The organism is Pseudomonas sp. 300, from assembly GCF_055803035.1.
This window is the reverse complement of sequence record NZ_JAVLRV010000002.1, coordinates 3,621,013-3,678,022: the sequence shown is the minus strand read 5'-3', so window position 1 is coordinate 3,678,022 and position 57,010 is coordinate 3,621,013. Positions and strand designations below refer to the sequence as shown.

The window sequence follows — 57,010 nt, the reverse complement described above, 5'->3', positions numbered from 1 at the left end:
CGACGTTTTCCTTGATCAGGCTGATCAATTGCTCGCGGCTCAGGTTCAGTTGCGGCTGACCATCGGCCCCCGGCGTGCCGATCAAGGCGTTGACCCGCACCAGTCCGCCGGCAATCAGCAGCGGCGCTTCGAGTTCACGCTGGATCTGGCTGACCTGGGTTTGCGCCAGGGATGTCAGGCGCTGCTCGATGACTTGCTCGAATTGCGCCTGGGTCCGCTCTTGCACCATGTCTTGCGTCCGTGCGCCTGAAAACAGCGCGTACAGCACCAGGGCTGCCACGACACTTAATACGATGGCGCCAGCGAGGGCCGCCACGGAAAACTGGATTGACTTGAATTTCATGGGTGCTCCGCACGCAAGAGGACGTCTGCGGTGCTGTATCGGCAGAGGGGGCGAGGGCCATGAGCGAGGCATGGCGAAATGGCTGTTTTGGAGTGTTAGAGGTCGCAAATAAATCATTGCGGGGCGTTATTGGCCGTGGCGGGAAGGGTTATGTGAATTTTTTCCTACGGTGATAGGACCTTTATCCGAAATTTGCGTCTGTATGTCTGTTGTATCTGGCGTAGATACAATTCCACGCCTAGGATACGCGGCATGTTTTCAGGGAGTTTTTTGATGAACAAGCGATTGGTTTTGTGTGCACTGAGCGCGGGTCTTCTGCTCGCCGGTTGTCAGTCGGTCAACACCACCAGCGGCGGTGCCGTGGGCGTCGAGCGCAAGCAGTACATGTTCAGCATGTTGTCCACGGATGAAGTCAACCAGATGTACGCCCAGTCTTATCAAAAGACGGTTGGCGAGGCGACCAGCAAAGGTGTGCTGGACAAGACCAGTAACGATGCCAAGCGCATCCAGGCGATCGCCGATCGACTGATTGCCCAGGCGCCGATTTTCCGTCCGGATTCGGCCCAGTGGAAATGGGAAGTCAACCTGATCAAGAGTGACGAGCTCAACGCCAACTGCGGGCCTGGCGGCAAGATCTTTTTCTACACCGGGCTGATCGACAGCCTGAAACTCACCGACGATGAAATCGCCGCGATCATGGGCCATGAAATCGCCCACGCCCTGCGCGAGCACGGTCGTGAAGCGATGTCCAAGGCGTACGGCATCGAAATGGCCAAGCAGGGCGCTGGTGCCTTGTTCGGTCTGGGCCAGGACAGCCTGGCCCTGGCAGACACCGTGGCCAACTACGGCATGACGCTGCCCAACAGCCGCGCCAACGAAAACGAGGCCGACCTGATCGGCCTGGAGCTGGCGGCCCGCGCCGGTTACAACCCGAACGCCGCGATCACCCTGTGGAACAAGATGAGCAAGGCTTCGGAGGGTTCGCCGCCGGAGTTCATGAGTACTCACCCGGCGTCGTCCAGTCGGATTGCTTCGTTGCAGGCGGCGATTCCGAAGGTGATGCCGTTGTACGAGAAAGCGCCGAAATCCTGATCGTCGTGCGGTGTCTTTGAAGACGCCATCGCGAGCAGGCTCGCTCCCACATTGAAATGCGATCAACTGTGGGAGCGGGCTTGCCCGCGATGAACGATTACGCGGAGTTACCGACTTACCGCGTCAAACCCATCCACTGCTCTGCATCGCCTTGTACACCGCGACAATCGCCAGGACGAAGAACGCTGACGCCGCCAGTCGACGAATCAGGGTCAATGGCAATTTGTCCGCCGCAAAGTTACCCGCCAACACCACCGGCACGTTGGCAATCAACATACCCACGGTGGTGCCGATAATGACCAGCCACAGTTCCGGGTATTGCGCGGCCAGCATGACGGTCGCGATCTGCGTCTTGTCGCCGATTTCCGCGAGGAAGAAGGCGATCAGCGTCGTCAGGAACGGCCCGAACTTGCGGGCGGTGCTGGCTTCGTCGTCATCCATCTTGTCCGGCACCAGCGTCCACAATGCCGTCGCAGTGAAACTGGCGGCGAGGATCCAGTGCAACACTGCATCCGAGAAGAAGCTGCCGACCCAGGCACCTACCGCACCGGCTGCCGCGTGGTTGGCCAGGGTGGCGGCGACGATGCCGGCGATGATCGGCCACGGTTTGCGAAAGCGGGCAGCAAGGATGAGCGCGAGCAGTTGCGTCTTGTCGCCGATTTCGGCCAAGGCAACGATTGCGGTGGGAACGAGAAGTGAATCCAGCATCAGGGTTTTCCTAAGGGGCGGGTCGACACGGCTATGACACGTACAGCCTTCCCGCCCCGGGTAAGGTGTTCGTGTCATAGGTCTTGTCAAACCCTGCGATCCGTCTGATGCGGACGCTTGGGTCGCATACGCCATGGTCTGAGGACCAAGTATGTTGACGTATGCCGGACGAGCATGGCGCTCGTGGGAGACTACTCCCCTAGGACGGAGCGGATTCTGCCTAGGCAAATCCGATTGGGCAAGTACAAATTTCTAACCGCGTTTGGCCCGGTAGATTCGAAACCCCTGACCTTCGGCCTTGATCGCGCACACGCCGAGGTGCTCTTCGATCAGCGGTTGATACTTCAGGAAGCTGTTCGCAACCAAGCGAAGTTCACCGCCGTTTTTCAGATGTTTCGCTGCTTTTCTCAGCAAGTTTTCAGTGGCGAAGTAATCCGTGTGCACACCGACATGGAACGGCGGGTTGCTCAGGATCGCACTCAAACCCATCGGCGCCGCATCGATACCGTCACCGGTAATCACCTCGGCTTCCAGACCGTTGGCCGCCAGTGTCAGGCGACTGCTGGCCGCGGCAAAAGCATCCACGTCGAGCAATGTGACCTGATTGTGAGGATAACGACGCTTGACCGCCGCCCCCAAAACGCCGGCGCCGCAACCGAAGTCCAGCAAATGACCACTTGGCAACTTGTCCAGATGCTCCAGCAACAACGCGCTGCCGCGATCCAGCCGGCCGTGGCTGAACACGCCCGGCAGGCTGATGACTTTCAGCGGGCCTTCGGCCAATGGCAATTCATAGGTCTGGGCCAGGCTTTCCAGAGACTTGGCTTCTGGCGCATTGGCCACGGTGACCTGCCAGAGCTGGCAGTGACGTGCACTGTCGAGCTTGCGCGGTTTGCCGAACGGGTTCAGTTGCTTGGCCGCGCCTTCGATACCGCTGCGTTTCTCGCCGACCAGATACAGCTCGCGCCCGGCCAGGCGCGAGGCGAGGGCGTTGAGGATGTAATCGGTGAGGTCCTTGGATTTGGGCAGAAACACCACCGCCGTGCCGAACTCGCGCTCGGGCGCCGTCACGCCGAAATGGCTGCGCTCGGTGAAGCGTGCGTCAAGCGCGGCCTGGTCGCCGGCGTGCCAGCACCAGCCATGGGCGTCGGGCAGGCGCCCGAGCAGATCATCGGCGGGCAAACCGGCCAGCAGCACCGAACCCTGGAACAACTCGGCCTGACGAAGCAGTACTTCACTGCGCGGATCCATACTCTGCTCCTGTAAAAAAAGTGCCGCAGTTTATCAACTGACGACCCGCAGCGCCTTACCGCTGAAGTATCCCTGCGCGTTTTCGGTCAATTGACCCACGATCCGCTGCCGCGCTTCGCGACTGCCCCAGGCGTTGTGCGGCGTCACGATCAGGCGTGGAATGTCGGCGGCGAGTAACGGGTTGCCGGCGCTCGGCGGTTCGACGCTCAACACGTCCGTGGCTGCACCGCCGAGGTGGCCGTTGCGCAAGGCATCGGCCAGCGCCTGTTCGTCAATCAAGCCGCCACGGGCGGTGTTGACCACGAAAGCATCAGGTTTCATCAAAGCCAGTTCGCGAGCACCGATGAAGTGGCGAGTGTGTTCGTTGAGCGGGCAGTGCAAGGTCAGCGCATCGATTTGCGGCAGCAGTTCATCCAGTGGCAAACGGTCCGGTCGGGCCGGGCGCCCCGGAATCTGCCCGAGCAGCACGCGCATGCCGAAGGCTTCGGCCAGTCGGGCGACCGCGCCGCCCAGTTCGCCATGACCGAGCAAGCCCAGGGTTTTGCCTTCCAGTTCGACGATCGGGTAGTCCAGCAGGCAGAACTGTTTCGCTTGTTGCCAGCGACCTTCACCGACGGCTTTCTGATAATCGGCGAGGCGCGTTGCCAGGTTGAGCAGCAGCATGATCGTGTGCTGCGCCACCGATGGCGTGCCGTAACCCTGGCAGTTGCAGACCGTCACGCCATGGGCGCGGGCGGCGGCGAGATCGACGTTGTTGGTGCCGGTGGCGGTGATCAGGATCAGCTTCAGCTCGGGGCTGGCGGCAATGGCCGCGGCGTCGATCAGGATTTTGTTGCTGATGGCAACGGTCGCGCCCTTGAGACGTTCGATCACCTGATCCGGCGTGGTCTGCGCAAACAGTTGCAAATCATCGAAGCAGGCGCGCAATGGACTGAGGTCGAGGTCGCCGAGGTCCAGGGAGGGATGGTCGAGGAAAACGGCGCGGCGAGGGTTCGTCATCAACTGTACCTTTTGTGTATTGAACTGAAGGCGTAATGTGCCGAGCCTACCAGATGAAACAAACAGTTACGCTTGGCCAAGAGGACCCCCCATGTACTGGACAGAGTTTTTGACCGTCGCCCTGATTCACCTGCTGGCCGTCGCCAGCCCCGGCCCGGACTTTGCCGTGGTGGTGCGTGAGAGCGTGACCCATGGCCGTCGCGCCGGCACCTGGACCGCGCTGGGCGTCGGTACGGCAATTTTCCTGCACGTCGGCTATTCGCTGCTGGGCATCGGTCTGATCGTGTCCCAGTCGATTGTGCTGTTTAACGCCTTGAAATGGGCCGCCGCTGCTTATCTGTTGTACATCGGCTTCAAGGCCCTGCGCGCGCAACCGGCCAAACCGCTGGCCGATGATCTGCATAAAGAAGCGGGTGAACGCACCGCTCGCGGCGCCTTCACCTCGGGTTTCGTGACCAACGGTCTGAACCCGAAAGCCACGCTGTTCTTCCTGTCGTTGTTCACCGTGGTGATCAATCCGCATACGCCGTTGGCGGTGCAGGCGGGTTACGGGGTTTACCTCGCAGCCGCGACGGCAGTGTGGTTTTGCCTGGTGGCGATGCTGTTCAGCCAGCAGCGCGTACGCGCCGGTTTCGCCCGCATGGGCCACTGGTTCGACCGGACCATGGGCGCGGTGTTGATCGCCATCGGCGTAAAACTCGCGTTCACCGAGATGCATTGATCTTGTAGGAGCCGGCTTGCTGGCGATGGTATCGCTGCAGTCTGTCAGATAGACCTTAGCGTTCCTGTCGTCAGCAAGCCGGCTCCTACAGGTCTGGATGGCAGTTGAATGCTGGCGCAACGCTAGCATTTGCTGAATGTTGCAAATCATTCCTTCGGCTGATTTGGTTGTCATGGAAGGGCACTAGAGTGCCTACTTTCAGTCACGACCGTGCAGTCAGAAAAGGGATTCTTATGTTGCAGACTCGCGTTATCCCCCCAGCCGAAGGCGCTTACCAGTATCCGCTGCTGATCAAACGGCTGCTGATGTCCGGTGCGCGCTATGAGAAAACCCGCGAGATCATTTACCGCGATCAGTTGCGCTACAGCTATCCGACCCTGATCGAACGGGTCGCACGCCTGGCCAACGTGCTGACGGCGGCCGGCGTCAAGGCTGGCGATACCGTGGCGGTGATGGACTGGGACAGCCATCGCTATCTGGAATGCATGTTTGCCATCCCCATGATCGGCGCGGTGATCCACACCATCAACGTGCGCCTGTCGCCGGAACAGATCCTCTACACCATGAATCACGCCGAGGACCGCTTCGTGCTGGTCAACAGCGAGTTCGTCGGGCTGTACAACGCGATTGCCGGGCACCTGACCACGGTCGAGAAAACCCTGCTGCTGACCGACCTGCCGGAAAAAACCGCCGACTTGCCAAACCTCGTCGGTGAGTACGAGCAATTGCTGGCGGCCGCGAGCACGCAATACGACTTCCAGGACTTCGACGAGAACTCGGTCGCGACCACGTTTTACACCACCGGCACCACCGGCAATCCCAAAGGCGTGTACTTCACCCATCGCCAGCTAGTGCTGCACACCATGGGCGTGTCGACCATCATGGGCGCCATCGACAGCGTGCGACTGCTGGGCACCAACGACGTGTACATGCCGATCACCCCGATGTTTCATGTGCACGCCTGGGGCTTGCCATATGTGGCGACCATGCTCGGGCTCAAGCAGGTCTATCCGGGCCGCTACGACCCTGAATACCTGGTGGAGCTGTGGCGCAAGGAAAAGGTCACTTTCTCGCATTGCGTACCGACCATCCTGCAGATGGTCCTCAACGCCAAGGCTGCGCAAGACACCGACTTCGGTGGCTGGAAAATCGTGATCGGCGGCAGTGCATTGAATCGTGCGTTGTACGAAGCCGCCAAAGCCAAAGGCATTCAGTTGACCGCCGCGTATGGCATGTCGGAAACCGGCCCGCTGGTTTCCTGCGCGCACCTCAACGACGAGTTGATGGCCGGCACCGAAGACGAGCGCACCACGTACCGGATCAAGGCCGGCGTGCCGGGGCCCTTGGTGGAGGCGGCAATCGTCGACACCGATGGCAACTTCCTGCCCGCCGATGGCGAGACCCAGGGCGAACTGGTCCTGCGTGCACCGTGGCTCACCGAAGGCTATTTCAATGAGCCGCAGAAGGGCGCCGAGCTCTGGGCCGGGGGCTGGCTGCATACCGGTGACGTGGCGACGCTGGACAGCATGGGCGTGATCGACATTCGCGACCGGATCAAGGATGTGATCAAGACCGGTGGCGAGTGGATTTCCTCCCTGGACCTGGAAGACCTGATCAGTCGCCATCTAGCGGTACGCGAAGTAGCAGTGGTGGGCATTGCCGATCCGCAGTGGGGCGAGCGCCCGTTTGCCTTGCTGGTGATCCGTGAGGGCCATGTAATCGGGGCCAGGGAACTCAAGGAACACCTCAAACCTTTTGTGGAACTGGGGCACCTGAGCAAGTGGGCCATCCCGAGCCAGATCGCCCTTGTTACTGAAATTCCCAAGACCAGTGTCGGCAAGCTCGACAAGAAGCGGATTCGCCTCGACATCACTGAATGGCAAGCCAACAACAGTACCTTCCTCTCGACGCTTTAAGCGCCTCCCGGCGTGCCCGAAATGGCACGCCAGCCCCACCAAGCAAGCGCTTGGCTTGTGAAATCCTGAATTTCAGCCATCCTTCCCGTGCCGACAGGTGTCGGCCTGGCGAAGGACTGTTCCAGAGTGGTCGGCAGCTGCAAATCACACTTTAGAGGGATCAAGCACTACTACCTGCTGGCTATAGTCCGCTCAAGGATTTTTAAGAACGGGGCACACGCACAAAACGGGGCGATGCAACTTTGGAGTGAATTCGGAAAGCCTTGGCTTCCGGTCAACCACAGCGTTTTTAAAAATACTCACTGCCATAACAATAATGCACATGGAGTAGCGTCGATGACATCAGTAAACCAGTTCTGGCGCCGGGCAAAACTGCCTCTGGCTGTCAGTCTTGCCTCTTCGCTCGCCGGGCCCGCATTCGGCGTCAGTTTCAACGTTGGTGAAATCGAAGGCAGCTTCGACTCGTCCCTGTCCGTTGGTGCCAGTTGGTCCACTGCCAAACCCAACAGCGACTTGATCGGGGTTAACAACGGCGGTAAGGGGTTGTCGCAAACCTCCGACGATGGTCACTTGAACTTCAAGCGCGGTGAAACGTTTTCGAAGATTTTCAAGGGTATCCATGACTTGGAACTGAAGTATGGCGATACCGGTGTCTTTGTACGTGGCAAGTACTGGTATGACTTTGAACTCAAGGACGAAAGTCGTCTGTTCAAGGATGTCAGCGATCACAACCGCAAGGAAGGCGCCAAGTCCTCCGGCGGGCAGATTCTCGACGCTTTCGTCTACCACAACTATTCCATTGCCGATCAGCCAGGTTCCGTGCGTCTAGGCAAGCAAGTAGTGAGCTGGGGTGAAAGCACCTTTATCGGTAACGGTATCAACTCGATCAACCCGATCGACGTATCGGCATTCCGCCGTCCAGGTGCCGAAATCAAGGAAGGGCTGATTCCGGTCAACATGTTCTACGTGTCCCAGACCCTGACCGAGAACCTGTCGGCAGAAGCCTTCTACCAGTTGGAATGGGACCAGTCGGTTGTCGATAACTGCGGTACGTTCTTCTCCCAGCCGGATGTGGTCGCTGATGGCTGCACCGATAACCTGCGGTTGCTGTCCAAGCGTTCGTACTTGGCCACTGTGCCTGGCGCACTGCCGGGGCTGGCTCGGTTCGGACTCGACATCAATGATGAGGGTGTGTTGGTCAAACGCGGCCCTGATCGTGACGCGCGCGACAGCGGCCAGTTTGGTGCAGCGTTCCATTATGTATTCGAGCCGCTGGACACCGAGTTCGGCGCCTACTTCATGAACTACCACAGCCGTGCACCGATTTTCAGTGCCACGGGTGCACCCGCTTCCGCCTACACCAGCGCAGTGACATTTCTGCCCGGCGCTGCAGCGAGCTTACGTCCTCTGGCCATCGCCGGTAACTCCCAATACTTTATCGAGTACCCGGAAGATATCCGCCTGTATGGCTTGAGCTTTTCCACCACCTTGCCTACAGGCACGGCCTGGAGCGGTGAAGTCAGCTACCGCCCGAACGCGCCTGTACAACTCAACACCACCGATATCCTCTATTCGGGCGTCACCCCGTTGCCAGGTCTGAGTGGCGCTTCGCCGCTGAAAGGGACTCCAGGTCAGGATCAGCATGGTTATCGCCGCAAGGAAGTTACCCAATTCCAGACGACCCTGACTCACTTCTTCGACCAGGTCATGGGCGCCAGCCGTCTTACCTTGGTGGGTGAACTGGGCGTTACCCATGTTGGTGGTCTGGAGAGCGGCGATGAAGCCCGTTATGGTCGTGACCCTGTTTACGGTCCAGGCGAAGGCCCTTTGTGCGCGACCCTCAACGCGGGGACCATTCAGGGCGCCGGCGTAGGTGCGGACAGAAGCAACCTCACTTCCAATTGCAACAACGAAGGCTTTACCACCGCCACTTCCTGGGGGTATCGCGGTCGTGCAATCTGGGAGTACAACGACGTGTTTGCCGGTGTGAACCTCAAACCTAACATCGCCTGGTCCCATGACGTCGAAGGCTACTCGCCTGGCCCTGGCGGCAACTTCGAAGAAGGCCGCAAGGCGGTGAGCCTGGGTCTCGATGCCGAGTACCAGAACACCTACACCGCGAGTCTGGCCTACACCAACTTCTTTGGTGGCGACTACACCACCGTGGATGACCGCGACTTCGTTGCGCTCAGCTTCGGCGTGAACTTCTAAGCACTGCATTTTCAGGACGAACACACCTATGAAAACAACAAAGAGTCTGTTCCACGCTGGATTTCTGGGGCTAACGCTGCTGGCGACCAGCGTGATGGCAGCGGTCCCTGCGGCCGAAGCGGACAAACTGGGCAAGAGCCTGACGCCGATGGGCGCCGAGATGGCGGGTAATGCCGACGGTTCGATTCCGGCCTGGAAGCCGTTGCCGAAAAACGCTGGCGCTGTCGACAGCAAAGGTTTCCTGGCCGACCCGTACGCCAGTGAGAAGCCGCTGTTCACCATCACTGCGCAGAACGTCGACCAGTACAAGGACAAACTTGCCCCGGGCCAGTACGCGATGTTCAAGCGCTACCCGGAAACCTTCAAGATGCCGGTTTACCCGTCCCATCGCGGCGCGACCGTGCCGGATGACGTGTTCGCTGCCATCAAGAAAAACGCCACGGCCACGGAGCTGGTGTCCGGCGGCAACGGGTTGAAAAACTTCGAGACAGCCGTACCGTTCCCGATTCCAAAGACCGGCATTGAGGTTATCTGGAACCACATCACCCGCTATCGCGGTGGCAGCGTGACGCGTCTGGTGACCCAGGCCACGCCGCAGCCGAACGGCTCGTACAGCCTGGTGTACTTCCAGGACCAGTTCGTATTCCGCGACAAGATGAAGGATTACGATCCGGCGAACCCGGGCAATATCCTGTTCTACTTCAAGCAGGAAGTGACCGCGCCGGCACGTCTGGCCGGTGGTGTGCTGCTGGTGCATGAAACCCTCGACCAGGTGGCGGAACCGCGTTCGGCGTGGGTCTACAACGCCGGTCAACGTCGCGTGCGTCGTGCGCCACAAGTGTCCTATGACGGGCCGGGTACTGCGGCGGACGGCTTGCGTACCTCTGACAACCTGGACATGTACAACGGTGCACCGGATCGTTACGACTGGAAACTCGAAGGCAAGAAGGAGATGTACATCGCCTCCGACAGCTACAAGCTCGACGATCCAAAGCTGAAGTACGCCGACATCATCAAGGCCGGTCACATCAACCAGGACCTGGCTCGTTACGAGCTGCGCCGGGTCTGGCATGTGGTTGCAACCCTGAAGGAAGGTCAGCGTCACATCTACGCCAAGCGTGACTTCTACATCGACGAAGACACCTGGCAAGCAGCGGTCATCGATCACTACGACGGTCGTAACCAACTGTGGCGTGTGGCGGAAGCTCACTCCCAGAACTACTACAACGTTCAAGTGCCGTGGTACACCCTGGAAACACTGTACGACCTGCAGTCCGGCCGTTACCTGGCACTCGGTATGAAGAACGAAGAGAAGTCGGCGTATAACTTCGGCTTCACCGCCACGACCAGCGACTTTACACCGGCGGCATTGCGTCAGTCCGGGGTTCGATAACCTGAACTGAATAGAGGCCGCATCCTCGAAACAAAGCCCCGACTGGTTCGGGGCTTTTTTTGTTCGTAGACTTTTTGTAGCCATTTGTAGCAATAACCTTCAATACCTCTTCGTTTACCGCTAGTCTGCGGAGATCTGCAACGCCGCCAACAGCAATTCAAACAAGAGCCGGCCATGACTGATCTGTCCCCACTCCCGGGCCCTGCAAGCGTTGCCGCCGCGACATTGGACGGGCGTTTTTTTCGGCCTCCGCTGCCCGACGGCCATGTGCTGCGTCCTCGTTTATGCGAGCGCCTCAGTGCCGGACTCGGCGGCAGGCTGTTGCTGGTCAGCGCACCGGCGGGGTTCGGCAAGAGTTCATTGGCGGTGGAGTTCTGTCAGGGGCTGCCGGCTCACTGGCAAAGTCTGTGGCTGGGTTTGAGTCCGCGGGACAACGATCCCGGCCGTTTTCTCGAGCGACTGCTCGAAGGTCTTCAGGACTATTTTCCGCAGTTGGGCAGGCAGTCTCTGGGCCTGCTGAAAATGCGCCAGCGGCATCAGCCGTTTGCTTTTGAGGAATGGCTGGACGGTTTGCTCGATGAGTTGGCCGTGCACCTGTTGCCGACGGCGCCACTGTTGTTGGTCCTCGATGACTACCATCTGGCCCAGGGCCCGGTACTCGATCGTTGCCTGCAGTTTTTCCTCAATCACCTTCCCGACGGCTTGTTGGTGATGGTCACCAGTCGCCAGCGTCCGGACTGGCATCTGGCACGGCTGCGACTGTCACGGCAGCTGCTCGAGTTGCACGAGCAGGATTTGCGCCTGACCCACGATGAAGCGTTGACCCTGCTCGATCGGCACAGCAGTTCGTTGCGCGGCGAAGCACTGGAAAACCTGATCCAGCGCAGCGAAGGCTGGGTTGCCGGCCTGCGTTTCTGGTTGCTGGCGGCCTCCGAAGCGGGCTCCGATGGTGCGTTGCCCCAGTCCCTGCACGGTGGGGAAGGGCTGATTCGCGATTACCTGCTTGAAGAAGTCATCGATTGTCTGCCTGCCGAGGTGCAGTCGTTCCTGTATGACACGGCCCCTCAAGAGCGTTTTTGCAGCGAACTGTGCGATGCCGTTCGCGAAGCCCATGACAGCGCCGAGATCCTGCGTTTTCTGCTGGCGCACCAAGTGTTCCTGGTACCGCTGGATGAAAATGGCCACTGGTACCGCTATCACCATCTGTTTTCCGACCTGCTGCGCACCCGGCCAACCTCACAGGCAATGGTGCCGGCGGCCAGCCTGCACCTGCGTGCCTGTCGCTGGTTCAATGCTCAAGGGCTGCTCGATGAAGCCGTGGAGCAGGCGTTGCGCGCCGGTCATCTGGACGTCGCGGCCAACCTGGTGCAGAACCTTTCGGAAGAGCAACTGCTGGCTGAACAGAACGTCGGCATGTTGCTGCGCTGGAAAATGGACTTGCCCGACAGCCTGCTGATCAGCACGCCACGGTTGATCGTGCTTTACAGCTGGGCATTGGGGCTGGCCTGTCAGCTCGATGCTGCCGAAGAATTGGCCAATCACCTGAGCCGCTTCCTGCCGGCCCCGTCCGCCACCGCGCAGAAATCCATGCTGGCGCAATGGTTGGCCTTGAGCGGGATCATCGCCCGCGGGCGCGGCAACCGCGAATTGACCCTGCTGTATTGCACTGAAGCGCTGGAGAGTCTTCCGTCCAAGCGTTACGGTCAGCGCCTGATGTGCCTTTCAACCCTGTCCAACCTGGCCATTGCCGACGGCGACTTGTGGCGGGCACGCGGCCTGAACCGTGATTCCCTGGAGCTGGCGCAACGGGTGGGCAATCCATTGTTCGAAGCGTTGGCCCATTACGATCGCGCCCGGGTGTTGCAGGCGCGAGGGGAGATCCTGCGTTCGCTGGATGAAGTCCGCCAAGGGCTGCAACGCCTGCAAGGATTGTCGCCGCAACGGCTCTATGCCGTACGCGCCCGATTGACCTTGTACGAGGGTTTTCTGCTGGCCCTGCGCCTGCAACCACAGACCGCGCGGCTGCGTCTGCAGGCCGGTTTGGCTGAGGCCCGCGCCTGTCGCGACATCAGTGTCCTGATCGGCCATTGCGTGATCGCCCGGCTCGAAGGCAGCAGCGGTGAGTTTGCCAAGGCGTTTGCCGAACTCGCCGAAGCCGAACGGCTGATGCACATCTGGGACGTACCACCGATCTACTATCTGGCGATGATCACCCTGGTCAAATGCGAACTCTGGCTGGCTCAGGGCCGTACCGATCTGGCGGAAGCCTGGCTAGCGCGATTGGGCCAGACCTACAATGGCGAACGGCCGGCGGCGCCCCCGGAATTCCATCCGCAACTGCCGCTGCATATCGAGTTGCAACAGGCGTTGCTCGATGTCATACAAGGACAGCCAATGCTGGCCGAGGGCCGGTTGAATGCCTTGCTCGAGCATGGTCAGCAAACCGGTCGGCAACTGCTCTGCGTGATGGCGCTGACGCAGAAAACCGAACTGCTCCTTGCGCACAACCGTGAGCCTGAAGCTCGTCAAGCTTTCGCTCAATCCCAGGAAGCGGCCAGCGGCGGCGCGTTACAGCCTTTTGATGGTTTGTTGAGCAAATACCCCGACTGGCTTCGCGAGCAACTGCAGAACTGCGCAAAAGCGGCGGTTTCGCAGAGCCTTTCAGAACGGCTCCCCCTTGTCGCCGCGCGCATTGTCCCGGAGCCCTCACAAGCCTGCGAACAGCTCAGTTCCCGAGAGCTGTCGGTTCTGAAACTCATTGCCCAAGGCTGCTCGAACCAGGAAATCAGCGATCAGTTGTTCATCTCCCTGCACACCGTTAAAACCCACGCCAGCCACATCAACAGCAAGCTTGGCGTTGAGCGGCGTACGCAGGCCGTGGCGCGGGCGAAAGCCTTGGGCGTGTTGGGGTAACCGGGTTTAGCGTGCACTCACCAATGAACAACGCCCCGAACCAGTCGGGGCGTTGTTCATTTGGTGCGCCAGGCATGACGCGTTGCGCGTACGCGCAACCCGTTTGGCTGTGGTTGCCTTTTACTCGATCGCTATTGTCACGCTACCAAATCATGGCTGCTGAAGCTGTTGACGCCCACCAACTGGATTTCGAAGTCCGCCACCAAATCGCCATTGACGTTGCCATAAAGCACATGGTCGACGAAACGTAATTGGCCGGCCCCCGTAAAGTCGTTCGAGTCGATGAACGTGAACTTGTTGACCCCGGCACTCAAGAGGTTGGCATCGAATTTCGAGAAATCGAGTTTGTCGCCGTCCAGGCTGCTGAAGTCTGTGATCACGTCACGCAAGCCGCCTTTGCCCATTTCGTTCAGAGCGTTGAAGACAAACCGATCAGCGCCCGTACCACCGGTCAACGTGTCGGTACCCAGTCCGCCGATCAGTGTGTCATTGGCAGCACCGCCGTCCAGCACATCGTTCCCGAGCCCGCCATTGAGGAGGTTGTTGCCGTCGTTGCCGATCAGCACATTGTTCAGGGAGGGCGTTGCCGGTGCCGTTGACGTGGGCGCTGCCGGTCAGGGTCAGGTTTTCGACGTTGGCACTGAGGGTGTAGTCGCTCGATGCCAGGACAATGTCGATTTCGGTCAGCGAAGTGCCGGTTTCGATCACGTTGTCGCCGATGTTATCCACCACATAGGTGTCGTTGCCGGCACCGCCGATCAAGGTGTCCGCACCGCCCATGCCGTTGAGCACGTTGTTCAGCGCATTGCCGGTCAGCACATCGTCAAAGGCCGAGCCTGTGGCGTTTTCGATTTTCGCGCCGTAGGCAATTGCCAGGCCGTCATTTATGAGCGTCTGATTCACCCCATCGATGAATGCCTTGCCGATCTGGCTGAATGCGCCCTCGTTGAGGTTCAGGTTAACGGCGGCCAATTGGTTGCTGGCGTCGATCGTGTCGTTGCCGCCCGCATCCCAGATAGTCTGAAACACCGATTGGTCCGGTGCCCAGCGATAGACGTTGTCACCGGTTTGCCAAAGCATGTTGGCGCCATACATTTTCTGGATGACAAGAATATCCAGCAGCATCGGCGTAGTCGGCTGATAGGAGTACGTGTTGCTGTAACTCATGATCGTGAAATGTGAATCGTCGAGCAGGGGATTGAGCACCGTGCTGTTGGATTGGCTCGCTTCGAAGGGATGCTTCAAACCCAGGGCGTGACCGATTTCATGCACAAATGTCATGAAGTCATAGGTGCCTTTGACGGGGTCCGGGTTGTTGGTCGTCGGTCCGATCCAGACATCCCCGCCCACAGGAGATCTGTCGGGGTAGTAGCCCCAGGCAGCGGTTTTGTCATCCATCCCGGCGTAGCCGCCGAACCGCAAGTCTCCAGCGCTGACGGCATTGTCAGTGACCTGAGTGAACTTGAGATTGGCTACGGCGCTCCACGCGCCCAGTGCGGTTTTGACAGCGTCTTGCTGGGCAAATGTCAGAGCGAAACTGTTCCGGTACTCTTGTTCGGCGCTGTAGTTGGTGGCGAAGAATGACCCGCCAGGCGTGATGAAGCTATAGGTCAGATTAGTCGTGGAGACATTACCTTTCCATGTGGGACTCAGCCATTGGGAGCCGTAGATCAGGCTGTCGATCTGTTGGTTACCAGTCAAAAAAGTGGGGAATGTAAAAACGTAACCAAGAGGCGTCGACATCTGAAAATCCTGAGTGGGCTGCGACCCTCCTACAATGTGGCCGCTACAAGAAAGCAATTTTGTACCAGAAACAACGCCAATTGATATCACATAGCCATTGTTTTTTCTTAATTGGCGTCAAATAAGTGGCGGGTATTCGCTGTATCGGCACCTCATGTTGAAGCCTGAGGAAAAGCAGACTGATATTCTGTTGAAAATCGAATCGTCAGGACTTTCCATGAACCTCCCAAGCCCCGCGCTAATCCGCGAAACCTTCCCCGTCGGCCCGTTGCAGTGCAACTGCACGATCATCGGCGATCCAATTTCCAAAAAAGCCATCGTGGTCGATCCGGGTGGCAATCATGAATTGATTCTGGCGCGGCTCGATGCTCTGGGCCTGAAGGTCGTCAGCATCATTCACACCCACGCGCACCTGGATCATTTCCTGGCCTCCGGTCAGTTGAAGGAAAAAACCGGCGCCACCCTGCACTTGCACAAAGAAGATCAGTTCCTCTGGGACAACCTCGAGATGCAGTGCCAGATGTTCGGTGTGCCCTATACGCCAGTTCCCTCGCCGGATCGCTGGTTGGCCGACGATGAAGAACTCGCCTGCGGCTGCGGCGTGGCGCTGCATACGCCAGGTCACACGCCGGGTTCAATGAGCTTTTGGTTTTCAGAGGCTAAGCTGCTGATTGCCGGTGACACCCTGTTTCGTCGCGGGGTAGGGCGTACGGATTTGTGGGGCGGCGATCAGGCGACCATCGTGCGTTCGATCAAACAGCGCCTGTACACCCTTGATGAAGACGCAACGGTGGTAACCGGGCATGGTCCGGATACGCGTCTGGGCGATGAAATGCGCGACAACCCATTTGTGCGGGCTTAAGAATGATCAACGGAATTTTTCTCGCCTGAAATGATCCAACGCCCGCAAAGATCCAATGCCTAAGTCCGTTGCACCCCAGAATGCAAAAACCAGGAGTTCTTCATGTTCACCAAGCAGCGTTTGATTATTGTCGCTACGGCTGTGGCCTTGCTGTCGGGCTGCGCCTCGCCTAACCCATACGACAACCAGGGGCAGGCCGAGGGTGGTTCCACGGGCATGAGCAAAACCGCCAAGTACGGTGGCCTCGGTGCCCTGGCCGGTGCATTGGCCGGCGCAGCCATTGACCACAACAACCGTGGCAAAGGTGCGCTGATTGGCGCCGCCGTGGTGGGGGCTTCGGCTGCCGGTTATGGCTACTACGCCGACCAGCAAGAGAAAAAGCTGCGCGCCAGCATGGCCAACACCGGTGTCGAGGTGCAGCGCCAGGGCGATCAGATCAAGCTGATCATGCCGGGCAACATCACGTTCGCCACCGATTCGGCGAACATCGCCTCCAGTTTCTATCAGCCACTGAACAACCTGGCGGGTTCGCTCAAAGAGTTCAGCCAGAACCAGATCGAAATCGTTGGCTACACCGACAGTACCGGCAGTCGTCAACACAACATGGACCTGTCCCAGCGTCGTGCGCAGAGCGTGGCGACTTACCTGACGTCCCAAGGTGTCAGTGGTGCCAACCTGTCGGCGCGCGGCGCCGGGCCGGATAACCCGATTGCCAGCAACGGCGACGTCAATGGCCGGGCACAGAACCGCCGCGTCGAGGTCAACCTCAAGGCGATCCCGGGCCAGCAGTATGGCGGTCAGCAACAGCCAGGTACGGTTCAGCAGTACCCATAATTGTCTGACTGAACTCCAGGCGTAAAAAAACCGCCCGATCCTCAACAGATCGGGCGGTTTTTTTTGTCGCCAGAACAAGCGATGAACACTTCAGAACCGAAAAAGCCCCCGGACAATCACTCGTCCGAGGGCTTTTTTGCATCGCGCGAAACCTGATTACTTCTTCAGGCCGTAATGCTCATCAAGCATGCCCGGCGCGTTCGGGGCTTTGGGGGCGTAGTCGCGAGGCGGCTCCTGATTACGCGGTGGTGTCAGGCGTTCCCGTGGGGCCGCTGCCGCATCGGCGTGCAGCGAAGCCAGCAAGCGTTGGCGGGTCTGCTCGTCCAGGGCCAGGCGGTTGGCACCCTCGGCAAGATGATCCTGCACTTCCTGATAGCTCTGAGTCAGTTTCTTGACCAGGTTTGCAGTGCTGTTGAAGTGGGTAACCACCTCGTTCTGATAACTGTCGAAACGTTCCTGAATGTCATCCAGCTGACGTTGCGTGCTGCTGGGCGCGGCGTTCGGCACCAGGCGAGCAATCAGGAATCCAATGGCGACACCCACAACCAGGGCAAGAGTCGGCAACAACCAAACTAAGAGCGAGTGTTCCACGAGTCCTTCCTCTATAAACGGCTTTGCTTTACGTTAACGGCTCGAACCTGCGCTGTATACCGCGATTCACTCGCAACACATCGGCACAGACAATTTGCTAGACGAGTCGACCCGATTCGAGGTCACGGAGTTCCTTCCTTGCTTATGCGCGAAACCCCTGTAGTGATTGATGGCCCGGTCGGTCAACTGGAAGCTCTTTACCTGGATATCGAGCAGCCGCGCGGCATCGCGCTGATCTGCCACCCGAACCCGGTGCAGGGCGGCACCATGCTCAACAAAGTGGTCTCGACCCTGCAGCGCACCGCGCGCGATGCCGGTTTGATTACCTTGCGTTTCAACTACCGTGGCGTCGGTGCCAGCGAAGGTGCGCACGACATGGGCACCGGCGAAGTCGACGATGCTCAGGCGGCCGCCGCATGGTTGCGGGCGAAACATCCTGATTTGCCACTGACGCTGTTCGGTTTTTCCTTCGGCGGATTTGTTGCCGCCAGTCTCGGCGGACGCCTGGAAGAGAAGGGCGAGCAGCTCAAGCATGTGTTCATGGTCGCGCCAGCGGTGATGCGCCTGGGCGATCAAGATCAATTGCCGCGGCAAGGCGAGTTGACCTTGATCCAACCGGAAACCGACGAAGTCATCGACCCGCAAGCGGTCTACGACTGGTCCGAGAAACTCGATCGCCCCCATGAGCTGCTGAAAGTGGCAGAATGCGGACACTTTTTTCATGGCAAGCTGACCGATCTCAAGGATCTGATCCTGCCGCGTCTTTCGAATTGATTGCAGTCTGACAAGCGATTACCCATGACGACTCGTACCCGTATCCTCACCGGCATCACCACCACCGGCACGCCGCACCTGGGCAACTACGCCGGCGCCATCCGCCCGGCGATCCTCGCCAGCCGCGACAGCAATGCCGATTCGTTCTACTTCCTGGCCGACTACCACGCCCTGATCAAATGCGATGACCCGCTGCGCATCCAGCGCTCGCGTCTGGAAATCGCCGCGACCTGGCTGGCCGGTGGCCTGGATGTGGACCGTGTGACGTTCTATCGTCAGTCCGACATCCCTGAAATCCCCGAGCTGACCTGGCTGCTGACCTGCGTCGCCGCCAAAGGTTTGCTCAATCGCGCCCACGCCTACAAGGCTTCGGTGGACAAGAACGTTGAAACCGGTGAAGACCCGGATGCCGGCATCACCATGGGCTTGTACAGCTATCCGGTGCTGATGGCCGCGGACATCCTGATGTTCAACGCGCACAAGGTGCCGGTCGGTCGTGACCAGATCCAGCACGTGGAAATGGCCCGCGACATTGGTCAACGCTTCAACCACCTGTTTGGCCAGGGCAAAGAATTCTTCACCATGCCCGAGGCGCTGATCGAAGAAAGCGTCGCGACGCTGCCCGGCCTCGACGGTCGCAAGATGTCGAAAAGCTACGACAACACCATCCCGTTGTTCAGCAGCGCCAAAGAGATGAAAGACGCAATCTCGCGAATCGTCACCGACTCCCGCGCCCCGGGCGAAGCGAAAGATCCGGACAATTCGCACCTGTTCACGCTGTTCCAGGCCTTTGCCACCCCGGCGCAGTCCGACGAATTCCGCAGTGAACTGTTGCAGGGCCTGGGTTGGGGCGAGGCGAAGAATCGTCTGTTCCAACTGCTCGACAGCGAATTGGGCGAGTCCCGCGAGCGTTATCACCAGTTGATCGAGCGCCCGGCTGATCTGGAAGACATCCTGCAAATCGGTGCGAAAAAGGCTCGTGCCGTAGCGACGCCATTCCTTAACGAATTGCGCGAAGCGGTCGGCCTGCGTTCTTTCGTGGCCCAGACGCAAGTCGCTGCGACCACCAAGAAGAAAGCCGCGAAAGCCGCGCGTTTTGTCAGCTTCCGCGAAGACGACGGGAGCTTCCGCTTCCGTCTGCTGGCGGCCGATGGCGAGCAATTGCTGCTGTCGCGCCACTTCGCCGACGGTAAAACCGCCGGTCAGGTGACCAAGCAACTGCAAGCGGGCCAGCCATTGGACGTGCGCAGCGAAGACTTGAGCTTCAGTGTCTGGCTGGAAGGCGAGTGCGTTGCCGATAGCCCGGCCTTCGCCGACAGTACTGCTCGCGACGTTGCCATCGATGCCCTGCGGATTGCACTGACACCGGTTCAGGAATAATCAACGGCTCGGCCCGACCAAGGGCTGATTGCCATTCCCACGGGCCGTCGCTACAGTGACGGCCCGTTTTTGTTGCCTTGCTAACGAATTATGACGCCCCTAGAACGATATCAAGCTGATCTGAAACGCCCGGAATTCTTCCATGACGCTGCGCAGGAAACCGCTGTGCGCCATTTGCAGCGCCTGTACGACGATCTGGTCGCGGCCTCGCAGAACAAGCCGGGCCTGCTCGGCAAGCTGTTTGGCAAGAAAGAACAGGCGCCGGTCAAGGGCCTGTACTTCTGGGGCGGTGTGGGTCGCGGTAAGACTTACCTGGTCGATACCTTCTTCGAAGCGCTGCCGTTCAAGGAAAAGACCCGGACTCACTTCCACCGCTTCATGAAGCGCGTGCACGAAGAGATGAAGACCCTCGGCGGCGAGAAAAACCCGCTGACCATCATTGCCAAGCGCTTCTCCGACGAATCGCGAGTGATCTGTTTCGACGAGTTTTTCGTCTCTGACATCACCGACGCAATGATCCTCGGCACGCTGATGGAAGAGTTGTTCAAGAACGGTGTGACACTGGTAGCGACCTCGAACATCGTGCCGGACGGTCTCTACAAGGACGGCTTGCAGCGCGCACGCTTCCTGCCGGCCATCGCGCTGATCAAGCAGAACACCGAGATCGTCAACGTCGACAGCGGCGTCGATTACCGTCTGCGTCACCTTGAACAAGCGGAGCTGTTCCACTTCCCGCTCGACGAAGCGTCCCACGAAAGCCTGCGCAAGAGCTTCCGCGCCCTGACGCCGGAATGCACTGCAGCCATCGAGAACGACGTGCTGATGATCGAGAACCGCGAAATCCGTGCCCTGCGCACCTGTGATGACGTGGCATGGTTCGACTTCCGCGAGCTCTGTGACGGTCCGCGCAGCCAGAACGATTACATCGAACTGGGCAAGATCTTCCACGCCGTGTTGCTCAGCGGTGTCGAGCAGATGAGCGTCACCACCGACGACATCGCCCGACGCTTTATCAACATGGTCGACGAGTTCTACGACCGTAACGTGAAGCTGATTATTTCCGCTGAAGTCGAGCTGAAGGATCTCTACACCGGCGGTCGCCTGAACTTCGAGTTCCAGCGTACCCTCAGCCGTTTGCTGGAAATGCAGTCCCACGAATTCCTGTCTCGGGCGCATAAGCCGTAGGACGTTTTCGGAAAATAAAAAAGGCCTGCAGATGCAGGCCTTTTTTATGTGTCGACAAAATCTCGAACTCACGACAGGTCCTAGGGGAGCGGGCTTGTCCGCGATAGGGGCGGCACATCCAGCATTGATGTGTTTGTCGCACCGCCATCGCGGGCAAGCCCGCTCCCACAGGGATTTGTGTTCGTTTTGAGCGTTTATGCCGCTTGCTGAAACTGCTGTCGATACTGGTTCGGCGACAATTCAGTGTGCTGGCGGAACAGTCGAGCGAAGAAGCTCGCATCGTCATACCCGACTTCATAACTGATGGTCTTGATGCTCTTGCGGCTGCCGGACAGCAAGCCCTTGGCCGTTTCGATGCGCAGGCGTTGCAGGTAATGCAGGGGCTTGTCGCCGGTGGCGGTCTGGAAGCGGCGCATGAAGTTGCGGATGCTCATGCCGTGCTCGCGCGCGACGTCTTCGAAGCGAAACTTGTCGGCGAAGTGTTCTTCGAGCCAGTGCTGGATCTGCAGGATGATCACGTCCTGGTGCAGCTTCTGCCCGCCGAAACCGATGCGTCCCGGCGAATAGCTGCGCTGCACTTCATAGAGAATGTCGCGGGCCACGGCCTGGGCCACGTTGGCACCGCAGAAGCGTTCGATCAGGTAGATGTAGAGATCGCACGCCGAGGTCGTGCCGCCGGCGCAATACAGGTTGTCGGCGTCGGTCAGGTGCTTGTCCTGATTGAGATAAACCTTCGGGAAGCGCTCGGCAAACGCATTGAAGAAACGCCAGTAAGTGGTCGCTTCCTTGCCATCGAGCAGCCCGGCCTCGGCGAGCCAGAACACCCCGGTAGCCTCGCCACAAAGTACCGCGCCGCGAGCATGTTGCTGGCGCAGCCACGGCAGGACCTGTGGGTAACGTTGGCAAAGGGTTTCGAAATCGTCCCAGAACGCCGGGAGAATGATGACGTCAGCGTTTTCCAGGCCGCCGTCCACCGGCATGATCACATCGCTGAAGCTGTTGACCGGTTTGCCATCCGGGCTGACCAGCCGCGTTTCGAACGCCGGTGTCAGGCCCTGGCCCAGTTGTTTGCCGTAGCGCAGGCTGGCCAGATGGAAGAAATCCTTGGCTTGCATGAGGGTGGAAGCGAAAACCCGGTCGATAGCCAGGATGCTGACGCGCCGCAAGGGCGTGGAGACTTGGTTAGACATAATTCAACTTTATTCTTATAGGGGAAAGTGGTCACCAGACGGCTGGATCGTCTTATTTTTTGTCTGATGTGTCCAGTGTCCTGTATCGGAAGTGAGGCTTAGTCTCTGCAGGTCTACTTCTTCTAACAATAACGACAGGTGCCGCATGATCCCCAGAACCTTGTTCAGTTCCGAGCACGAACTTTTTCGCGACAGCGTGCGAACGTTCCTCGAAAAAGAGGCTGTGCCGTTTCATGGGCAATGGGAGAAACAGGGTTATATCGACCGCCAACTCTGGAACAAGGCGGGGGAGGCCGGGATGTTGTGTTCGCATCTGCCAGAAGAGTACGGCGGGCTGGGAGCGGATTTTCTCTACAGTGCGGTGGTGATCGAAGAGGTGGGTCGACTGGGGCTGACCGGGATTGGTTTTTCCCTGCATTCCGACATCGTCGCGCCGTACATCCTGCATTACGGCAGCGAAGCGCTGAAACACAAATACCTGCCAAAACTGGTGTCTGGCGAGATGGTCACCGCGATCGCCATGACCGAGCCGGGTGCCGGTTCCGACCTGCAAGGGGTGAAAACCACGGCAGTGCTTGATGGCGACGAATACGTGATCAACGGTTCGAAGACGTTCATCACCAATGGCTATCTCGCGGACCTGGTGATTGTCGTGGCCAAGACCGATCCGAAGGCCGGCGCGAAGGGCACCAGTCTGTTTCTGGTCGAGGCCAATACGCCGGGCTTCGCCAAGGGCAAGCGCCTGGAAAAGGTCGGGATGAAGGCGCAGGACACATCGGAGCTGTTCTTTCAGGACGTTCGGGTGCCCAAGGAAAACCTGCTGGGCCAGGCCGGGATGGGGTTTGCGTATCTGATGCAGGAATTGCCGCAGGAACGTCTGACGGTTGCGGTAGGCGGGCTGGCGTCGGCTGAGGCTGCGCTGCAATGGACGTTGGTGTACACCCGCGAGCGCAAGGCGTTTGGCAAAGCGATTGCGGATTTCCAGAACACTCGCTTCAAACTGGCGGAAATGGCGACTGAAATCCAGATTGGCCGGGTCTTCGTCGATCGCTGCCTGGAGTTGCACCTGCAAGGCAAACTCGATGTGCCGACGGCGGCGATGGCCAAGTATTGGGGGACGGACCTGCAATGCAAGGTGCTCGACGAGTGCGTGCAGTTGCATGGCGGCTATGGGTTCATGTGGGAATACCCGATCGCTCGGGCGTGGGCGGATGCGCGGGTGCAGCGGATTTATGCCGGGACTAACGAAATCATGAAGGAGATTATCGCCAGATCGCTTTAATTTGCCGTGATTGGGCGGACACCATCGCGGGCAAGCCCGCTCCCACACGGGGTCTGTGACCGATCGCCATGTTGTGATCGACACACAGCCTTGTGGGAGCGGGCTTGCCCGCGATTGGGTCTAAAGGTCAATCAAGGCGCCGGGTTCGGGTGATCCTTGTGAATCGCCTCAATCCCCGCCAGCACTTCATCGGAAAGTTTCAGCTCGAAGCTGGCAATGTTGCTGTCCAGCTGTTCCAGCGTCGTCGCGCCGATGATGTTGCTGGTCACAAACGGCTGTTGCGTCACAAACGCCAAGGCCATTTGCGCCGGGTCGAGGCCGTGTTCACGGGCCAATGCCACATAACGGCTGCACGCTGCTTCCGACTGTGGATTGAAATAGCGGCTGAAGCGGCTGTAGAGGCTCAGGCGACCTTTCGGCGGGCGCGCGCCACCTTCGTACTTGCCCGACAGGAAACCGAACGCCAGCGGCGAATAGGCCAGCAGGCCGCATTGCTCGCGGATGGCGATTTCCGCCAGGCCGACTTCGAAGCTGCGGTTGAGCAGGTTGTACGGGTTCTGGATGGATACCGCACGCGGCCAGCCACGGGCTTCGGCCAGTGCCAGGAAGCGCATGGTGCCCCACGGCGTTTCATTGGACAGGCCGATGTGGCGGATCTTGCCGGCCCGGACCTGTTCGTCCAGCGCTTCGAGGGTGTCCTCCAGTGGGGTCAGGTTCGCTTCGCTCTTGTGTTTGTAGCCTAACTGGCCGAAGAAGTTGGTGCTGCGCTCTGGCCAGTGCAACTGATAGAGGTCGATGTAGTCGGTCTGCAGGCGCTTGAGGCTGGCGTCCACGGCTTCGGTGATGTGCTGGCGGTTGTGGCGCAGGTTTTTGTCGCGGATGTAGTCGATGGTGTTGCCGGGGCCGGCGATCTTGCTGGCCAGGATCCAGTCGGCGCGATCACCGTGGCTTTTGAAGTAATTGCCGATGTAGCGCTCGGTGGTGGCATAGGTTTCGGCTTTCGGTGGTACCGGGTACATCTCGGCGGTATCGATGAAATTGATCCCGGCGCTTTTGGCCCGCTCAATCTGTGCGAAGGCTTCAGCTTCACTGTTTTGCTCGCCCCAAGTCATGGTTCCGAGGCAGATGGCGCTTACGTTCAGATTGGTTCGGCCTAGCTGGCGATAGTCCATCGTGTGCTCCTTGGGCAAAACAATCATAAAAGCAGGTTGAAATATTTTTCGCAATCTGCATAATTGCGCACCTCTTTCTGCAGTGGAAGTGATGCGCCGCCGCCGAAGAATCTTGCCGTTGAACGGACGCGCCGACCCGAGCCCCCGAAAGCGTCTGTATCCGGCTGCCTTTGACTTGTCAAAGTACGCACTATTCAGTAAGATCCGCCGTCTAATTTACAGGGCGGCCCCTGAGGCTATAAAGAATGAAAACTTTTACTGCTAAACCGGAAACAGTACAGCGCGACTGGTTTGTCGTCGACGCTGCAGGTCAGACCCTGGGTCGTCTGGCCACCGAAATCGCGAGCCGTCTGCGTGGCAAGCATAAAGCTGAGTACACTCCTCACGTTGACACCGGCGATTACATCGTCGTTATCAATGCCGAGCAGATTCGTGTAACCGGTGCTAAAACCACCGACAAGATCTACTACTCCCACTCCGGTTTCCCGGGCGGCATCAAGTCGATCAACTTCGAAAAGCTGATCGCTAAAGCCCCTGAGCGCGTGATCGAGACCGCGGTCAAAGGCATGCTGCCTAAGAACCCGCTGGGTCGCGACATGTATCGTAAGCTGAAAGTCTATGCGGGCGCTGTACACCCTCATACTGCTCAGCAGCCCCAAGAACTGAAGTTTTAACGGAATAGTTCATTATGTCGGCGACTCAAAATTACGGCACTGGCCGTCGCAAGACCGCAACCGCACGCGTTTTCCTGCGTCCGGGTACTGGTAACATCTCGATCAACAACCGCTCCCTGGATAATTTCTTTGGCCGCGAAACTGCCCGCATGGTAGTTCGTCAGCCGCTGGAATTGACCGAGACAGTTGAGAAGTTCGACATCTACGTCACCGTTATCGGTGGCGGTGTAAGTGGTCAAGCTGGCGCAATCCGCCACGGTATCACTCGCGCTCTGATGCAGTACGACGAAACCCTGCGTGGCGCTCTGCGCAAAGCTGGCTTCGTTACTCGCGATGCTCGTGAAGTTGAACGTAAGAAAGTCGGTCTGCGTAAAGCGCGTAAGCGTCCGCAGTACTCGAAGCGTTAATTCGCTTTCTCGTTCAAAAAAAACGCCCAGTTTCCTCACGGAGCTGGGCGTTTTTTTATGGGCGCGATTTATCAAAGAATTGCTCTGTGACAACTTGCCACATCCGCAGAGCCCCTATACTGCAAGGCTTGGCAGTGGAGCCCTTCGGTAATTACCTTGTCAGAATTGGGGCTTTTCATTACCATTCGGCAAAATTTTTATAAGTACATAGTTTTACTTAGTAGATGCCTGATTTAACAGGCCACAAAGCTGATGGGAGAGGACTGAATGAGCAATGACGGCGTGAATGCAGGCCGGCGTCGCTTCTTGGTAGCAGCCACATCCGTGGTGGGTGCTGCAGGAGCGGTGGGGGCTGCGGTCCCGTTCGTGGGGTCATGGTTTCCCAGTGCCAAGGCGAAAGCCGCAGGTGCACCGGTGAAAGTGAATGTCAGCAAAATCGAGCCAGGTCAGCAGATGATTGCTGAGTGGCGCGGTCAGCCGGTGTTCATTGTCCGCCGTACCGAGGAAATCCTGGGGAATCTGAAAAAGATCGAGGGCCAGCTGTCTGACCCGACCTCCAAGAACTCGACACAACCGACCTATGTCGATCCGGAAACGCGTTCGATCAAGCCAGAGGTTCTGCTGCTGATCGGTATCTGTACGCACCTGGGTTGCTCGCCAACCTTCCGTCCCGAAGTGGCACCTGCTGATCTGGGCAAGGACTGGGTAGGCGGTTATTTCTGCCCATGCCACGGTTCCCATTACGATCTGGCTGGCCGTGTCTACAAGTCGCAACCTGCGCCTTTGAACCTGCCAGTTCCCCCGCATTCCTATGAGACCGATGAGATCATTGTCATCGGCGTCGATACGGAGAAAGCGTGATGAGCAAGTTCATGGATTGGGTTGATGCGCGCTTTCCCGCAACCAAAATGTGGGAAGACCATCTCAGCAAGTACTACGCCCCGAAGAACTTCAACTTCTTCTATTTCTTTGGCTCCCTGGCACTGCTCGTTCTGGTCAACCAGATCGTTACCGGTGTCTGGCTGACCATGAGCTACACCCCGTCGGCGGAAGAAGCCTTTGCCTCCGTCGAATACATCATGCGCGACGTCGAGTACGGCTCGATCCTGCGTATGTTGCACGCCGTCGGCGCTTCGATGTTCTTTATCGTGGTGTATCTGCACATGTTCCGTGGCTTGCTCTACGGTTCGTACCAGAAGCCGCGTGAGCTGGTGTGGGTCTTCGGCATGCTGATTTACCTGGCGCTGATGGCTGAGGCCTTCATGGGTTATCTGCTGCCGTGGGGCCAGATGTCCTACTGGGGCGCCCAGGTGATTATCTCGCTGTTCGGTGCGATCCCGGTCATCGGTAACGACCTGACCCAGTGGATCCGTGGTGACTACCTGATTTCCGGTATCACCCTGAACCGCTTCTTTGCCCTGCACGTTGTTGCCCTGCCGATCGTGATTCTCGGTCTGGTGGTGCTGCACGTTCTGGCGTTGCACGAAGTCGGTTCGAACAACCCTGACGGCGTCGACATCAAGAAACACAAAGACGAAAACGGCGTACCGCTGGACGGCATTGCCTTCCACCCGTACTACACCGTGAAAGATATCGTCGGCGTGGTGGTGTTCCTGTTTATCTTCTGCTCGATCGTGTTCTTCTTTCCGGAAATGGGCGGCTACTTCCTCGAGAAGCCGAACTTTGAAGTGGCGAACGCCTTCAAGACCCCTGAGCACATCGCTCCGGTCTGGTACTTCACACCGTTCTACGCGATTCTGCGGGCGGTTCCGGACAAGCTCCTGGGCGTTATCGCCATGGGCGCAGCCATCGCTGTGCTGTTCGTCCTGCCGTGGCTGGATCGCAGCCCCGTCAAGTCGATGCGCTACAAAGGCTGGCTGAGCAAAATCTGGCTGGTGGTGTTCTGCGTCTCGTTCGTGATCCTCGGCATTCTGGGTGTTCTGGCTCCGACGCCGGGTCGTACGCTGCTGTCGCAGGTATGCACCTTCCTGTACTTCGCCTACTTCATTCTGATGCCGTTCTACACCAGGCTCGAGAAGACCAAACCGGTTCCGGAAAGGGTGACTGGCTGATGAAAAAGCTATTTGCGGTATTGATGCTCACTGCACTGCCAGTGTTTGCTTTCGCAGCAGGACAAGCGGGCCCGGCGCTGGAAAAAGTCGACATCGACGTTTCCGATAAAGCTGCCATGCAGGACGGCGCACGTACGTTCGCCAACTATTGCATGGGCTGCCACAGCGCCAAGTTCCAACGCTACGAGCGTGTTGCCGACGATCTGGGTATTCCTCACGATCTGATGTTGTCGAAGCTGGTGTTCACCGGCGCCAAGATTGGCGACCACATGAGCATCGGCATGCAGCCGGCTGACGCCAAGACCTGGTTCGGTGCTGCACCGCCCGACCTGACCCTGGTGGCTCGTGTTCGCGGTACGGACTGGCTCTACGGTTACCTGAAGTCGTTCTACGAAGACCCGTCGCGTCCTTGGGGCGTGAACAACAAGGTCTTCCCGAACGTGGGCATGCCGAACGTCCTGGTGGGCCTGCAAGGTCGTCAGGTCGTCGGTTGCAAACAGGTCCAGATCGTCGAAGATGGCAAGAAGCAATATGATCCGCTGACCGGTACCGCGCTGACTCATGAAGCGTGCGATCAGCTGACCATTGTGCCGAAGAGCGGTGCTCTGACCGAAGAGCAGTTCGATGAGAAGGTCAAGAATCTGGTAACCTTCCTCGCTTACTCGGCTAACCCGGTTAAGCTGGAGCATCAGCGCATCGGTACCTATGTGTTGCTGTACCTGGCGTTCTTCTTCGTATTCGCTTACTTGCTCAAGCGTGAATACTGGAAAGACGTCCATTGATAAAGCTGTAAGCAATTGCTGTTAATCGCACGCGCCCAGGGGCGTCTCTGAAGGTGTAACGAGTCTGGCAAGCCAGGCGTTACGGGAGACGTCCTCTGGGCGCGTGCGTTTTTCCGCTTCCGATAATTTCAACAAGCGAGGAGGACCGCCATGGGCGTGACCAATCGGTTGGCCTGTTACTCCGACCCCGCCGACCACTATTCCCACCGAGTGCGCATCGTACTTGCAGAGAAGGGTGTCAGCGCCGAGATCATTTACGTGGAAGCTGGTCGCCAGCCGCCTAAACTGATTGAGGTGAACCCTTACGGAAGCCTGCCCACCCTGGTCGATCGTGACCTGGCGTTGTGGGAGTCGACCGTGGTGATGGAATATCTGGATGAGCGTTACCCGCACCCGCCTTTGCTGCCGGTTTATCCAGTGGCGCGTGCTAACAGTCGTCTGCTGATTCATCGTATTCAGCGTGACTGGTGTGGTCTGGTGGATCTGATCCTGGATTCGCGGACCAAGGAAGCCGCCCGTGTCGTCGCTCGTAAAGAGCTGCGCGAAAGCCTGACTGGCGTGTCGCCGTTGTTCGCTGACAAGCCGTTTTTCCTCAGCGAGGATCAAAGTCTGGTGGATTGCTGTCTATTGCCAATACTCTGGCGCTTGCCGATTCTAGGTATTGAACTGCCGCGGCCTGCCAAGCCGCTGCTTGATTATATGGAGCGCTCGTTTGCGCGTGAGGCTTTCCAGGCGAGTCTGTCTGGTGTCGAACGCGATATGCGCTAAGGCTTAAGGAGCCGCTATGAACTCCAGTCGACCTTATCTGGTCCGCGCGCTCTACGAGTGGATTGTGGACAACGATTGCACCCCGCACATGCTGGTCAATTCCGAGTATCCGTCGGTGCAGGTGCCTCAAGGTTTCGCCAGTGACGGACAGATTGTCCTGAATGTTTCGCCGGCCGCCGTGCGGCATTTGCACATGGATAACGAAGCGGTCAGCTTCGAAGGGCGCTTCGGTGGCGTGCCGCACACTCTGTACGTGCCTATCGCTTCGATCCTGGGTATTTACGCCCGGGAGAACGGCCAGGGCATGGTGTTCGATTTGGAATCGCCTATGGAAGACGAGGACGAGATCGAGCCGGATGATGATCTTCCGCCACCCGACAGTGAGCCGCCGCGTCCAAGTGGTCGGCCTAGTTTGAAAGTGGTGAAGTAATAAAAAAGGCGATCCGCAAGGATCGCCTTTTTTATTACTGTAGGAGCCAGCTTGCTGCGGGCGGCGTTCCGGCGATGGTGACCTCAGAGATGCCATCGCCGGTCAGCAAGTGTCAGTCGATGTACTCAAACAGCTTCACAATCTTCTGTACGCCGGAAACGCCCTGCACCAGATTGGTCGCCTGAGCGGCTTCCTGCTTGGTCAACAGGCCCAGTAAATAGACGATGCCGTTTTCGGTGACAACCTTGATGCGCGAGCCCGGGATGTTCGGATCGGTGAGCATCTGGGTCTTGATCTTGGAAGTCAGCCAAGTGTCGTTCTGGCGGGCAAGAAATCCGGAGGGCGGCAGCACCTGCAGTTCGTTGTGCACCGTCTTCACGCGCTGGACGGCGGCGGCGGCCTGTTCGGCCTTGGCTTTCAGGTCTGCGCGAGGGGTTTGGCCGGCGAGCAGCACGACACCGTTGAAGCTGGTGACGACGATGTGCGAATCGTTGTCCAGGGCTGGATCGGCCTTGGCGATGTTCACGCCGACCTTGGTGTCGATCAGAGAGTCGTCGATCTTGCTGCCTAAGGTGCGCGTGCCGCGGTCATCATCGATTGGTGCTTCACGGCTGGCGTTAACCACCGAGGTGCAGCCGCTGATGCCGAGGCACAGGGTCAAGGCCAGAAGGCCTAGGCGATTAGGGGTCATTCTTCACTCCCGAACAGTTGGCTGTCGATCAAGTCGCAAAGGCAGTGGATCGCCAGCAGGTGGACTTCCTGAATACGTGCGGTGACGTTGGCCGGTACGCGAATCTCGACGTCCTCGGGCAATAGCAGCGAGGCCATGCCGCCGCCATCGCGACCCGTCAATGCTACGACAATCATTTCGCGATCATGTGCGGCCTGGATCGCTTGAATAATGTTCGCCGAGTTACCGCTGGTGGAAATCGCCAGCAGTACGTCGCCTGGCTGGCCGAGCGCGCGGATCTGCTTGGAGAAGATTTCGTTGTAGCTGTAGTCGTTGGCGATCGAGGTGATTGTCGAGCTGTCGGTGGTCAGCGCGATGGCCGGCAGGCTCGGACGCTCGCGTTCGAAGCGATTCAGCAGCTCGGACGAGAAGTGCTGGGCATCGCCAGCGGAACCGCCGTTGCCGCAGGAAAGCATTTTGCCTTCGTTGAGCAGGGCGTTGACCATCACTTGGCTGGCTTGCTCGATGTGCGGTGCAAGTACGTCCATCGCCATTTGCTTGGTGTCGATACTGGCCTGAAAAAGCTGGCGAATTCGGGATTGCATGTCCATCTGTGTGACCTTAATTAGCGCGGCTACTTGGCACATGAATGTGCAGCCCGCAAAGCAAAGAGCAAAATTGTTGGGTGAAAGTGCCCGGTTCGGGACGCACGCGATCAGCTGTCGAAGGCATTCTGCAGCCAGTTCAACTGATCGAGGTTGCTGTCGATGGCAACCACGTCGAAACGGCAAGGGGAATTGGCCCAACGCGACTCGCGCTGAAGAAAATACTGCGCGGCAAAAATCAGTTTCTGCCGTTTGCGCTCATCGATGCTATCGAGCGCGCCACCCCATTGAGTGTTTTTTCTGTAGCGAACTTCAACGAATACTACTGTATCGCCATCAAGCATGACCAGATCAAGCTCGCCGCGTTTACACAACCAGTTCTGCGCCAGCAGGCGCAGACCTTGTTGTTGCAGATGCTCGAGCGCGTGGCGCTCGGCATCTTTACCGCTTTGCTGGCGTGACCTGTCAGGCATCAGCGCGGGGTGTCCGGCAGGCGTTGAACCTGACCGCTGACGAACTGCGCCCATGGCAACTGACGCACGACGCGCTGGTTCTGAGTCATGCCCAAGCTACCCGATTGACCCTCGATGCGGCTGTCCGGCAGTGCCTTGAGTTGTCCCAGGCGCGGAGCCAGGCGGTAGGCATCGACGCCCATCGCATACAAACGACCCAGGCTGCCGGCGGCTTGTGGCCATTGTGCAGTCACTTGCTTGCGCAGTGGGTCGTTGGCATCCAGCAACCATGGGGTTTCGCAGAAGCGAATGCCGTTCATGTCGTTGTACTGATTCACGTCGCCGCTGGCACTGAATACGTGGGACGTGGCGTAAACCGGCACATCGCCCGCGTACTGGAAGTTCAGGGTCGGTTTGATCTGCTGGGCCTGCTGAGGTGTTGCGGCCAGGAAAATGAACTCGATGTCCTGGCGGCGCGAAGGCTGGGCAGCGACCTGCGAGCCGACAGTGCTTTGCAGGCTCTTGGCGCGGCCTTCGCTCTGGCGCAGCTGGAACATGTCGGCGATCTGCTGGGCCAGTTGCACTGGCTGATCAACGCGTTCGGTGGCAACGATGCTGCCGCCGTTGGCTTGCCAATCCTGGCTGAACGCCCTGAGTACGCGGTCGCCCCATTCGCCTTTCGGCACCATGATCGCGGCGCGATGCAGGCCATCGGCGCGAGCGCGACGGGACACTTCACGGGCTTCGTCTTCAGCAGCAAGACCGAACTGGAACAGCTGGGCCGGTCCTTGTTCGCCTTCGCTGTAGTTCAGCGCCAGGGTCGTGATCGGTAACTGCGGACGAGTGCTGAGCTGTTTGACCAGCGGTTTTTCCAGCGGACCGACAACCAATTGCACGCCATCGGCCTGGGCCTTGCGATAGAACTCGTCCATCGATGTCAGGCGCGAGCTGTCATAGAATTCGATGGCAGGCGGCTTCTGACCGGCCTGTTGAGCCTGGTAGTGCGCCGCCATGAAACCTTCACGAAGCGCTTTGCCGACCGATGCCAGCGGGCCGTCTTGCGGCAGCAGCAGGGCGATCTTGCTCAGAGGCTGGCTGGCCAGTTCCTTGAGTTTGGTCAGTGGCAGCGGCAGTTGAATGGCCGCCGGGTGTTTAGGATTCTGGGCGCGCCAGTTGTCGATCGCGGCTTGTTGCTGCTCAAGCGTACCGGCCGTTTTAACTGCCAGCGCCAGGCCTATCCAGCCGCCGAGGTCATCGTTGGTGGTCGGTTGCAATTGGTCGGTTGGCAGCGAAGCGATCAGGGTCCAGATCGCTTCGTGGTTTTTGCCTGCCGCTTCATCGCTTAGCATCGGCGCGATGAAAATACGCTCCCGTGCTGCGGCGAGGGTCTGGCCATCGGCCTCAAGGGCGCGGGCATGCACGGTGCCGGTGCGAACCTGTTGCTCGACAGGCAATTCACCCAGGCGTTGCAGGCTCGGATGGCTCAGTGCGGTCAGTGCTGCTTTCGGCTGATTGCGCACCATGGCCAGTTCGGCTGCCAGCGTGCTGGCGAATACCTGTTGGCCGGGCTTGAGTTGCTCGACCGGCACTTGTTGCAGGATTTGCGCGGACTGGCCGGCATTGCCCTGGCGATAAGCGAGGTCGGCCGCACTCAGGCGAAACAGCGCGGCTTGTTCCGGCGTTTTGCTTTTGGCGGCCTGATCGAGCAATTGCTCGATACTGGCATCCGGGGTCCGTGGAAGTTCGCCAAGGCTGGAAGAGGGCGAGCTGGCGCAAGCCGCCAGCAAGGCAGCGAGGCAGAGGGCAGTGAACAGCCGCAGGCAAGCGATCATGTAGTGTTCCTGATACTCGATCAAATTAGCGTGGAATTGTACCCAAGCACTGGCCGGGGCGCGATGTTACTGGCGTGAATCGATCAATTTAGCTCGTATAAATGTTGCAGCGAGACATCGGAACCTGAAAAACCCGGGATTGCTTGCACGTATCGCAAGCGTCGCTACGCGCTACAATGGCGGCTTTTACCGATCATGAGGTGTGCGCTTTGACTGCTCCAGGTGCTTTGAATTCCGCTGCTGGCTCGCTATATGTGGTGGCGACGCCCATCGGCAACCTGGACGACATCAGTGCGCGCGCGCTGAAAATCCTGCGCGAGGTGGCATTGATTGCCGCCGAGGACACCCGTCACTCCCAACGGTTGATGCAGCACTTCGGCATCCCCACGCCGCTGGCGGCCTGTCATGAGCATAACGAACGGGATGAAGGTAGTCGCTTTATTACCCGCCTGCTCGCCGGCGACGATGTCGCGCTGATCTCCGACGCCGGGACGCCGCTGATCTCCGATCCGGGTTATCACCTGGTGCGTCAGGCTCGCGCGGCGGGGATCAATGTAGTGCCGGTCCCGGGCGCCTGTGCATTGATCGCGGCGCTGTCGGCGGCGGGTTTGCCGTCGGATCGTTTTATCTTCGAAGGCTTCCTGCCGGCCAAGGCTGTCGGTCGTCGGGCTCGCCTGGAATTGGTCAAGGAAGAACCGCGCACGCTGATTTTCTACGAAGCTCCGCACCGCATCCTGGAATGCCTGCAAGACATGGAATTGGTCTTCGGCGGGGAGCGCCCGGCGTTGCTGGCGCGGGAACTGACCAAAACTTTTGAAACATTGAAAGGCCTGCCATTGGCCGAGCTGCGCGAGTTCGTCGAGTCGGACAGCAATCAGCAGCGCGGCGAGTGCGTGGTGTTGGTGGCGGGCTGGTCCGCCCCTGAGACTGAAGATGCCGTCAGCAGTGAAGCGATGCGCATCCTTAATCTGTTGCTCGAAGAAATGCCGCTCAAGCGTGCTGCAGCATTGGCGGCGCAAATTACCGGTGAGCGCAAGAATGTCCTGTATCAGGTCGCGTTGGATAAGCAGAAGGGTGAGTAAAACCCGACGTGCAGGAGTGGCTGAAGGCGTTTAACGCTTGTTCTTCGGCCGCTCTGCCGTTAACCTTCGCGGCGGAGAGTCGATCGGACAGTCGCTGCCCTCTATGAAAATTAGGGGGGGGAGGAAAGTCCGGGCTCCATAGGGCGAAGTGCCAGGTAATGCCTGGGAGGCGTGAGCCTACGGAAAGTGCCACAGAAAATAACCGCCTAAGCGCTTCGGCGCCGGTAAGGGTGAAAAGGTGCGGTAAGAGCGCACCGCACGTCTGGCAACAGTTCGTGGCTAGGTAAACCCCACTTGGAGCAAGACCAAATAGGGTCCCAAGGCGTGGCCCGCGCTGGGACCGGGTAGGTTGCTAAAGATGTCCAGTGATGGCCATCGTAGACGAATGACTGTTCAAGACAGAACCCGGCTTACAGATCGACTCTCCACCTTTTTTCCCTCCCTGTTCGAATCGTTGAGCAGGGCGCTCGTAGTGGCAATTTCCCTCCTGCACAATCAATCGCATAACCTCTTTTGTAATACCGAAAAAATCTTACTCTTAACAAACTACTTTAACTTCTGAATGCAGCCTTCTGTGCTGATTCAAGTTATTGAGCAGATTCATCCGCCAGATTGCCGTTACCCCTCCCGATACGCTCCTAAATCTCAGTTCTGTAAGGGTTTTCCTTTAATCCGCGCCTTGACGGTGCGGTGGCCGCATTCCTATAGTGTGCGCAAGTGGCGAAAAGTGGCACGAAGTGGGTTTTTTGAACGCAAAACGCTAATATTTGGAGAAACGCTGACGTGTTTCGCGGAGCTAACGCTATCAGTCTCGACGCAAAGGGCCGTCTCGCCATGCCGAGCCGGTACCGTGACGAGCTCGTTTCGCGTAGTTCCGGTCAGTTAATCGTCACAATTGATGCCGTTGATCCGTGTTTGTGTGTTTACCCCCTCGATGAGTGGGAAATTATTGAAACCAAACTGCGTGCACTGCCTTCGCTTCGCGAAGAGAACCGCCGTCTGCAACGTTTATTGATTGGTAATGCCGTCGACCTCGAACTCGATGGCAGTGGTCGTTTTCTGGTTCCGCCGCGTCTTCGCGAATATGCCAAGTTGGATAAGCGCGCGATGTTGGTAGGCCAACTGAACAAGTTCCAATTGTGGGACGAGGATGCCTGGGATGCGGTTTCTGCCGCTGACCTGGCTGCTATTCAACAACCGGGCGCCATGCCTGATGAACTGCGTGATTTGATCCTGTGACTATTGATAGCGGCTTTAACCACATCACCGTACTGCTTGACGAAGCCGTCGAGGCTCTCGCCGTACGTCCTGATGGCTGCTATCTGGACGGCACGTTCGGACGCGGCGGGCATAGCCGGCTGATCCTCAGTCAGCTCGGTCCCGAGGGTCGGTTGCTGGGATTCGACAAGGATCCTCAAGCGATTGCCACCGGGCAGACGCTAGCGGCCGAAGACGGCCGCTTTGTCGTTGTGCAGCGAAGCTTTGCCGAGCTCGGATCGGAAGTCGCCGAACGCGGTCTGGCCGGCAAGGTCAGCGGCGTTTTGCTCGACCTGGGCGTATCCTCGCCGCAGCTCGACGACCCTGAGCGCGGCTTCAGTTTCCTCAACGATGGTCCGCTGGATATGCGCATGGACCCGTCCCGCGGGATCAGCGCTGCCGAATTCGTCAACACCGCGCCAGTGGAAGAAATCGCCCGGGTGTTCAAGGAATACGGCGAAGAACGTTTCTCCGGCCGCATGGCTCGTGCCGTGGCCGAGCGTCGCGACATCAAGCCGTTCGAGCGCACCGGCGATCTGGCTGAAGTCCTGAAAGTCGCCAACCCGGCGTGGGAAAAGGGCAAGAACCCGGCGACCCGTGCTTTCCAGGGTCTGCGTATTCACGTCAACAACGAATTGGGCGATCTGGAAGCCGGTCTCGAAGCCGCGCTGGAATCCCTGGAAATCGGTGGCCGTCTGGTGGTCATCAGTTTCCATTCGCTGGAAGACCGCATCGTCAAACTGTTCATGCGCAAACTGGTGAAAGGCGAAGCCGACAACCTGCCGCGCAACCTGCCGGTCCGTCACGTCGCTTTCGAACCGAAAATCAAAATCCATGGCAAAGCGCAGTCCGCCTCCGAGGCCGAACTCAAAGCCAACCCACGTTCCCGTAGCGCCGTCATGCGCGTCGCGGAGAAGCTGCGGTGAGCAAGCTTTTCGCCAAGCCACTGCCCGGCGGAAGCTTTTTCATGCTGCTGCTGTTTGTTGCCGTGCTCGTGTCGGCCATCGGCGTGTCGTACAGCGCCCACTGGAACCGTCAACTGTTGAACTCGTTGTACAGCGAGTTGAGCGTGCGCGACAAGGCGCAGGCGGAATGGGGGCGGTTGATTCTCGAACAGAGCACCTGGACCGCGCACAGCCGTATCGAAGTGCTGGCCACCGAACAACTGAAGATGCGTATTCCTGGCGCCGCTGAAGTGCAGATGGTGGCGCCATGATGAAACTCGAAGGCGCACTCTTTCCATGGCGGTTTCGCCTGGTGGTCGGCTTGCTCGGCGTCATGGTCGCAGCAATTTGCTGGCGCATCATTGACCTGCAAGTGGTCGACCGTGCCTTCCTGAAAGGCCAGGGCGACGCGCGCAGCGTTCGTCACATTCCGATTCCGGCTCACCGTGGTCTGATCACCGACCGTAACGGCGAGCCTTTGGCTGTCAGTACCCCGGTCACCACGCTGTGGGCCAACGCCAAGGAAATGCAACTGGCCAAAGAGAAGTGGCCAGCATTGGCGGCCGCATTGGGTCAGGATCCGAAAGCCCTGGCCGAACGTCTCGAAGCCCAGGCCAACAAAGAATTTATCTATCTGGTGCGCGGGCTGACGCCTGAGCAAGGCCAGTCCGTGCTCGACCTGAAAGTGCCAGGTGTTTACGGCATCGAAGAATTCCGCCGTTTCTACCCGGCCGGTGAAGTGACAGCGCATATGGTCGGTTTTACCGACATCGATGACCACGGTCGTGAAGGTGTCGAACTGGCCTATGACGAATGGCTCGCGGGTGTCGCCGGCAAGCGGCAAGTTATCAAGGACCGGCGCGGTCGACTTATCAAAGATGTTCAGGTGACAAAAAACGCCAAGGCCGGCAAGCCCTTGGCGTTGTCCATTGACCTGCGTCTGCAATACCTGGCCAACCGCGAACTGCGCAACGCGATCATCGAGAACGGCGCCAAGGCCGGCAGCCTGGTGATCATGGACGTGAAGACCGGCGAGATCCTCGCCATGGTCAACCAGCCGACCTATAACCCGAACAATCGTCGCAACCTGCAACCGGCGATGATGCGTAACCGCGCGATGATCGACGTGTTCGAACCGGGTTCGACCATGAAAGCGATCTCCATGAGCGCCGCGATCGAAACCGGCCGCTGGAAACCGACCGATACCGTCGAGGTGTATCCAGGCACCTTGCAGATTGGCAAGTACACCATCAAGGACGTATCCAAGAGTGAAGGTCCGGTACTCGACCTGACCGGCATCCTGATCAACTCCAGTAACGTCGGCATGAGCAAGGTTGCGTTCGATATCGGCGGCGAAACCATTTTCCGTCTGGCACAGAAAGTCGGCCTCGGCCAGGACACCGGCCTCGGCTTCCCGGGCGAACGCGTGGGCAACCTGCCGAACTACCGCGAGTGGCGCAAGGCTGAAACCGCCACGCTTTCTTACGGCTACGGCATTTCCGTGACTGCGATCCAGCTGGTCCACGCCTTCTCGGCCCTGGCCAACAACGGTCGCCTCGCGCCGCTGACCCTGATCAAGACCGACAAGGCGCCGCAAACCACGCAAGTGCTCCCGGAAGCTGTCGCCAAGACCATGCAAACCATGCTGCAACAGGTGATCGAAGCGCCGCGCGGTGTATTCCGTGCGCAAGTGCCGGCCTATCACGTGGGCGGCAAGTCGGGTACCGCGCGTAAAACGTCGGTCGGCACCAAAGGCTATGCCGAGAACTCCTACCGCTCGCTGTTCGCAGGCTTTGGCCCGATGAGCGATCCGCGATACGCCATCGTAGTGGTGATCGATGAGCCGACCAAAGCCGGCTACTTCGGTGGACTGGTCTCGGCGCCGGTGTTCAGCAAAGTGATGTCCGGGACCTTGCGCCTGATGAACATCACGCCGGACAACCTGCCACCCGTGCAACAAGCCAACGCAACACCGGTCGTTCCGCTGAAAGCCAATGGAGGGCGCGGCTGATGTCTCTGAGTCTGAACAAGATTTTCGCCCACGCCGGCCGCGATCTGTTGATCCGCGAACTGACGCTGGACAGCCGTAACGTACGGGCTGGCGATCTGTTTCTTGCTGTCCCTGGCGGCAAGTTCGACGGTCGCGCGCACATTGCCGACGCCTTGCAGCGCGGTGCTGCGGCCGTGGCGTATGAAGTCGAAGGCGCAACTGTACTGCCAATCACCGACGTACCACTGATTCCGGTCAAAGGCCTGGCGGCGCAGTTGTCCGATATCGCCGGGCGTTTCTACGGTGAACCGAGCCGCCACCTGAACCTGGTCGGCGTGACCGGCACCAACGGCAAAACCAGCGTGACCCAATTGGTTGCTCAAGCACTGGATTTGCTCGGCCAGCATTGCGGCATTGTCGGCACCCTGGGCACCGGATTCTACGGCGCGCTGGAAAGTGGCCTGCACACCACGCCGAACCCGATCGCCGTGCAAGCGACCCTCGCCGACCTGAAAAAGGCCGGCGCCAAAGCCGTGGCCATGGAAGTTTCTTCCCACGGTCTGGATCAAGGCCGCGTGACTGCATTGGCGTTTGATGTGGCGGTGATGACCAACCTTTCCCGCGATCATCTGGATTACCACGGGACCATGCAGGCCTACGGCGAAGCCAAGGCCAAGCTGTTTGCCTGGAACGATTTGAAATGCCGGGTGGTGAACCTCGACGACGATTTCGGCCGGCAACTGGCTGCTGAAAAACGTGAGTCGCGGCTGATCACCTACAGCCTGCTCGACAGCAACGCCTACCTGTTTTGCCGCGAAGCGCAGTTCGACGACGAAGGCGTGCGCGCCACGTTGGTCACGCCACAGGGCGAACATCATCTGCGCAGCACCTTGCTCGGTCGCTTCAACCTGAGCAACGTCCTGGCAGCGGTCGGCGCCCTGCTCGGTCTGGACTATGCGCTGGACGAAATCCTCAAGGTCCTGCCAAAACTCGAAGGCCCGGCCGGACGCATGCAGCGTCTCGGCGGCGGAACCCAGCCATTGGTGGTGGTCGATTACGCCCACACCCCGGATGCGCTGGAGAAAGTATTGATGGCCCTGCGGCCACACGCGAAAGGTCGCTTGCTGTGTCTGTTCGGTTGCGGCGGCGATCGCGATCGCGGCAAACGTCCGCTGATGGCTGAAGTGGTCGAGCGTCTCGCTGACGGCGTGCTGGTAACCGATGACAATCCGCGCACCGAAGACCCGGCAGTGATTTTTGATGACATCCGCGCCGGGTTCACCAACGCGGATAACGTCACGTTCGTCGCCGGGCGTGGTCAGGCTATTGCGCAGTTGATCGCCAGTGCTTCGGTGGATGACGTGATTGTCCTGGCCGGTAAAGGCCACGAGGACTATCAGGAAATCAACGGCCAGCGCCATGACTTCTCGGATCTGGTCGAGGCTGATCATGCCTTGACCGCGTGGGAGGTGGCTCATGCTTAAGAACCTGAAACTGAGCGAACTGACCAGCGCACTGAATGGCCGTTTGATCGCCGCCGATGCCATGTTCGATGGCGTCAGCATCGACAGCCGTGCGATCAAATCGGGCCAACTGTTTATTGCGTTGACCGGCCCTCGATTCGACGGTCATGACTATTTGAACGACGTGGCGAACAAAGGCGCCGTGGCTGCCCTGGTCGAACGCGAAGTGCCCGACAGTGCGCTGCCGCAATTGCTGGTCAAGGACACACGTCAGGCCCTTGGGCAACTGGGTGCGATGAACCGTGCGGCGTTCACTCATCCTGTCGCCGCCATCACCGGTTCCAGCGGCAAGACCACGGTCAAGGAAATGCTCGCGAGCATCCTGCGCACGCGCGGCCCGGTGTTGGCGACCCGTGGCAACCTGAACAATGACCTCGGCGTGCCGCTGACCTTGCTTGAACTCGCGCCCGAACACACTGCGGCAGTGATCGAACTGGGGGCTTCGCGCCTTGGCGAAATTGCCTACACCGTCGGGATGACCAAGCCCCACGTGGCTGTGCTCAACAACGCCGGGACCGCCCACGTTGGCGAATTCGGCGGGCCGGAAAAAATCGTTGAAGCCAAAGGCGAGATCATTGAAGGGCTGGCGGCCGATGGCATTGCCGTGCTCAATCTTGACGACAAGGCGTTCGATATCTGGAAGACCCGCGCCGCTGGTCGCAAAGTGCTGACCTTCGCCCTGAGCAACGTCAGCGCCGATTTCTACGCCAGCGATCTGGATCGCGACGCGCGTGGCTGCCCGGCGTTCAATCTGCACAGTCCTGAAGGTGTGGAGCGCGTTCAACTGAACCTGCTCGGCACCCATAACGTCGCCAATGCCATGGCCGCCGCTGCTGCCGCGCATGCCTTGGGCGTGTCGCTGTTCGGCATCGCCACCGGCCTCGGCGCGGTGCAGCCGGTCAAGGGCCGCACCGTCGCGCAACTGGCCAGCAATGGCATGCGCGTGATCGATGACACTTACAACGCGAACCCCACCTCCATGTGCGCCGCCGTTGATATACTCGCCGGCTTTTCCGGTCGCACCGTTCTGGTGCTCGGGGATATCGGCGAGTTGGGCGAGTGGGCGGAGCAGGGGCACCGCGATGTGGGCGAATACGCCCGGGGCAAGGTTTCCGCGCTTTACGCGGTCGGGCCATTGATGGCTCACGCCGTAAATGCTTTTGGCGAGCAGGCTTATCACTTCACCACTCAGGCTGAATTGATCAAGGCCCTCGGCGCCGAGCAAGACACAAACACCACCATTTTGATCAAGGGTTCGCGCAGCGCTGCGATGGAAAACATCGTCGCCGCTTTGTGCGGGTCCAGTCTGGAGAAACATTAATGCTGCTGCTGCTAGCGGAGTATCTGCAACAGTTCTACAAAGGCTTCGCGGTCTTTCAGTACCTGACCCTGCGCGGGATTCTCGGTGTGCTGACCGCGCTGGTTTTGTCGCTGTGCTTCGGCCCGTGGATGATCCGCACGTTGCAGAATCGTCAGATCGGCCAGTCCGTTCGTAACGACGGTCCGCAATCGCACCTGTCCAAATCCGGCACCCCGACCATGGGCGGTGCGCTGATCCTGTCGTCCATCGGCGTCAGCACCTTGCTCTGGGCTGACCTGAGCAACCGCTATGTGTGGACCGTGTTGCTGGTCACGCTGCTGTTCGGTGCCATCGGCTGGGTCGATGACTATCGCAAGGTGATCGAGAAAAACTCGAAAGGCTTGCCAAGCCGCTGGAAGTATTTCTGGCAGTCGGTGTTTGGCCTCGCTGCGGCGATCTTCCTTTATAAGACCGCTGCGACCCCGGTCGAAACCACCCTGATCCTGCCGATGCTCAAGGACTACAGCATTCCGCTGGGTGCCGGCTTCATCGTCCTGACCTATTTCGTGATCGTCGGCTCGAGCAATGCGGTCAACCTGACCGACGGCCTCGACGGCCTGGCGATCATGCCGACCGTGATGGTCGGCGGTGGCCTGGGGATTTTCTGCTACCTGTCGGGTAACGTGAAATTCGCCGAATACCTGCTGATCCCGTACGTACCCGGCGCCGGTGAGCTGATCGTGTTCTGCGGTGCATTGATCGGTGCGGGCCTCGGGTTCCTCTGGTTCAACACCTACCCGGCACAAGTCTTCATGGGCGACGTCGGCGCGCTGGCGCTGGGCGCGGCCCTGGGCACCATCGCGGTGATCGTCCGTCAGGAAATCGTCCTGTTCATCATGGGCGGCGTATTCGTAATGGAGACCCTGTCAGTCGTCATTCAGGTTGCCTCCTTCAAACTGACCGGTCGCCGTGTGTTCCGCATGGCGCCGATTCACCACCACTTTGAACTCAAGGGCTGGCCCGAGCCGCGCGTGATCGTCCGTTTCTGGATCATCACCGTGATTCTCGTGTTGGTCGGCCTTGCCACCCTGAAGCTGAGGTAGAACGAGTGTCTCTGATCGCTTCTGACCACTTCCGCATCGTTGTCGGCCTCGGCAAGAGCGGCATGTCCCTGGTTCGCTTCCTGGCGAACCGGGGCACGTCGTTTGCCGTGGCCGATACGCGGGAAAATCCACCGGAACTGGCCACGCTCAAGCGTGACTATCCGCACGTGGAAGTGCGTTGTGGCGAGCTGGACGTCGAATTCCTGTGCCGTGCCGACGAGCTCTACGTGAGCCCCGGTCTGGCGCTGGCGACCCCGGCCCTGCAGGCCGCCGCCGCCCGTGGCGTGAAATTGTCCGGCGACATCGAGTTGTTCGCGCGCAACGCGAAGGCGCCGATTGTTGCCATCAGCGGTTCCAACGCGAAAAGCACCGTGACCACGCTGGTGGGCGAGATGGCGGCTGCGGCCGGCAAACGCGTCGCTGTCGGCGGCAACCTCGGTACGCCGGCGCTGGACCTGCTTCGCGATGACGTCGAGTTGTACGTGATGGAACTGTCGAGCTTCCAGCTCGAAACCACCGATCACCTCGGCGCCGAAGTGGCGACCGTGCTCAACGTCAGCGAAGACCACATGGACCGCTACAGCGGTCTGCCGGCCTATCACCTGGCCAAGCATCGGATCTTCCGTGGCGCCAAACAGTTTGTGGTCAATCGTCAGGACGCCCTGACCCGTCCATTGATTGGCGAAGGCCAGCCTTGCTGGACCTTCGGTTTGGGCAAACCCGATTTCAAGGCCTTTGGTATCCGGGAAGAGGACGGCGAGAAATACCTGGCCTTCGAATTCCAGAACCTGATGCCGGTGCGCGAGTTGAAAATTCGCGGCGCCCACAATCAATCCAACGCCTTGGCGGCACTGGCCCTGGGGCACGCGGTCGGCCTGCCGTTCGACGCCATGCTGTCGAGCCTGCGCACGTTCGCCGGTCTCGAACATCGCTGCCAGTGGGTCCGTGACCTGGACGGTGTGAGCTACTACAACGATTCCAAAGCCACCAACGTTGGCGCCGCACTCGCCGCCATCGAAGGGCTGGGAGCGGACATCGACGGCAAGATCGTGCTGATCGCCGGTGGCGACGGCAAGGGCGCCGAGTTCAATGATCTGCGTGATCCGGTGGCGGCCAACTGCCGCGCCGTGATCCTGATGGGCCGTGATTCCGACAAGATCGGTGAAGCCATTGGCGACGCGGTGCCGCTGATCCGCGCCGCTTCGCTGGTCGAAGCGGTGGAGCAATGCCGCGCTGCTGCGCAACCGGGCGACGTGGTGCTGTTGTCGCCGGCCTGCGCCAGTTTCGACATGTTCAAGAATTACGAAGACCGTGGTCACCAGTTCGTCCAAGCCGTGGAGGATCTGGCATGAGCCTGCTCAACATCATCAAGCCGTATCCTTCGCCGCTCATCACCGGGCGCGGCATCGACCTCGACTTTCCGATGCTCGTCGGATGCCTGGCCTTGATCGGCCTCGGCCTGGTCATGATTGCCTCGGCTTCGACTGAAGTGGCAGCCGTGCAGTCGGGCAGCGCGCTGTATTACATGATTCGCCACCTGATCTACGTGGTGCTGGGCCTGGCTGCCTGCATTGTCACCATGATGATTCCGATCGCCACCTGGCAGCGCCTGGGCTGGCTGATGCTGATTGGTGCGTTCGGTTTGCTGGTGATGGTGATCATTCCGGGGATCGGCCGTGAAGTGAACGGTTCGATGCGCTGGATCGGTTTCAGTTTCTTCAACGTTCAGCCTTCCGAGATCGCCAAAGTGTTCGTGGTGATCTACCTCGCCGGTTATCTGGTGCGTCGCCAGAAAGAAGTGCGTGAAAGCTGGATGGGTTTCTTCAAGCCGTTCATCGTGCTGCTGCCGATGGCGGGGCTGTTGCTGATGGAGCCGGACTTCGGTGCCACCGTCGTGATGATGGGGGCGGCTGCGGCGATGCTGTTTCTCGGCGGGGTCGGGCTGTTCCGGTTCTCCTTGATGGTGGTTCTGGCGGTCGCGGCGGTGGTGTTGTTGATTCAGGTGCAGCCATACCGGATGGCGCGTCTGACCAACTTTGCCGACCCTTGGGCTGACCAGTTCGGTGCCGGTTATCAGTTGTCGCAGGCATTGATCGCGTTTGGTCGCGGTGAGTGGCTGGGCGTAGGCCTGGGCAACAGCGTGCAGAAACAGTTCTACCTGCCGGAAGCCCACACCGACTTCGTGTTCTCGGTTCTGGCCGAAGAACTGGGTGCCGTGGGTTCCTTGTGCACCGTGGCGCTGTTCGTGTTTGTCTGTATTCGCGGCATGTACATCGGTTATTGGGCCGAGAAGGCCAAGCAATTCTTCGCCGCTTATATCGCGTACGGCTTGTCATTCCTGTGGATTGGTCAGTTCCTGATCAACATCGGGGTGAACGTCGGCCTGCTGCCAACCAAAGGCCTGACCCTGCCGTTCCTCAGTTATGGCGGTAGCTCGTTGGTGATCTGCTGTGCCTGTCTCGGATTGTTGCTGCGCATTGAGTGGGAGAGTCGAACCCATCTGGGCAGTGAGGAGATGGAGTTCCATGAGAGCGACTTCGCCGAGGAGCCGACCCATGGGCGCTAACGTATTGATTATGGCGGGCGGCACCGGCGGCCACGTGTTTCCGGCGCTGGCTTGCGCTCGCGAGTTCCAGGCCCGCGGTTACACCGTGCATTGGCTTGGCACTCCGCGTGGTATCGAGAATGACCTGGTGCCGATGGCCGGCATCGAGCTGCACCGGATCAACGCCAGCGGTTTGCGCGGCAAGGGCAAATTGTCCCTGCTCAAGGCGCCGTTGATGTTGCTCAAATCCGTCTGGCAGGCGCGGGCGATCATTCGCCAGCTTCAGCCGGTGTGCGTGGTCGGCTTCGGTGGTTATGTGACTGGTCCTGGCGGCGTTGCAGCCAAACTGGCCGGCGTACCGGTGATCGTTCACGAACAGAACGCCGTGGCCGGTACCGCCAATCGGTTGCTGGTGCCGTTGGCCGCCCGAGTCTGTGAAGCGTTCCCCGACACCTTTACCCTGTCGGACAGCCGACGGACCACCGGTAACCCGGTGCGCACCGAGCTGTTCCTCGACACCCCGCGACCAGCCCTGGCTGGTCGCAAGGCGCGTTTGCTGATCCTGGGCGGAAGCCTGGGCGCAGAACCGTTGAACAAGTTGCTGCCTGAAGCCCTGTCGCACGTCGCCCCCGACCTGCGCCCGGACGTGTTCCATCAGGCCGGCAAAAACCACGATGAAGTGACTGCAGAGCGCTATCGCGCGGCTGGCGTCGAGGCGCAAGTGCAGCCTTTCATCAAAGACATGGCCCACGCCTATGGCTGGGCCGACCTGGTGGTGTGCCGCGCAGGCGCGCTGACCATCAGTGAACTGGCCGCCGCCGGTCTGCCCTCGATGCTGGTGCCTTTGCCCCACGCGATCGACGATCACCAGACCCGCAACGCCGATTATTTGGCCCGTGAAGGCGCTGCCTTCCTGATGCCGCAAAGAACGACTGGCGCAGCGGATCTAGCCGCACGCCTGACAGAGGTCCTGATGCAACCACAACGACTCACCGACATGGCCACCGCGGCACGTCGCCTGGCCAAACCCGATGCGACCCGTAACGTGGTCGATACCTGCCTGGAGGTGGCCCATGGTTGAGAATCAGAAAGCCATGCCACAACCGGAAATGCGCCGCATCCGTCGCATCCACTTCGTCGGTATCGGCGGCGTGGGCATGTGCGGGATCGCCGAAGTGTTGCTGAACCTGGGCTATGAAGTGTCCGGTTCCGACCTGAAAGCTTCGCCGGTCACCGAGCGTCTCGAATCATTTGGCGCCCAGATCTTTATCGGCCACCGTGCCGAGAACGCTGCCGCCGCCGACGTGTTGGTGGTGTCGAGCGCCGTGAACACCTCCAACCCGGAAGTCGCCACCGCGCTTGAGCGCCGTATTCCGGTGGTGCCGCGTGCCGAGATGCTGGCTGAACTGATGCGCTATCGCCACGGCATCGCCGTTGCCGGTACGCACGGCAAAACCACCACCACCAGCCTGATCGCTTCGGTGTTCGCCGCCGGTGGCCTTGATCCGACGTTCGTCATCGGTGGCCGCCTGAATGCCGCGGGCACCAATGCCCAGCTCGGCACCAGCCGCTACCTGATCGCCGAAGCCGACGAAAGCGACGCCAGTTTCCTGCACTTGCAACCGCTGGTGGCCGTGGTCACCAACATCGACGCCGATCACATGGCGACCTACGACGGTGACTTCAACAAACTGAAGAAAACCTTCGTCGAGTTCCTGCACAACCTGCCGTTCTACGGTCTGGCGGTGGTGTGCCTGGACGACCCGGTCGTGCGTGAAATCCTTCCACAGGTCAAACGTCCGGCCGTCACCTACGGCTTCGGTGATGACTGCGACGTGCGCGCGATCAATGTGCGCCAGCAGGGCATGCAGACCTTCTTCACCGTGCTGCGTCCTGATCGCGAACCGCTGGATGTCTCGGTGAACATGCCGGGCAACCACAACGTGCTGAATGCGCTGGCCACCATCTGCATCGCCACTGACGAAGGCGTCAGCGACGAAGCCATCGTCCAGGGCCTGTCCGGGTTCCAGGGTGTCGGCCGACGCTTCCAGGTCTATGGCGAACTGCCCGTCGAAGACGGCAGCGTGATGCTGGTCGACGATTACGGTCACCACCCGACCGAAGTGGCCGCGGTGATCAAGGCCGTGCGCGGTGGCTGGCCGGAGCGCCGTCTGGTGATGGTTTACCAGCCGCACCGTTACAGCCGCACCCGCGACCTGTACGACGATTTCGTCAATGTACTGGCCGACGCCAACGTGCTGTTGCTGATGGAGGTGTACCCGGCGGGCGAAGAGCCGATTCCGGGTGCGGACAGCCGCAAGCTGTGCAACAGCATCCGTCAGCGTGGCCAGCTCGACCCGATCTACATCGAGCGCGGTGTCGACCTTGCGCCGGTGGTCAAGCCGCTGCTGCGTGCCGGCGACATTCTGCTGTGCCAGGGCGCCGGTGATATCGGCGGTCTTGCACCGAAACTGTTGAACAGTCCGTTGTTCGCTGGCGCTGTTGCCGCGCCAAGCGTGGGGAAGTTGAAATGATTGCTGCTTACGCCAACCTCGTCTCCACGATCGCGCCGAAAGATTTCGGCCGCGTCGCCGTGATGTTCGGCGGCAAGAGTGCCGAGCGTGAGGTGTCCCTGAAGTCGGGCAACGCCGTTCTCGACGCGCTGCTAAGCGCTGGTGTGGATGCGTTCGGCCTCGACGTGGGCGATGACCTGTTGCAGCGTTTGCTCAACGAAAAAATCGACCGCGCCTTTATCATTCTCCACGGCCGTGGCGGTGAAGACGGCAGCATGCAAGGCCTGCTGGAATGCCTGGGCATTCCTTACACCGGCAGCGGCATTCTGGCCTCGGCACTGGCCATGGACAAGCTGCGCACCAAACAGGTCTGGCACAGCCTCGGCATTCCTACGCCACGCCACGCGGTACTGAGTTCCGAGGCTGATTGTATTTCGGCGGCGACGGAACTGGGCTTCCCTTTGATCGTCAAACCGGCCCATGAAGGTTCAAGTATCGGGATGGCCAAAGTGACTTCCGCGCCCGAGTTGATTGAAGCGTGGAAAGCGGCCAGTACCTACGATTCGCAAGTGTTGGTCGAGCAATGGATTCAAGGTCCGGAGTTCACCATCGCCACCCTGCGTGACCAGGTGTTGCCACCGATTGCCCTGGGCACGACGCACAGTTTCTACGACTACGACGCCAAGTACGTGGCTTCCGATACCCAGTACCGGATTCCGTGTGGCCTGGACAGCACCAAGGAAAAAGAACTGATGGACCTCACGGCGAAAGCCTGTGAGGCGCTGGGTATCGCCGGTTGGGGCAGGGCTGACGTGATGCAGGACGCCGACGGGCAGTTCTGGTTCCTCGAAGTCAACACCGCACCGGGCATGACCGATCACAGTTTGGTCCCGATGGCGGCCCGTGCCGCCGGTCTGGATTTCCAGCAATTGGTCCTGGCGATCCTGGCCGCCAGTGTTGAGGTTCGAGGGTAAGACCATGCAAGGCGCACAGCTAAGACATCAGCCCCCTCCAGCACCCGGCCGCAAGCCGGTGCCGCGGGGTGCCAGCCGAATGGTGGCGAAAGAGCCGATGTCTGCGCGCCTGCCGAAAGCCAATTTTGGTTTTCTCAAAGCGTTGTTCTGGCCGGTGATGTTGGTGGCAGTGGGGTTCGGTACTTACGAAGGCGCGCAGCGTTTGTTGCCGTACGCCGACCGGCCGATCACCAAGGTCGCAGTGCAGGGCGACCTGAGCTACATCAGCCAGCAAGCGGTGCAGCAGCGGATCGCCCCGTATGTGGCGTCGAGCTTCTTCACCATCGACCTGGCGAGCATGCGCACCGAGCTGGAACAGATGCCATGGATTGCCCACGCCGAAGTGCGTCGGGTGTGGCCGGATCAAGTGGTGATCCGCCTGGAAGAACAATTGCCGGTGGCCCGTTGGGGCGATGAGTCGCTGTTGAACAACCAGGGCCAGGCGTTCACCCCGCGTGAGCTGGCGAACTACGAACACTTGCCACAGCTGTTCGGCCCACAACGGGCTCAGCAGCAAGTGATGCAGCAATACCAGGTGCTGAGCCAGATGCTCAGGCCGTTGGGCTTCTCGATTGCACGCCTGGAGTTGCGTGAACGGGGCAGCTGGTTCCTGACCACCGGTGCCGGCAGTGCGGGCCCGGGGATCGAACTGCTGCTGGGCCGCGGCAACCTGGTGGAAAAGATGCGCCGCTTCATTGCCATCTACGACAAGACGCTTAAAGAACAGATTACGAACATTGCGCGCATCGATCTGCGCTACGCCAACGGCCTCGCTGTTGGCTGGCGGGAACCTGTAGCGCCCACGACAGCCCAACCCGCTGTCGCGAAGAATTAAGAAGAGGCAGGACCCATGGCAAACGTGCAAAGCGGCAAAATGATCGTCGGTCTCGATATCGGCACCTCCAAGGTGGTGGCGCTGGTAGGCGAGGTCTCGGACGACGGCACGCTGGAAATCGTCGGGATCGGCACTCATCCGTCCCGCGGCCTGAAGAAAGGCGTGGTGGTGAACATCGAGTCCACCGTGCAGTCGATCCAGCGCGCAATCGAAGAAGCGCAGCTGATGGCCGGTTGCCGGATCCACTCGGCGTTCGTTGGCGTGGCCGGCAATCACATCCGCAGCCTGAACTCCCACGGCATCGTCGCGATTCGTGATCGCGAAGTCAGCTCCGCCGACCTTGAGCGCGTCCTCGACGCGGCCCAGGCCGTGGCGATCCCGGCTGACCAGCGTGTGTTGCACACCCTGCCGCAGGATTACGTGATCGATAACCAGGAAGGCGTTCGTGAACCTCTGGGCATGTCCGGCGTACGTCTGGAAGCCAAGGTCCACGTGGTCACCTGCGCCGTCAACGCCGCACAGAACATTGAAAAATGCGTGCGCCGCTGCGGTCTGGAAATCGACGACATCATTCTCGAGCAACTGGCGTCCGCGTACTCGGTATTGACCGACGACGAGAAAGAGCTGGGCGTGTGCCTGGTGGACATCGGCGGCGGCACCACCGACATCGCGATCTTCACCGAAGGCGCGATCCGGCACACCGCCGTGATCCCGATTGCGGGCGATCAGGTGACCAACGACATCGCCATGGCGTTGCGCACCCCGACCCAGTACGCCGAAGAAATCAAGATTCGCTACGCCTGCGCCCTGGCCAAACTGGCCGGTGCCGGTGAAACCATCAAGGTCCCGAGCGTGGGCGACCGTCCACCGCGCGAGCTGTCCCGCCAGGCCCTGGCCGAAGTGGTCGAGCCGCGTTACGACGAGCTGTTCACGCTGATCCAGGCCGAACTGCGTCGCAGCGGCTACGAAGACCTGATCCCGGCCGGCATCGTGCTGACCGGTGGTACGTCGAAGATGGAAGGCGCGGTCGAACTGGCCGAAGAGATTTTCCACATGCCGGTCCGCCTGGGTGTGCCGCATGGCGTCAAGGGCCTGGACGACGTGGTGCGCAACCCGATTTATTCCACCGGCGTCGGCCTGTTGATGTACGGCCTGCAGAAGCAGTCCGACGGGATTTCGTTCTCGGGCATCAGCAGCCGTGACAGCTACAGCAATGACGAACCGAAAGCCGCCTTGCTCGATCGCATCAAGAGCTGGGTACAAGGCAACTTCTGAAGAATTACCGCAGCACCGTTGTAGATACAGGTAGTAGGCGAAAAAACTAGAGAATCAAAGGAGAGGGAAAATGTTCGAACTCGTAGACAACATCCCCGCAAGCCCGGTAATTAAAGTTATCGGTGTTGGCGGAGGCGGCGGCAACGCTGTCAACCACATGGTCAAGAGCAACATTGAAGGCGTTGAATTCATCTGCGCTAACACTGATGCCCAGGCGCTGAAAAGCATCAGCGCGCGGACCATCCTGCAACTGGGCACCAGCGTGACCAAAGGTCTCGGCGCCGGTGCCAACCCTGAAGTAGGTCGTCAGGCCGCTCTCGAAGATCGTGAGCGCATTGCCGAAGTCCTGCAGGGCACCAACATGGTGTTCATCACCACTGGCATGGGCGGCGGTACCGGTACCGGTGCTGCGCCGATCATTGCCGAAGTGGCCAAGGAAATGGGGATCCTCACCGTTGCGGTGGTGACCCGTCCGTTCCCGTTCGAAGGTCGCAAGCGCATGCAGCTCGCCGACGAAGGCATCCGCCTGCTGTCGGAAAGCGTCGACTCGTTGATCACCATTCCCAACGAGAAGCTGCTGACCATCCTCGGTAAGGACGCCAGCCTGCTGTCGGCTTTCGCCAAGGCTGACGATGTACTGGCCGGTGCCGTTCGCGGTATCTCCGACATCATCAAGCGTCCGGGCATGATCAACGTCGACTTTGCCGACGTGCGTACCGTGATGAGCGAAATGGGCATGGCGATGATGGGCACTGGCTGCGCCAGCGGTCCGAACCGTGCACGCGAGGCCACTGAAGCGGCCATTCGCAACCCGTTGCTGGAAGACGTGAACCTGCAAGGTGCACGAGGCATCCTGGTGAACATCACCGCCGGTCCTGACCTGTCCCTGGGTGAGTACTCCGACGTGGGTAGCATCATCGAAGCTTTCGCTTCCGAGCACGCGATGGTCAAGGTCGGTACCGTTATCGATCCGGACATGCGCGACGAGTTGCACGTGACTGTGGTTGCCACCGGTCTGGGCGCGAAAATCGAGAAGCCTGTGAAGGTCATCGACAACACCGTTCACACCTCCATGGCGTCGCAGCCGCAACAATCGGCTCCCGCTCGTCAGGAAGCTCCAGCGGTGAACTACCGTGACCTGGACCGTCCGACCGTCATGCGCAACCAGGCTCAGGCCGGTGCTGCGACTGCCGCGAAGATGAATCCGCAAGATGATCTGGATTACCTGGACATCCCGGCTTTCCTGCGTCGTCAGGCCGATTAATGGAATGTATCAGGGCTATGAAGGTGATTGGTGTTCAGCAAAGGCGCGGTCTGCTATCATCGCCAGCCTTTGTTGATACCAGTTCGCAATTTGCGCTGAAGCGGCCCAAGCCATGATTAAACAACGCACACTGAAAAATATTATCCGTGCCACAGGTGTCGGCCTGCACTCCGGGGAGAAGGTATACCTGACCCTCAAGCCTGCACCTGTCGACACCGGCATCGTGTTTGTTCGTGCCGATCTGGACCCTGTGGTGCAGATCCCTGCACGCGCGGAAAACGTTGGCGAAACCACGATGTCGACCACGCTGGTCAACGGTGACGTCAAAGTGGACACGGTGGAGCACTTGCTCTCGGCCATGGCTGGCCTGGGCATCGATAACGCCTACGTCGAGCTCTCCGCGTCTGAAGTCCCGATCATGGATGGTAGCGCTGGACCTTTCGTATTCCTGATTCAATCGGCCGGCCTGGAAGAACAGGACGCACCGAAGAAGTTCATCCGGATCCTGCGGGAAGTGACAGTGGAAGATGGCGACAAACGCGCCACTTTCGTCCCTTTCGAAGGCTTCAAGGTGAGTTTCGAGATCGATTTCGATCACCCGGTTTTCCGTAACCGCACACAAAGTGCAAGCGTGGATTTTTCCAGTACTTCGTTCGTAAAAGAAGTCAGCCGCGCCCGTACCTTTGGTTTCATGAGTGACATCGAGTACCTGCGCAAGCACAACCTCGCACTCGGCGGCAGCGTTGAAAACGCTATTGTGGTCGACGCGGATGGTGTACTGAACGAAGACGGCCTTCGCTATGAAGACGAATTCGTGAAGCACAAAATCCTCGATGCAATTGGTGACCTCTACCTGCTGGGCAATAGCCTGATTGGTGAGTTCAAGGGCTTCAAGTCCGGACATGCATTGAACAACCAGCTGCTGCGCAAGTTGATTGAGCAGACAGATGCTTGGGAAGTCGTGACTTTCGAAGACGCCAGCGCTGCACCGATCTCTTACATGCGTCCGGTTGCGGCGGTGTAAGCAAAAAACCTCTCTAGTTTTTAAAGGCTGCCTTCGGGTGGCCTTTTTTTATGCCTGCCGGAAAGTGATGCGGTGTTCGTTCTGGCCCCCTCGCGGGCAAGCCCGCTCGCACAGGGGAACGCATTTCAAGTGTGGGAGCGAGCCTGCTCGCGATGGGGCCAGTCGCAACAGCACAAGAACATCAGACAGAAGCCACCACCCGATTCCTCCCGCTTTCCTTCGCCTGATACAGCGCCTTGTCCGCCGCAAACAGCAACTGTTCAAGGCTGGTATCGGTGGTCGGGGTCCAGGTGCTGATGCCAATACTGACAGTGATCGGTGATTCCACCCCTGCCACAAACGGCAGTTGCTCCACCGCAGACCGAATGTGCTCAGCAATCTGCTGTGCCCCCGCGCTGTCCGTTTCCGCCAGGATGACCGAAAATTCCTCCCCTCCGTAGCGAGCGACCAGATCCGTCGGTCGCCGTACGTGCTCGTCGATCACCTTGGCCAGCGCGCGCAGCGCATCGTCACCCGCTTGATGGCCATGTTGATCGTTGAACGCCTTGAAGTGGTCGGCATCGATCATCAACACCGACAGCGGTTTGCCGGAGCGTTGCGCGCGAAACCACTCATGGCGCAGGGTTTGATCGAGCATTCGGCGGTTGGCCACGCCGGTCAAGGCATCGGTGGCGGCCAGTTGTGCGAGTTCCTGCTCGGCGTTGTGCCGCAGACGCAACTCCCGACACAGCAGCCACGTCAGCCAGAGCAGGCCGATGCACAGAACGCCGGTGGCAACGCTGATCGCGATCGCCGTGCGTTTCCAGGTGGCGAACACTTCGTTGCCGGAGAGGGCGACGATCACCGTCAAGGGCAGGTTGCCGACCCTGGAAAAGGTATACAGGCGTCGTTGCTGGTCAACGCTCGACACGCTTTCGAAGCTGCCACTGCCCTCGCGCAGGATACGCACGACGTTCGGGCGGTTGGCGAAGGCTTTGCCGATCGAGTCGTTTTCCAGATAGGGCTTCTGCGCCAGCAGAATACCTTCATCGTTGATGATCGACAGCGCACTGTCGGTGCCGATGCTCAGGCTGTTGAATAACTGATCGAAGTAGCTCAAGCGCATCGACGCCACGGCAACACCCTGAAACTCACCGATGGCCGAGGAGATGCGGCGGCTGAAGCTGATGCGCCATTCGTCGCTGTCGTCGCAGTCACAACGGGGCTTGAACGGCCGACTGATGAACATGCCGGTGTCGCGGTTGAAGGCATGCGCGAGGAAGTAATCGCGATCGGCAAAGTTGCCGGGCTTGGGTTCGATCTGCGATGAGTCGGCCAGCACCTCGCCGTGCTTGTCCAGCAACAGAATGTCACCCTTGAAGCGCGCCGTGGTGGATCGGTCGAACAGTACGAGGTGGCGGATTTGCGCGGACACCTGTTTCAGGTCGTCCCGTTGCGAGGCGGCAATCAGGCCTTGCAGGGTCAGGTCGTAGAGTTCGACGGTACGCAGCACGTCGGCATTGATCAGTTGCGCAATCGTGGTAGCGCCGCGTGTGGCCGCCTGCTGGGCGTTGGCGTGTTCGCGGATCAGCAGGAAGGTGACGATGCTGAGAATCGCAATGACCGTCAGGGAGCTGCCGAGGATCACCATGAGCTCCGGGCGGCCGGTCTTGGCTGAAACGAGTGGGGGGCGGCTCGCGAGCATGGGAAATAGGTCTGCTTGAGGAGCAAAAAAAAGGCCAGCAAAACGCGCTGGCCTTTACTGCCTAGAGCTTAGAAGACATTGAGCGGGTAGTCGACGATCACCCGGTATTCGTCGGTGTCCTGATCCAGCGCGCCATAGCCATTGCCGCCACGGTTGGTGGCCCATTGCAGGCGCACTGCCAAGTCCTTGGCCTTGCCGTCCTGGACCACGTATTTGAGGTCGACATCGCGTTCCCAGTGCTGGGCATTTTTGCCGTCGGCGCTGTACCACGACGCATAACCGCGACTCTGAAGGTCGACCTTGGTCAGGTCCAGCTCGCCCCGGGAGTAAGACACTGCCGAGGTCAGGCCGGGTAGGCCGAGTCCGACAAAGTCGTAGGCATACTTGAGTTTCCACGAGCGTTCATTCGGACCGTTGAAGTCGGAATACTGCTGGGAGTTGTCGAGAAAAATGCTGTCGCCTTGGCTGATGTAATCGAACGGTGTATTGCCGTTGACCCGCTGGTAGGCGGCGGTGACGCTGTGATTGCCTACGCCGACGGTGAAATGCAGGCTGTAAGTGTTGTTGTCGATGTTGCCCAGCAGCGCATCACCGGTGTCTTGCGTGTGATAAACGTGCAGGCCCGGGTTGAGGCTGACTCGTTCGTTCAGCGCGTAGGTGTAATCAAGGTCGTAGTAGTACTGGTTCCAGATGTCCTTGAGCTCGGCGGCGTAAAGGCTGCTGGTCAACCCCGGCAGGCCGCTCCAGGCCACGCCGGCCCAATTCAGGTGCTGGCTTTCGTCGCCCTCGGCGAGGCTGCCATAAGAGGTGCCGATGCGCGTATGACCGCTTTGGTTGTAGGGCTTGGTGAAACTCGCCTGGCCACCTTCGATCAGAAAACCGTCGAAGCTGTGGTTGCTCAGGCTGACGCCGCGAAAGGTCTGCGGCAGCATGCGCGTCTCGCCGCCAGCGATCACCGGGTTGGTGAGAAACAGGTCGCCCGCCTTCAGCTCGGTATTGAAGGCGCGCATTTTCAGCGTGCCCCCCGCCGTTGAAAACGACCCCGGCGCTTTGCCGTTGCCCTCGCCGATCGGCAGGATGCTCGAATTGTCAGTGCCGCCACCGCCGTCGAGCTTGAGCCCGAGCATGGCGTGGGCATCGACGCCGAAACCGACGGTGCCGTCGCTGAAGCCTGATTCGAAAATGCCGAGGAAACCCTGGCCCCATTCGATGTTGTCGTCCGCCTGCTGCAGGCGGTTGCGGTTCATGTAGTAGTTGCGGGCATTAAGGTTGAGGCTCGACCCTTCGACGAAACCTTCATGATCGGCTGCTTCGACGTTGATCGGCATCGTTACGGCAATTGCAATGAACAGCGGATTGAATCTTTGAGGGAAACGCACTAGCGGTACAGCTCCTTGGGTCAACTGAACACTTCATTGTTTTGAAGTGCGGGATGTTTCTTGTTAGCGAAAACGAACCGGACAGCGTGTGAACCACAACAAAAAAAAGCCGCTGATAGCAGCGGCTTTGAAGACAACTTTTCAAAAGGAAGAGCCGATGAAAAGTGTCGAGGGAAATAGAGCGATGCGAGCGATCAACTATCTTTCTCGACCCGTGGCTGGGCCTGAGTGGTCGAGGCTTTTGGGGTTTGCGCGGCGTCTTGAGCCTTGGCCGTCATTTCGCTCTGATGGTCTTTAAACGCTGCGGCGCGCACGGCATTGTGGGCGACGAAGGCCTGCGACTCTTCAGCCATGGCGAACGGGGAGAGGAACAAAGAGGACAAAACGAAAGCGCTGGCAATACCCATAGTGTTGGACATCTTTAAAACCTTCTTGCTTGGCAAGTGCTGTTTGGTGGCGCAAAGATAAGGATCTTGGCCGATGGGAAACAGAGCCAATTCAAGAAAGGACTGTTGCGGGAAAAGCAAAGATCACAGACCTGCCAAAGGTCGCGAGCGGGTTAAACAGGCAAATGGATACCGAAGGTATTCATGCCATGGTCACTGCGCACAAATACATCCCCGCCGTGCATCAGCGCAATCGCCTTGACGATCGCCAACCCCAAACCATGGTTGTTGCCACTGTTGCTGCGCGACGCATCGACTCGATAAAAGCGCTCGAACAATCGAGGCAGATGTTCGTTGGCAATCGGCGCGCCGGGGTTTGCGACACCGATACTCACCTGATGCTCTTCGACGTCGATCCGCACCTGAATCACCTGCCCGGGCTCGGTGTGCTGCACCGCGTTGCTCAGCAAGTTGATCAGCGCCCGACGCAGATGCGCGATCTCGATCCGCACCTGCGCATCGCCACTGACCTGCACCTGGACTTGCGCGTCTTCCAGGATGAAATCCAGATATTCCAGCGTCGTCGCCACTTCATCCGCCAACGAGGTGGACGTCAGTTTGGTGGCCTTGCTGCCCTGATC

The 57,010-nt window shown here is 59.4% G+C and carries 52 protein-coding genes, 1 other RNA gene and 1 riboswitch (1 of these 54 cut by a window edge); of the genes, 37 read left to right on the top strand and 16 right to left on the bottom strand.

What is annotated here, in order from left to right:
- The first annotated feature begins 616 nt into the window (after window positions 1-616).
- Complete coding sequence (locus Q7W83_RS23330) at window positions 617-1,435, top strand: M48 family metallopeptidase (protein ID WP_150633104.1); 819 nt, start codon at window positions 617-619, stop codon at window positions 1,433-1,435.
- A 123-nt stretch (window positions 1,436-1,558) separates the two neighbouring features.
- Here Q7W83_RS23330 and Q7W83_RS23325 read toward each other — a convergent pair whose 3' ends face one another.
- The 3 genes from Q7W83_RS23325 to Q7W83_RS23315 all read right to left on the bottom strand — a co-directional run bounded on the left by Q7W83_RS23325 (window position 1,559) and on the right by Q7W83_RS23315 (window position 4,393).
- Window positions 1,559-2,143 carry a TMEM165/GDT1 family protein gene (locus tag Q7W83_RS23325; RefSeq protein WP_150633105.1) on the bottom strand — a complete coding sequence of 195 codons (585 nt, stop codon included), beginning with the start codon at window positions 2,141-2,143 and terminating at the stop codon, window positions 1,559-1,561.
- An 88-nt stretch (window positions 2,144-2,231) separates the two neighbouring features.
- Window positions 2,232-2,356: riboswitch (yybP-ykoY riboswitch) on the bottom strand.
- Window positions 2,357-2,395: 39 nt separating this feature from the next.
- Window positions 2,396-3,394 carry a class I SAM-dependent methyltransferase gene (locus tag Q7W83_RS23320; RefSeq protein ID WP_150633106.1) on the bottom strand — a complete coding sequence of 333 codons (999 nt, stop codon included), beginning with the start codon at window positions 3,392-3,394 and terminating at the stop codon, window positions 2,396-2,398.
- Window positions 3,395-3,427: 33 nt separating this feature from the next.
- Entirely contained in the window at window positions 3,428-4,393 is a 966-nt protein-coding gene (locus Q7W83_RS23315) for a 2-hydroxyacid dehydrogenase (RefSeq protein ID WP_473657206.1), read from the bottom strand.
- Between the two features lie 91 nt (window positions 4,394-4,484).
- On the opposite strand from Q7W83_RS23315, the gene Q7W83_RS23310 reads away from it, so the two are divergent.
- The 5 genes from Q7W83_RS23310 (at window position 4,485) to Q7W83_RS23290 (ending at window position 13,547) form a co-directional block, all read left to right on the top strand.
- Window positions 4,485-5,114: a LysE family translocator gene (locus Q7W83_RS23310; protein WP_150633108.1), complete on the top strand. Its 630-nt coding sequence runs from the start codon at window positions 4,485-4,487 to the stop codon at window positions 5,112-5,114.
- Between the two features lie 233 nt (window positions 5,115-5,347).
- The gene (locus Q7W83_RS23305) at window positions 5,348-7,030 is read left to right on the top strand and encodes a fatty acid--CoA ligase (RefSeq protein ID WP_473657200.1); all 1,683 of its coding nucleotides are present in this window, start codon (window positions 5,348-5,350) and stop codon (window positions 7,028-7,030) included.
- A 336-nt stretch (window positions 7,031-7,366) separates the two neighbouring features.
- A complete protein-coding gene (locus tag Q7W83_RS23300) occupies window positions 7,367-9,241 on the top strand; it encodes a DUF1302 domain-containing protein (RefSeq protein WP_150633110.1) in 1,875 nt (624 codons plus the stop codon).
- A 28-nt stretch (window positions 9,242-9,269) separates the two neighbouring features.
- Complete coding sequence (locus Q7W83_RS23295; RefSeq protein ID WP_150633111.1) at window positions 9,270-10,634, top strand: DUF1329 domain-containing protein; 1,365 nt, start codon at window positions 9,270-9,272, stop codon at window positions 10,632-10,634.
- Window positions 10,635-10,808: 174 nt separating this feature from the next.
- Entirely contained in the window at window positions 10,809-13,547 is a 2,739-nt protein-coding gene (locus Q7W83_RS23290; RefSeq protein WP_473657195.1) for a winged helix-turn-helix domain-containing protein, read from the top strand.
- A 137-nt stretch (window positions 13,548-13,684) separates the two neighbouring features.
- Here the strand turns inward: Q7W83_RS23290 and Q7W83_RS23285 are convergent, their stop codons facing one another.
- Both Q7W83_RS23285 and Q7W83_RS23280 read right to left on the bottom strand, forming a co-directional pair.
- On the bottom strand, window positions 13,685-14,113 hold the full coding sequence (locus Q7W83_RS23285; protein WP_473657192.1) for a hypothetical protein: 429 nt from the start codon (window positions 14,111-14,113) through the stop codon (window positions 13,685-13,687).
- Entirely contained in the window at window positions 14,034-15,380 is a 1,347-nt protein-coding gene (locus tag Q7W83_RS23280) for a M10 family metallopeptidase (protein WP_473657190.1), read from the bottom strand. The genes Q7W83_RS23285 and Q7W83_RS23280 overlap by 80 nt, the downstream gene beginning before the upstream one ends.
- A gap of 127 nt (window positions 15,381-15,507) precedes the next feature.
- Between Q7W83_RS23280 and Q7W83_RS23275 the strand changes: the two genes are divergently transcribed.
- Complete coding sequence (locus Q7W83_RS23275) at window positions 15,508-16,152, top strand: MBL fold metallo-hydrolase (RefSeq protein WP_150634732.1); 645 nt, start codon at window positions 15,508-15,510, stop codon at window positions 16,150-16,152.
- Between the two features lie 102 nt (window positions 16,153-16,254).
- A complete protein-coding gene (locus Q7W83_RS23270) occupies window positions 16,255-16,986 on the top strand; it encodes a YiaD family glycine zipper/OmpA-like lipoprotein (protein WP_150634731.1) in 732 nt (243 codons plus the stop codon).
- A gap of 156 nt (window positions 16,987-17,142) precedes the next feature.
- Here the strand turns inward: Q7W83_RS23270 and Q7W83_RS23265 are convergent, their stop codons facing one another.
- Window positions 17,143-17,577, bottom strand: coding sequence for a Z-ring associated ZapG family protein (locus Q7W83_RS23265; protein WP_008025941.1), 435 nt, complete (start codon window positions 17,575-17,577; stop codon window positions 17,143-17,145).
- A gap of 144 nt (window positions 17,578-17,721) precedes the next feature.
- Between Q7W83_RS23265 and Q7W83_RS23260 the strand changes: the two genes are divergently transcribed.
- From Q7W83_RS23260 to zapE, 3 genes are all read left to right on the top strand, one after another.
- Entirely contained in the window at window positions 17,722-18,351 is a 630-nt protein-coding gene (locus Q7W83_RS23260) for an alpha/beta hydrolase (RefSeq protein WP_150634730.1), read from the top strand.
- Between the two features lie 24 nt (window positions 18,352-18,375).
- Window positions 18,376-19,731: a tryptophan--tRNA ligase gene (locus Q7W83_RS23255; protein ID WP_150634729.1), complete on the top strand. Its 1,356-nt coding sequence runs from the start codon at window positions 18,376-18,378 to the stop codon at window positions 19,729-19,731.
- A 90-nt stretch (window positions 19,732-19,821) separates the two neighbouring features.
- Window positions 19,822-20,916, top strand: coding sequence for a cell division protein ZapE (gene zapE / locus Q7W83_RS23250; RefSeq protein ID WP_084320460.1), 1,095 nt, complete (start codon window positions 19,822-19,824; stop codon window positions 20,914-20,916).
- Window positions 20,917-21,110: 194 nt separating this feature from the next.
- Here the strand turns inward: zapE and Q7W83_RS23245 are convergent, their stop codons facing one another.
- On the bottom strand, window positions 21,111-22,007 hold the full coding sequence (locus Q7W83_RS23245) for a GlxA family transcriptional regulator (protein ID WP_191623776.1): 897 nt from the start codon (window positions 22,005-22,007) through the stop codon (window positions 21,111-21,113).
- 244 nt (window positions 22,008-22,251) lie between these two features.
- On the opposite strand from Q7W83_RS23245, the gene Q7W83_RS23240 reads away from it, so the two are divergent.
- Entirely contained in the window at window positions 22,252-23,388 is a 1,137-nt protein-coding gene (locus Q7W83_RS23240) for an acyl-CoA dehydrogenase family protein (protein WP_473657180.1), read from the top strand.
- 131 nt (window positions 23,389-23,519) lie between these two features.
- On the opposite strand, the gene Q7W83_RS23235 is transcribed toward Q7W83_RS23240, so the two are convergent.
- On the bottom strand, window positions 23,520-24,560 hold the full coding sequence (locus tag Q7W83_RS23235) for an NADP(H)-dependent aldo-keto reductase (protein WP_150640030.1): 1,041 nt from the start codon (window positions 24,558-24,560) through the stop codon (window positions 23,520-23,522).
- A gap of 245 nt (window positions 24,561-24,805) precedes the next feature.
- Between Q7W83_RS23235 and rplM the strand changes: the two genes are divergently transcribed.
- The 7 genes from rplM (at window position 24,806) to Q7W83_RS23200 (ending at window position 29,693) form a co-directional block, all read left to right on the top strand.
- Complete coding sequence (gene rplM, locus Q7W83_RS23230) at window positions 24,806-25,234, top strand: 50S ribosomal protein L13 (RefSeq protein ID WP_007905295.1); 429 nt, start codon at window positions 24,806-24,808, stop codon at window positions 25,232-25,234.
- Between the two features lie 14 nt (window positions 25,235-25,248).
- Window positions 25,249-25,641, top strand: coding sequence for a 30S ribosomal protein S9 (gene rpsI, locus Q7W83_RS23225; protein ID WP_002555064.1), 393 nt, complete (start codon window positions 25,249-25,251; stop codon window positions 25,639-25,641).
- Window positions 25,642-25,908: 267 nt separating this feature from the next.
- A complete protein-coding gene (gene petA / locus Q7W83_RS23220; RefSeq protein WP_150633468.1) occupies window positions 25,909-26,502 on the top strand; it encodes a ubiquinol-cytochrome c reductase iron-sulfur subunit in 594 nt (197 codons plus the stop codon).
- Window positions 26,502-27,713, top strand: coding sequence for a cytochrome b (locus tag Q7W83_RS23215; RefSeq protein WP_083375773.1), 1,212 nt, complete (start codon window positions 26,502-26,504; stop codon window positions 27,711-27,713). The genes petA and Q7W83_RS23215 overlap by 1 nt, the downstream gene beginning before the upstream one ends.
- Window positions 27,713-28,495 carry a cytochrome c1 gene (locus Q7W83_RS23210; RefSeq protein WP_454841245.1) on the top strand — a complete coding sequence of 261 codons (783 nt, stop codon included), beginning with the start codon at window positions 27,713-27,715 and terminating at the stop codon, window positions 28,493-28,495. The genes Q7W83_RS23215 and Q7W83_RS23210 overlap by 1 nt, the downstream gene beginning before the upstream one ends.
- Before the next feature lie 150 nt (window positions 28,496-28,645).
- A complete protein-coding gene (locus Q7W83_RS23205) occupies window positions 28,646-29,263 on the top strand; it encodes a glutathione S-transferase N-terminal domain-containing protein (RefSeq protein WP_150633466.1) in 618 nt (205 codons plus the stop codon).
- A gap of 16 nt (window positions 29,264-29,279) precedes the next feature.
- Window positions 29,280-29,693, top strand: coding sequence for a ClpXP protease specificity-enhancing factor (locus tag Q7W83_RS23200; protein WP_150633465.1), 414 nt, complete (start codon window positions 29,280-29,282; stop codon window positions 29,691-29,693).
- A 112-nt stretch (window positions 29,694-29,805) separates the two neighbouring features.
- Here Q7W83_RS23200 and Q7W83_RS23195 read toward each other — a convergent pair whose 3' ends face one another.
- From Q7W83_RS23195 to Q7W83_RS23180, 4 genes are all read right to left on the bottom strand, one after another.
- On the bottom strand, window positions 29,806-30,384 hold the full coding sequence (locus tag Q7W83_RS23195) for a BON domain-containing protein (RefSeq protein ID WP_008025960.1): 579 nt from the start codon (window positions 30,382-30,384) through the stop codon (window positions 29,806-29,808).
- Complete coding sequence (locus Q7W83_RS23190) at window positions 30,381-30,974, bottom strand: phosphoheptose isomerase (RefSeq protein WP_008025961.1); 594 nt, start codon at window positions 30,972-30,974, stop codon at window positions 30,381-30,383. Before Q7W83_RS23190 ends, Q7W83_RS23195 begins: the two co-directional genes overlap by 4 nt.
- Window positions 30,975-31,078: 104 nt before the next feature.
- Entirely contained in the window at window positions 31,079-31,441 is a 363-nt protein-coding gene (locus tag Q7W83_RS23185) for a YraN family protein (protein ID WP_019582357.1), read from the bottom strand.
- Window positions 31,441-33,252, bottom strand: coding sequence for a penicillin-binding protein activator (locus Q7W83_RS23180; protein ID WP_150633464.1), 1,812 nt, complete (start codon window positions 33,250-33,252; stop codon window positions 31,441-31,443). Before Q7W83_RS23180 ends, Q7W83_RS23185 begins: the two co-directional genes overlap by 1 nt.
- A gap of 176 nt (window positions 33,253-33,428) precedes the next feature.
- Here Q7W83_RS23180 and rsmI point away from each other — a divergent pair, with 176 nt between their 5' ends.
- From rsmI to lpxC, 18 genes are all read left to right on the top strand, one after another.
- Window positions 33,429-34,334 (top strand): 16S rRNA (cytidine(1402)-2'-O)-methyltransferase, encoded by a 906-nt coding sequence (gene rsmI / locus Q7W83_RS23175; protein WP_161990822.1) that lies wholly within the window; start codon window positions 33,429-33,431, stop codon window positions 34,332-34,334.
- A 75-nt stretch (window positions 34,335-34,409) separates the two neighbouring features.
- Window positions 34,410-34,763: RNase P RNA component class A (rnpB, locus tag Q7W83_RS23170), an RNA gene on the top strand.
- Between the two features lie 354 nt (window positions 34,764-35,117).
- Window positions 35,118-35,573, top strand: coding sequence for a division/cell wall cluster transcriptional repressor MraZ (gene mraZ / locus Q7W83_RS23165; protein ID WP_008147486.1), 456 nt, complete (start codon window positions 35,118-35,120; stop codon window positions 35,571-35,573).
- The gene (gene rsmH, locus Q7W83_RS23160) at window positions 35,570-36,517 is read left to right on the top strand and encodes a 16S rRNA (cytosine(1402)-N(4))-methyltransferase RsmH (RefSeq protein ID WP_008037287.1); all 948 of its coding nucleotides are present in this window, start codon (window positions 35,570-35,572) and stop codon (window positions 36,515-36,517) included. Before mraZ ends, rsmH begins: the two co-directional genes overlap by 4 nt.
- The gene (gene ftsL / locus Q7W83_RS23155; protein ID WP_150633463.1) at window positions 36,514-36,807 is read left to right on the top strand and encodes a cell division protein FtsL; all 294 of its coding nucleotides are present in this window, start codon (window positions 36,514-36,516) and stop codon (window positions 36,805-36,807) included. The genes rsmH and ftsL overlap by 4 nt, the downstream gene beginning before the upstream one ends.
- Window positions 36,807-38,546 carry a peptidoglycan D,D-transpeptidase FtsI family protein gene (locus Q7W83_RS23150; protein WP_191623738.1) on the top strand — a complete coding sequence of 580 codons (1,740 nt, stop codon included), beginning with the start codon at window positions 36,807-36,809 and terminating at the stop codon, window positions 38,544-38,546. The genes ftsL and Q7W83_RS23150 overlap by 1 nt, the downstream gene beginning before the upstream one ends.
- Complete coding sequence (locus Q7W83_RS23145) at window positions 38,546-40,009, top strand: UDP-N-acetylmuramoyl-L-alanyl-D-glutamate--2,6-diaminopimelate ligase (protein WP_150633461.1); 1,464 nt, start codon at window positions 38,546-38,548, stop codon at window positions 40,007-40,009. Before Q7W83_RS23150 ends, Q7W83_RS23145 begins: the two co-directional genes overlap by 1 nt.
- On the top strand, window positions 40,002-41,369 hold the full coding sequence (locus Q7W83_RS23140; protein ID WP_150633460.1) for a UDP-N-acetylmuramoyl-tripeptide--D-alanyl-D-alanine ligase: 1,368 nt from the start codon (window positions 40,002-40,004) through the stop codon (window positions 41,367-41,369). The genes Q7W83_RS23145 and Q7W83_RS23140 overlap by 8 nt, the downstream gene beginning before the upstream one ends.
- Window positions 41,369-42,451, top strand: a complete 1,083-nt coding sequence (mraY, locus tag Q7W83_RS23135; RefSeq protein ID WP_150633459.1) for a phospho-N-acetylmuramoyl-pentapeptide-transferase — start codon at window positions 41,369-41,371, stop codon at window positions 42,449-42,451. The genes Q7W83_RS23140 and mraY overlap by 1 nt, the downstream gene beginning before the upstream one ends.
- A 5-nt stretch (window positions 42,452-42,456) precedes the next feature.
- A complete protein-coding gene (gene murD, locus Q7W83_RS23130; RefSeq protein ID WP_458377054.1) occupies window positions 42,457-43,803 on the top strand; it encodes a UDP-N-acetylmuramoyl-L-alanine--D-glutamate ligase in 1,347 nt (448 codons plus the stop codon).
- On the top strand, window positions 43,800-45,017 hold the full coding sequence (gene ftsW / locus Q7W83_RS23125; RefSeq protein WP_150640034.1) for a putative lipid II flippase FtsW: 1,218 nt from the start codon (window positions 43,800-43,802) through the stop codon (window positions 45,015-45,017). The genes murD and ftsW overlap by 4 nt, the downstream gene beginning before the upstream one ends.
- Complete coding sequence (murG, locus tag Q7W83_RS23120) at window positions 45,007-46,077, top strand: undecaprenyldiphospho-muramoylpentapeptide beta-N-acetylglucosaminyltransferase (RefSeq protein WP_150633456.1); 1,071 nt, start codon at window positions 45,007-45,009, stop codon at window positions 46,075-46,077. The genes ftsW and murG overlap by 11 nt, the downstream gene beginning before the upstream one ends.
- Window positions 46,070-47,530 (top strand): UDP-N-acetylmuramate--L-alanine ligase, encoded by a 1,461-nt coding sequence (gene murC / locus Q7W83_RS23115; protein ID WP_150633455.1) that lies wholly within the window; start codon window positions 46,070-46,072, stop codon window positions 47,528-47,530. The genes murG and murC overlap by 8 nt, the downstream gene beginning before the upstream one ends.
- Entirely contained in the window at window positions 47,527-48,483 is a 957-nt protein-coding gene (locus Q7W83_RS23110) for a D-alanine--D-alanine ligase (protein WP_150633454.1), read from the top strand. The genes murC and Q7W83_RS23110 overlap by 4 nt, the downstream gene beginning before the upstream one ends.
- A gap of 4 nt (window positions 48,484-48,487) precedes the next feature.
- Window positions 48,488-49,357, top strand: a complete 870-nt coding sequence (locus Q7W83_RS23105; RefSeq protein ID WP_150633453.1) for a cell division protein FtsQ/DivIB — start codon at window positions 48,488-48,490, stop codon at window positions 49,355-49,357.
- A 15-nt stretch (window positions 49,358-49,372) separates the two neighbouring features.
- Window positions 49,373-50,632: a cell division protein FtsA gene (gene ftsA / locus Q7W83_RS23100; protein ID WP_008025987.1), complete on the top strand. Its 1,260-nt coding sequence runs from the start codon at window positions 49,373-49,375 to the stop codon at window positions 50,630-50,632.
- Window positions 50,633-50,702: 70 nt separating this feature from the next.
- Entirely contained in the window at window positions 50,703-51,896 is a 1,194-nt protein-coding gene (gene ftsZ, locus Q7W83_RS23095) for a cell division protein FtsZ (protein WP_150633452.1), read from the top strand.
- Window positions 51,897-52,008: 112 nt separating this feature from the next.
- Window positions 52,009-52,920 (top strand): UDP-3-O-acyl-N-acetylglucosamine deacetylase, encoded by a 912-nt coding sequence (lpxC, locus tag Q7W83_RS23090; protein WP_150633451.1) that lies wholly within the window; start codon window positions 52,009-52,011, stop codon window positions 52,918-52,920.
- Window positions 52,921-53,101: 181 nt separating this feature from the next.
- Here lpxC and Q7W83_RS23085 read toward each other — a convergent pair whose 3' ends face one another.
- From Q7W83_RS23085 to Q7W83_RS23070, 4 genes are all read right to left on the bottom strand, one after another.
- Complete coding sequence (locus Q7W83_RS23085; RefSeq protein ID WP_473657163.1) at window positions 53,102-54,604, bottom strand: diguanylate cyclase; 1,503 nt, start codon at window positions 54,602-54,604, stop codon at window positions 53,102-53,104.
- 68 nt (window positions 54,605-54,672) lie between these two features.
- Window positions 54,673-55,983, bottom strand: coding sequence for an OprD family porin (locus tag Q7W83_RS23080; protein WP_150639643.1), 1,311 nt, complete (start codon window positions 55,981-55,983; stop codon window positions 54,673-54,675).
- Window positions 55,984-56,177: 194 nt separating this feature from the next.
- Complete coding sequence (locus Q7W83_RS23075) at window positions 56,178-56,402, bottom strand: hypothetical protein (protein WP_473657159.1); 225 nt, start codon at window positions 56,400-56,402, stop codon at window positions 56,178-56,180.
- Between the two features lie 140 nt (window positions 56,403-56,542).
- On the bottom strand, window positions 56,543-57,010 hold the 3' portion of the coding sequence (locus Q7W83_RS23070) for a heavy metal sensor histidine kinase (protein WP_150633447.1). Its footprint extends 897 nt past the window's final position; 468 of the gene's 1,365 nt are visible here — the last part of the coding sequence; the start codon falls outside the window, past its right edge; the stop codon is at window positions 56,543-56,545.

Excerpts from the sequence above, each read along its gene's own strand:
- Q7W83_RS23330 (WP_150633104.1), top strand. The coding sequence starts at position 617 with ATGAACAAGCGATTGGTTTTGTGTGCACTGAGCGCGGGTCTTCTGCTC.
- Q7W83_RS23325 (WP_150633105.1), bottom strand. The coding sequence starts at position 2,143 with ATGCTGGATTCACTTCTCGTTCCCACCGCAATCGTTGCCTTGGCCGAA.
- Q7W83_RS23320 (WP_150633106.1), bottom strand. The coding sequence starts at position 3,394 with ATGGATCCGCGCAGTGAAGTACTGCTTCGTCAGGCCGAGTTGTTCCAG.
- Q7W83_RS23315 (WP_473657206.1), bottom strand. The coding sequence starts at position 4,393 with ATGACGAACCCTCGCCGCGCCGTTTTCCTCGACCATCCCTCCCTGGAC.
- Q7W83_RS23310 (WP_150633108.1), top strand. The coding sequence starts at position 4,485 with ATGTACTGGACAGAGTTTTTGACCGTCGCCCTGATTCACCTGCTGGCC.
- Q7W83_RS23305 (WP_473657200.1), top strand. The coding sequence starts at position 5,348 with ATGTTGCAGACTCGCGTTATCCCCCCAGCCGAAGGCGCTTACCAGTAT.
- Q7W83_RS23300 (WP_150633110.1), top strand. The coding sequence starts at position 7,367 with ATGACATCAGTAAACCAGTTCTGGCGCCGGGCAAAACTGCCTCTGGCT.
- Q7W83_RS23295 (WP_150633111.1), top strand. The coding sequence starts at position 9,270 with ATGAAAACAACAAAGAGTCTGTTCCACGCTGGATTTCTGGGGCTAACG.
- Q7W83_RS23290 (WP_473657195.1), top strand. The coding sequence starts at position 10,809 with ATGACTGATCTGTCCCCACTCCCGGGCCCTGCAAGCGTTGCCGCCGCG.
- Q7W83_RS23275 (WP_150634732.1), top strand. The coding sequence starts at position 15,508 with ATGAACCTCCCAAGCCCCGCGCTAATCCGCGAAACCTTCCCCGTCGGC.
- Q7W83_RS23270 (WP_150634731.1), top strand. The coding sequence starts at position 16,255 with ATGTTCACCAAGCAGCGTTTGATTATTGTCGCTACGGCTGTGGCCTTG.
- Q7W83_RS23260 (WP_150634730.1), top strand. The coding sequence starts at position 17,722 with ATGCGCGAAACCCCTGTAGTGATTGATGGCCCGGTCGGTCAACTGGAA.
- Q7W83_RS23255 (WP_150634729.1), top strand. The coding sequence starts at position 18,376 with ATGACGACTCGTACCCGTATCCTCACCGGCATCACCACCACCGGCACG.
- zapE (WP_084320460.1), top strand. The coding sequence starts at position 19,822 with ATGACGCCCCTAGAACGATATCAAGCTGATCTGAAACGCCCGGAATTC.
- Q7W83_RS23240 (WP_473657180.1), top strand. The coding sequence starts at position 22,252 with ATGATCCCCAGAACCTTGTTCAGTTCCGAGCACGAACTTTTTCGCGAC.
- Q7W83_RS23235 (WP_150640030.1), bottom strand. The coding sequence starts at position 24,560 with ATGGACTATCGCCAGCTAGGCCGAACCAATCTGAACGTAAGCGCCATC.
- rplM (WP_007905295.1), top strand. The coding sequence starts at position 24,806 with ATGAAAACTTTTACTGCTAAACCGGAAACAGTACAGCGCGACTGGTTT.
- rpsI (WP_002555064.1), top strand. The coding sequence starts at position 25,249 with ATGTCGGCGACTCAAAATTACGGCACTGGCCGTCGCAAGACCGCAACC.
- petA (WP_150633468.1), top strand. The coding sequence starts at position 25,909 with ATGAGCAATGACGGCGTGAATGCAGGCCGGCGTCGCTTCTTGGTAGCA.
- Q7W83_RS23215 (WP_083375773.1), top strand. The coding sequence starts at position 26,502 with ATGAGCAAGTTCATGGATTGGGTTGATGCGCGCTTTCCCGCAACCAAA.
- Q7W83_RS23210 (WP_454841245.1), top strand. The coding sequence starts at position 27,713 with ATGAAAAAGCTATTTGCGGTATTGATGCTCACTGCACTGCCAGTGTTT.
- Q7W83_RS23205 (WP_150633466.1), top strand. The coding sequence starts at position 28,646 with ATGGGCGTGACCAATCGGTTGGCCTGTTACTCCGACCCCGCCGACCAC.
- Q7W83_RS23200 (WP_150633465.1), top strand. The coding sequence starts at position 29,280 with ATGAACTCCAGTCGACCTTATCTGGTCCGCGCGCTCTACGAGTGGATT.
- Q7W83_RS23195 (WP_008025960.1), bottom strand. The coding sequence starts at position 30,384 with ATGACCCCTAATCGCCTAGGCCTTCTGGCCTTGACCCTGTGCCTCGGC.
- Q7W83_RS23190 (WP_008025961.1), bottom strand. The coding sequence starts at position 30,974 with ATGGACATGCAATCCCGAATTCGCCAGCTTTTTCAGGCCAGTATCGAC.
- Q7W83_RS23185 (WP_019582357.1), bottom strand. The coding sequence starts at position 31,441 with ATGCCTGACAGGTCACGCCAGCAAAGCGGTAAAGATGCCGAGCGCCAC.
- Q7W83_RS23180 (WP_150633464.1), bottom strand. The coding sequence starts at position 33,252 with ATGATCGCTTGCCTGCGGCTGTTCACTGCCCTCTGCCTCGCTGCCTTG.
- rsmI (WP_161990822.1), top strand. The coding sequence starts at position 33,429 with ATGGCGGCTTTTACCGATCATGAGGTGTGCGCTTTGACTGCTCCAGGT.
- Q7W83_RS23150 (WP_191623738.1), top strand. The coding sequence starts at position 36,807 with ATGAAACTCGAAGGCGCACTCTTTCCATGGCGGTTTCGCCTGGTGGTC.
- Q7W83_RS23145 (WP_150633461.1), top strand. The coding sequence starts at position 38,546 with ATGTCTCTGAGTCTGAACAAGATTTTCGCCCACGCCGGCCGCGATCTG.
- Q7W83_RS23140 (WP_150633460.1), top strand. The coding sequence starts at position 40,002 with ATGCTTAAGAACCTGAAACTGAGCGAACTGACCAGCGCACTGAATGGC.
- mraY (WP_150633459.1), top strand. The coding sequence starts at position 41,369 with ATGCTGCTGCTGCTAGCGGAGTATCTGCAACAGTTCTACAAAGGCTTC.
- ftsW (WP_150640034.1), top strand. The coding sequence starts at position 43,800 with ATGAGCCTGCTCAACATCATCAAGCCGTATCCTTCGCCGCTCATCACC.
- murG (WP_150633456.1), top strand. The coding sequence starts at position 45,007 with ATGGGCGCTAACGTATTGATTATGGCGGGCGGCACCGGCGGCCACGTG.
- murC (WP_150633455.1), top strand. The coding sequence starts at position 46,070 with ATGGTTGAGAATCAGAAAGCCATGCCACAACCGGAAATGCGCCGCATC.
- Q7W83_RS23110 (WP_150633454.1), top strand. The coding sequence starts at position 47,527 with ATGATTGCTGCTTACGCCAACCTCGTCTCCACGATCGCGCCGAAAGAT.
- Q7W83_RS23105 (WP_150633453.1), top strand. The coding sequence starts at position 48,488 with ATGCAAGGCGCACAGCTAAGACATCAGCCCCCTCCAGCACCCGGCCGC.
- ftsA (WP_008025987.1), top strand. The coding sequence starts at position 49,373 with ATGGCAAACGTGCAAAGCGGCAAAATGATCGTCGGTCTCGATATCGGC.
- ftsZ (WP_150633452.1), top strand. The coding sequence starts at position 50,703 with ATGTTCGAACTCGTAGACAACATCCCCGCAAGCCCGGTAATTAAAGTT.
- lpxC (WP_150633451.1), top strand. The coding sequence starts at position 52,009 with ATGATTAAACAACGCACACTGAAAAATATTATCCGTGCCACAGGTGTC.
- Q7W83_RS23085 (WP_473657163.1), bottom strand. The coding sequence starts at position 54,604 with ATGCTCGCGAGCCGCCCCCCACTCGTTTCAGCCAAGACCGGCCGCCCG.
- Q7W83_RS23075 (WP_473657159.1), bottom strand. The coding sequence starts at position 56,402 with ATGTCCAACACTATGGGTATTGCCAGCGCTTTCGTTTTGTCCTCTTTG.